Origin of the sequence: Aquimarina intermedia, from assembly GCF_008124785.1 — a bacterium.
Classification (GTDB): Bacteria; Bacteroidota; Bacteroidia; order Flavobacteriales; family Flavobacteriaceae; genus Aquimarina; species Aquimarina intermedia.
Window position 1 is genome coordinate 1 of the sequence record NZ_VNHU01000012.1, and the last position, 57,671, is coordinate 57,671.

58 protein-coding genes (1 of these 58 running past the window's edge) are annotated in these 57,671 nt (G+C 35.4%); 20 read left to right on the plus strand and 38 right to left on the minus strand.

Annotated elements, in window-relative coordinates; genetic code table 11:
• Window positions 1-466 precede the first annotated feature (466 nt).
• On the plus strand, window positions 467-1,168 hold the full coding sequence (locus BD809_RS14150) for a hypothetical protein (protein ID WP_148783637.1): 702 nt from the start codon (window positions 467-469) through the stop codon (window positions 1,166-1,168).
• A gap of 20 nt (window positions 1,169-1,188) precedes the next feature.
• Here BD809_RS14150 and BD809_RS14155 read toward each other — a convergent pair whose 3' ends face one another.
• From BD809_RS14155 to BD809_RS14215, 14 genes are all read right to left on the minus strand, one after another.
• Entirely contained in the window at window positions 1,189-1,686 is a 498-nt protein-coding gene (locus tag BD809_RS14155) for a hypothetical protein (RefSeq protein ID WP_148783638.1), read from the minus strand.
• A gap of 453 nt (window positions 1,687-2,139) precedes the next feature.
• A complete protein-coding gene (locus tag BD809_RS14160; RefSeq protein ID WP_148783639.1) occupies window positions 2,140-2,853 on the minus strand; it encodes a pirin family protein in 714 nt (237 codons plus the stop codon).
• A gap of 101 nt (window positions 2,854-2,954) precedes the next feature.
• Window positions 2,955-3,365 carry a hypothetical protein gene (locus BD809_RS14165; protein ID WP_148783640.1) on the minus strand — a complete coding sequence of 137 codons (411 nt, stop codon included), beginning with the start codon at window positions 3,363-3,365 and terminating at the stop codon, window positions 2,955-2,957.
• A 162-nt stretch (window positions 3,366-3,527) separates the two neighbouring features.
• On the minus strand, window positions 3,528-4,490 hold the full coding sequence (locus BD809_RS14170) for an RNA polymerase sigma factor (RefSeq protein ID WP_246131545.1): 963 nt from the start codon (window positions 4,488-4,490) through the stop codon (window positions 3,528-3,530).
• 60 nt (window positions 4,491-4,550) lie between these two features.
• Window positions 4,551-4,784 carry a sigma factor gene (locus BD809_RS15900; protein ID WP_246131546.1) on the minus strand — a complete coding sequence of 78 codons (234 nt, stop codon included), beginning with the start codon at window positions 4,782-4,784 and terminating at the stop codon, window positions 4,551-4,553.
• Window positions 4,784-5,053: a YciI family protein gene (locus BD809_RS14175; protein WP_246131547.1), complete on the minus strand. Its 270-nt coding sequence runs from the start codon at window positions 5,051-5,053 to the stop codon at window positions 4,784-4,786. Before BD809_RS14175 ends, BD809_RS15900 begins: the two co-directional genes overlap by 1 nt.
• 170 nt (window positions 5,054-5,223) lie before the next feature.
• Entirely contained in the window at window positions 5,224-5,892 is a 669-nt protein-coding gene (locus tag BD809_RS14180; protein WP_148783641.1) for a VOC family protein, read from the minus strand.
• Between the two features lie 40 nt (window positions 5,893-5,932).
• Window positions 5,933-6,304: a VOC family protein gene (locus BD809_RS14185; RefSeq protein ID WP_148783642.1), complete on the minus strand. Its 372-nt coding sequence runs from the start codon at window positions 6,302-6,304 to the stop codon at window positions 5,933-5,935.
• A gap of 117 nt (window positions 6,305-6,421) precedes the next feature.
• Entirely contained in the window at window positions 6,422-6,952 is a 531-nt protein-coding gene (locus BD809_RS14190; RefSeq protein ID WP_246131549.1) for a DUF3124 domain-containing protein, read from the minus strand.
• Window positions 6,953-7,011: 59 nt separating this feature from the next.
• The gene (locus BD809_RS14195; RefSeq protein WP_148783643.1) at window positions 7,012-8,055 is read right to left on the minus strand and encodes an L-dopachrome tautomerase-related protein; all 1,044 of its coding nucleotides are present in this window, start codon (window positions 8,053-8,055) and stop codon (window positions 7,012-7,014) included.
• Between the two features lie 9 nt (window positions 8,056-8,064).
• Complete coding sequence (locus BD809_RS14200) at window positions 8,065-8,610, minus strand: GNAT family N-acetyltransferase (RefSeq protein ID WP_148783644.1); 546 nt, start codon at window positions 8,608-8,610, stop codon at window positions 8,065-8,067.
• A gap of 128 nt (window positions 8,611-8,738) precedes the next feature.
• On the minus strand, window positions 8,739-9,932 hold the full coding sequence (locus BD809_RS14205) for a GAF domain-containing sensor histidine kinase (protein ID WP_148783645.1): 1,194 nt from the start codon (window positions 9,930-9,932) through the stop codon (window positions 8,739-8,741).
• Between the two features lie 99 nt (window positions 9,933-10,031).
• Entirely contained in the window at window positions 10,032-10,904 is an 873-nt protein-coding gene (locus BD809_RS14210) for a cation diffusion facilitator family transporter (RefSeq protein WP_148783646.1), read from the minus strand.
• On the minus strand, window positions 10,901-11,485 hold the full coding sequence (locus BD809_RS14215) for a Crp/Fnr family transcriptional regulator (RefSeq protein ID WP_148783647.1): 585 nt from the start codon (window positions 11,483-11,485) through the stop codon (window positions 10,901-10,903). Before BD809_RS14215 ends, BD809_RS14210 begins: the two co-directional genes overlap by 4 nt.
• Window positions 11,486-11,570: 85 nt before the next feature.
• On the opposite strand from BD809_RS14215, the gene BD809_RS14220 reads away from it, so the two are divergent.
• Window positions 11,571-12,152: an HD domain-containing protein gene (locus BD809_RS14220; RefSeq protein ID WP_148783648.1), complete on the plus strand. Its 582-nt coding sequence runs from the start codon at window positions 11,571-11,573 to the stop codon at window positions 12,150-12,152.
• Between the two features lie 29 nt (window positions 12,153-12,181).
• On the opposite strand, the gene BD809_RS14225 is transcribed toward BD809_RS14220, so the two are convergent.
• On the minus strand, window positions 12,182-14,347 hold the full coding sequence (locus BD809_RS14225; protein WP_148783649.1) for a M3 family metallopeptidase: 2,166 nt from the start codon (window positions 14,345-14,347) through the stop codon (window positions 12,182-12,184).
• 10 nt (window positions 14,348-14,357) lie between these two features.
• Complete coding sequence (locus BD809_RS14230) at window positions 14,358-16,841, minus strand: M14 family metallopeptidase (protein WP_148783650.1); 2,484 nt, start codon at window positions 16,839-16,841, stop codon at window positions 14,358-14,360.
• A gap of 194 nt (window positions 16,842-17,035) precedes the next feature.
• Between BD809_RS14230 and bshC the strand changes: the two genes are divergently transcribed.
• Window positions 17,036-18,634: a bacillithiol biosynthesis cysteine-adding enzyme BshC gene (bshC, locus tag BD809_RS14235; RefSeq protein WP_148783651.1), complete on the plus strand. Its 1,599-nt coding sequence runs from the start codon at window positions 17,036-17,038 to the stop codon at window positions 18,632-18,634.
• 14 nt (window positions 18,635-18,648) lie between these two features.
• On the opposite strand, the gene BD809_RS14240 is transcribed toward bshC, so the two are convergent.
• Window positions 18,649-19,194, minus strand: a complete 546-nt coding sequence (locus BD809_RS14240) for a pyridoxamine 5'-phosphate oxidase family protein (RefSeq protein ID WP_148783652.1) — start codon at window positions 19,192-19,194, stop codon at window positions 18,649-18,651.
• Window positions 19,195-19,257: 63 nt separating this feature from the next.
• The gene (locus BD809_RS14245; RefSeq protein ID WP_148783653.1) at window positions 19,258-20,031 is read right to left on the minus strand and encodes a dienelactone hydrolase family protein; all 774 of its coding nucleotides are present in this window, start codon (window positions 20,029-20,031) and stop codon (window positions 19,258-19,260) included.
• A gap of 132 nt (window positions 20,032-20,163) precedes the next feature.
• On the opposite strand from BD809_RS14245, the gene guaA reads away from it, so the two are divergent.
• From guaA to BD809_RS14265, 4 genes are all read left to right on the plus strand, one after another.
• Window positions 20,164-21,693, plus strand: a complete 1,530-nt coding sequence (guaA, locus tag BD809_RS14250; RefSeq protein ID WP_148783654.1) for a glutamine-hydrolyzing GMP synthase — start codon at window positions 20,164-20,166, stop codon at window positions 21,691-21,693.
• Window positions 21,694-21,763: 70 nt separating this feature from the next.
• A complete protein-coding gene (locus tag BD809_RS14255) occupies window positions 21,764-23,911 on the plus strand; it encodes a LysM peptidoglycan-binding domain-containing protein (protein ID WP_170251897.1) in 2,148 nt (715 codons plus the stop codon).
• 348 nt (window positions 23,912-24,259) lie between these two features.
• Window positions 24,260-24,793: a DUF922 domain-containing protein gene (locus BD809_RS14260; protein WP_148783656.1), complete on the plus strand. Its 534-nt coding sequence runs from the start codon at window positions 24,260-24,262 to the stop codon at window positions 24,791-24,793.
• A gap of 15 nt (window positions 24,794-24,808) precedes the next feature.
• Window positions 24,809-25,033: a DUF3820 family protein gene (locus tag BD809_RS14265; protein WP_148783657.1), complete on the plus strand. Its 225-nt coding sequence runs from the start codon at window positions 24,809-24,811 to the stop codon at window positions 25,031-25,033.
• Window positions 25,034-25,132: 99 nt separating this feature from the next.
• On the opposite strand, the gene lysA is transcribed toward BD809_RS14265, so the two are convergent.
• Window positions 25,133-26,362, minus strand: coding sequence for a diaminopimelate decarboxylase (gene lysA, locus BD809_RS14270; RefSeq protein ID WP_148783658.1), 1,230 nt, complete (start codon window positions 26,360-26,362; stop codon window positions 25,133-25,135).
• Between the two features lie 164 nt (window positions 26,363-26,526).
• Between lysA and BD809_RS14275 the strand changes: the two genes are divergently transcribed.
• Both BD809_RS14275 and sucC read left to right on the plus strand, forming a co-directional pair.
• The gene (locus BD809_RS14275; protein ID WP_148783659.1) at window positions 26,527-27,165 is read left to right on the plus strand and encodes an LON peptidase substrate-binding domain-containing protein; all 639 of its coding nucleotides are present in this window, start codon (window positions 26,527-26,529) and stop codon (window positions 27,163-27,165) included.
• A gap of 181 nt (window positions 27,166-27,346) precedes the next feature.
• On the plus strand, window positions 27,347-28,540 hold the full coding sequence (sucC, locus tag BD809_RS14280) for an ADP-forming succinate--CoA ligase subunit beta (RefSeq protein WP_148783660.1): 1,194 nt from the start codon (window positions 27,347-27,349) through the stop codon (window positions 28,538-28,540).
• Between the two features lie 81 nt (window positions 28,541-28,621).
• On the opposite strand, the gene BD809_RS14285 is transcribed toward sucC, so the two are convergent.
• Window positions 28,622-28,900: a DUF1456 family protein gene (locus BD809_RS14285; RefSeq protein ID WP_148783661.1), complete on the minus strand. Its 279-nt coding sequence runs from the start codon at window positions 28,898-28,900 to the stop codon at window positions 28,622-28,624.
• A gap of 88 nt (window positions 28,901-28,988) precedes the next feature.
• On the opposite strand from BD809_RS14285, the gene BD809_RS14290 reads away from it, so the two are divergent.
• On the plus strand, window positions 28,989-29,390 hold the full coding sequence (locus tag BD809_RS14290; protein WP_148783662.1) for a TerB family tellurite resistance protein: 402 nt from the start codon (window positions 28,989-28,991) through the stop codon (window positions 29,388-29,390).
• 14 nt (window positions 29,391-29,404) lie between these two features.
• Here the strand turns inward: BD809_RS14290 and BD809_RS14295 are convergent, their stop codons facing one another.
• On the minus strand, window positions 29,405-30,454 hold the full coding sequence (locus BD809_RS14295) for a PAS domain-containing sensor histidine kinase (RefSeq protein WP_148783663.1): 1,050 nt from the start codon (window positions 30,452-30,454) through the stop codon (window positions 29,405-29,407).
• A gap of 278 nt (window positions 30,455-30,732) precedes the next feature.
• Here BD809_RS14295 and BD809_RS14300 point away from each other — a divergent pair, with 278 nt between their 5' ends.
• Window positions 30,733-31,170, plus strand: coding sequence for an Hsp20/alpha crystallin family protein (locus tag BD809_RS14300; RefSeq protein ID WP_148783664.1), 438 nt, complete (start codon window positions 30,733-30,735; stop codon window positions 31,168-31,170).
• A 64-nt stretch (window positions 31,171-31,234) separates the two neighbouring features.
• Here BD809_RS14300 and BD809_RS14305 read toward each other — a convergent pair whose 3' ends face one another.
• The 6 genes from BD809_RS14305 to BD809_RS14330 all read right to left on the minus strand — a co-directional run bounded on the left by BD809_RS14305 (window position 31,235) and on the right by BD809_RS14330 (window position 38,196).
• A complete protein-coding gene (locus tag BD809_RS14305) occupies window positions 31,235-31,636 on the minus strand; it encodes a response regulator (RefSeq protein WP_148783665.1) in 402 nt (133 codons plus the stop codon).
• Window positions 31,637-31,638: 2 nt separating this feature from the next.
• Window positions 31,639-33,087, minus strand: coding sequence for a sensor histidine kinase (locus BD809_RS14310; protein WP_148783666.1), 1,449 nt, complete (start codon window positions 33,085-33,087; stop codon window positions 31,639-31,641).
• A gap of 210 nt (window positions 33,088-33,297) precedes the next feature.
• The gene (gene uvrB, locus BD809_RS14315) at window positions 33,298-35,298 is read right to left on the minus strand and encodes an excinuclease ABC subunit UvrB (RefSeq protein ID WP_148783667.1); all 2,001 of its coding nucleotides are present in this window, start codon (window positions 35,296-35,298) and stop codon (window positions 33,298-33,300) included.
• Window positions 35,299-35,347: 49 nt separating this feature from the next.
• The gene (locus tag BD809_RS14320; protein WP_148783668.1) at window positions 35,348-36,430 is read right to left on the minus strand and encodes a T9SS type B sorting domain-containing protein; all 1,083 of its coding nucleotides are present in this window, start codon (window positions 36,428-36,430) and stop codon (window positions 35,348-35,350) included.
• A gap of 26 nt (window positions 36,431-36,456) precedes the next feature.
• Window positions 36,457-37,293: an ABC transporter permease gene (locus BD809_RS14325; protein ID WP_148783669.1), complete on the minus strand. Its 837-nt coding sequence runs from the start codon at window positions 37,291-37,293 to the stop codon at window positions 36,457-36,459.
• A 3-nt stretch (window positions 37,294-37,296) separates the two neighbouring features.
• Complete coding sequence (locus BD809_RS14330; RefSeq protein ID WP_148783670.1) at window positions 37,297-38,196, minus strand: ABC transporter ATP-binding protein; 900 nt, start codon at window positions 38,194-38,196, stop codon at window positions 37,297-37,299.
• Between the two features lie 169 nt (window positions 38,197-38,365).
• Here BD809_RS14330 and BD809_RS14335 point away from each other — a divergent pair, with 169 nt between their 5' ends.
• Window positions 38,366-39,433, plus strand: a complete 1,068-nt coding sequence (locus BD809_RS14335; protein ID WP_148783671.1) for a hypothetical protein — start codon at window positions 38,366-38,368, stop codon at window positions 39,431-39,433.
• Between the two features lie 74 nt (window positions 39,434-39,507).
• Here the strand turns inward: BD809_RS14335 and BD809_RS14340 are convergent, their stop codons facing one another.
• The 7 genes from BD809_RS14340 to BD809_RS14370 all read right to left on the minus strand — a co-directional run bounded on the left by BD809_RS14340 (window position 39,508) and on the right by BD809_RS14370 (window position 46,400).
• Entirely contained in the window at window positions 39,508-40,566 is a 1,059-nt protein-coding gene (locus BD809_RS14340; RefSeq protein ID WP_148783672.1) for a nucleoid-associated protein, read from the minus strand.
• Window positions 40,567-40,637: 71 nt separating this feature from the next.
• Window positions 40,638-41,156 carry an IS1096 element passenger TnpR family protein gene (locus BD809_RS14345; protein WP_148783673.1) on the minus strand — a complete coding sequence of 173 codons (519 nt, stop codon included), beginning with the start codon at window positions 41,154-41,156 and terminating at the stop codon, window positions 40,638-40,640.
• Between the two features lie 67 nt (window positions 41,157-41,223).
• Window positions 41,224-42,294, minus strand: a complete 1,071-nt coding sequence (locus BD809_RS14350; protein WP_148783674.1) for a COX15/CtaA family protein — start codon at window positions 42,292-42,294, stop codon at window positions 41,224-41,226.
• A 52-nt stretch (window positions 42,295-42,346) separates the two neighbouring features.
• Window positions 42,347-43,786, minus strand: coding sequence for a CCA tRNA nucleotidyltransferase (locus BD809_RS14355; protein ID WP_148783675.1), 1,440 nt, complete (start codon window positions 43,784-43,786; stop codon window positions 42,347-42,349).
• An 8-nt stretch (window positions 43,787-43,794) separates the two neighbouring features.
• The gene (locus BD809_RS14360; RefSeq protein ID WP_148783676.1) at window positions 43,795-44,364 is read right to left on the minus strand and encodes an L-threonylcarbamoyladenylate synthase; all 570 of its coding nucleotides are present in this window, start codon (window positions 44,362-44,364) and stop codon (window positions 43,795-43,797) included.
• Complete coding sequence (locus tag BD809_RS14365) at window positions 44,357-45,466, minus strand: glycosyltransferase family 4 protein (protein ID WP_148783677.1); 1,110 nt, start codon at window positions 45,464-45,466, stop codon at window positions 44,357-44,359. The genes BD809_RS14360 and BD809_RS14365 overlap by 8 nt, the downstream gene beginning before the upstream one ends.
• 1 nt (window position 45,467) lies before the next feature.
• Window positions 45,468-46,400 (minus strand): glycosyltransferase family 2 protein, encoded by a 933-nt coding sequence (locus tag BD809_RS14370; RefSeq protein WP_246131550.1) that lies wholly within the window; start codon window positions 46,398-46,400, stop codon window positions 45,468-45,470.
• Between the two features lie 143 nt (window positions 46,401-46,543).
• On the opposite strand from BD809_RS14370, the gene BD809_RS14375 reads away from it, so the two are divergent.
• The 3 genes from BD809_RS14375 (at window position 46,544) to BD809_RS14385 (ending at window position 49,118) form a co-directional block, all read left to right on the plus strand.
• Window positions 46,544-47,200 carry a class I SAM-dependent methyltransferase gene (locus tag BD809_RS14375; protein ID WP_246131551.1) on the plus strand — a complete coding sequence of 219 codons (657 nt, stop codon included), beginning with the start codon at window positions 46,544-46,546 and terminating at the stop codon, window positions 47,198-47,200.
• A gap of 54 nt (window positions 47,201-47,254) precedes the next feature.
• Window positions 47,255-48,001 (plus strand): lipopolysaccharide kinase InaA family protein, encoded by a 747-nt coding sequence (locus BD809_RS14380; protein WP_246131552.1) that lies wholly within the window; start codon window positions 47,255-47,257, stop codon window positions 47,999-48,001.
• A 94-nt stretch (window positions 48,002-48,095) separates the two neighbouring features.
• Window positions 48,096-49,118, plus strand: a complete 1,023-nt coding sequence (locus BD809_RS14385; RefSeq protein ID WP_148783679.1) for a glycosyltransferase family 4 protein — start codon at window positions 48,096-48,098, stop codon at window positions 49,116-49,118.
• Window positions 49,119-49,262: 144 nt separating this feature from the next.
• Here the strand turns inward: BD809_RS14385 and BD809_RS14390 are convergent, their stop codons facing one another.
• The 4 genes from BD809_RS14390 to BD809_RS14405 all read right to left on the minus strand — a co-directional run bounded on the left by BD809_RS14390 (window position 49,263) and on the right by BD809_RS14405 (window position 54,019).
• Window positions 49,263-50,030, minus strand: a complete 768-nt coding sequence (locus tag BD809_RS14390) for a glycosyltransferase family 2 protein (protein WP_148783680.1) — start codon at window positions 50,028-50,030, stop codon at window positions 49,263-49,265.
• 89 nt (window positions 50,031-50,119) lie between these two features.
• Window positions 50,120-51,190 carry a glycosyltransferase family 9 protein gene (locus BD809_RS14395; protein WP_246131553.1) on the minus strand — a complete coding sequence of 357 codons (1,071 nt, stop codon included), beginning with the start codon at window positions 51,188-51,190 and terminating at the stop codon, window positions 50,120-50,122.
• Window positions 51,190-52,770: an LTA synthase family protein gene (locus tag BD809_RS14400; RefSeq protein ID WP_246131554.1), complete on the minus strand. Its 1,581-nt coding sequence runs from the start codon at window positions 52,768-52,770 to the stop codon at window positions 51,190-51,192. The genes BD809_RS14395 and BD809_RS14400 overlap by 1 nt, the downstream gene beginning before the upstream one ends.
• A 433-nt stretch (window positions 52,771-53,203) precedes the next feature.
• Window positions 53,204-54,019: a 2,3,4,5-tetrahydropyridine-2,6-dicarboxylate N-succinyltransferase gene (locus BD809_RS14405; RefSeq protein ID WP_148783683.1), complete on the minus strand. Its 816-nt coding sequence runs from the start codon at window positions 54,017-54,019 to the stop codon at window positions 53,204-53,206.
• Between the two features lie 126 nt (window positions 54,020-54,145).
• Between BD809_RS14405 and ruvX the strand changes: the two genes are divergently transcribed.
• The 5 genes from ruvX to yidC all read left to right on the plus strand — a co-directional run.
• Window positions 54,146-54,556, plus strand: a complete 411-nt coding sequence (gene ruvX, locus BD809_RS14410; RefSeq protein ID WP_148783684.1) for a Holliday junction resolvase RuvX — start codon at window positions 54,146-54,148, stop codon at window positions 54,554-54,556.
• Between the two features lie 35 nt (window positions 54,557-54,591).
• Window positions 54,592-55,182, plus strand: a complete 591-nt coding sequence (def, locus tag BD809_RS14415; protein ID WP_148783685.1) for a peptide deformylase — start codon at window positions 54,592-54,594, stop codon at window positions 55,180-55,182.
• A gap of 109 nt (window positions 55,183-55,291) precedes the next feature.
• On the plus strand, window positions 55,292-55,711 hold the full coding sequence (locus BD809_RS14420) for a DUF5606 family protein (protein WP_148783686.1): 420 nt from the start codon (window positions 55,292-55,294) through the stop codon (window positions 55,709-55,711).
• Between the two features lie 216 nt (window positions 55,712-55,927).
• On the plus strand, window positions 55,928-57,568 hold the full coding sequence (locus BD809_RS14425) for a CTP synthase (protein WP_148783687.1): 1,641 nt from the start codon (window positions 55,928-55,930) through the stop codon (window positions 57,566-57,568).
• Between the two features lie 88 nt (window positions 57,569-57,656).
• Window positions 57,657-57,671 carry the start of a membrane protein insertase YidC gene (gene yidC, locus BD809_RS14430; RefSeq protein WP_148783688.1) on the plus strand. Its footprint extends 1,866 nt past the window's final position, so only the first 15 of its 1,881 coding nucleotides appear in the window; the start codon lies at window positions 57,657-57,659; its stop codon lies off the right edge, out of view.

A 57,671-nucleotide genomic window follows, 5' to 3' on the forward strand; every position in this document is an offset into this window, starting at 1 on the left:
GAGAACTAATTCATCACTAACAGCAGTAATACTTAAATTATTCCTTAAAACCTTTTGTACTGCTTTAAATTTAAAATCTTTGGAATGTTTGATTTTTATACTCATAAAATACCCCCAAATAGTGTCTAACTTTTTGGGGGCACTTCATATTGTGTCGGTTTTTTTTTGATCCTAAAAGCTATTGTTTATGTTTTAACAAAATTTTAAGCATCTCGTAAAAGTCTCATTCGTTATAGTATATAGAAAGATATTTAACAAGTTGATGTAGTTTTAAAATACGGAATAACAATGGTATACATGGGTTTTTAACGTAAGTTTTAGAAATTTCCATATATTTGTTATGTACTAGTATTTTTCGTTAATCTTCTATTGTTTTTTTTCTTGGTCAAAATAAAGCTAAAAAAATATTATTATAGTAGAATCATCGAATGGTCATATTAAAAACAAAATTACCCTCGCGTACCTCATGAATTTTAGAACAGGCTTATTTTTCTTATTTTTTCTAACTATTAATCATATAATAGCACAGCTAGACGCCAATTCTGTAATGGGATTGCCTGCAGGAACTACCGCAGAGATCAATGCCATAACAACAGCACAAGAAGGAGCTATTGCCTACGACACTACTGTAAAAAGAATGCTTCAATATAACAATGGTAGTTGGCAAGAAATTCTTACTGCTGGCAATGTATATGTTGGCGCGCTCCAAATTTCATCTGCTGGAACGATAAATGTTACAGGAATTCCTTTTCAGCCTTCCTCGGTTACCTTTAGAGCGCATGCTAATGTGGAAACATTTAATTTGGATTCAGATAATCTAACAAATAATGACCGTGGAATCCGTAATTCTTATGGATCTATGGATGGATTTGCCAGGAATAATGGTGGTTCTATTACCCAACAGGTAATCTATGTGGGGGGTCATGGAAACTCAATCAATGATATTTCTCGATTTGCCTCAAACTCAAATGCTATAGGATTGCGTTATGGAGATCAAAATGGCGACTTACTTGGTAAAATTACGGGGACGGTTACAAGTTTTACGGCAAACGGTTTTCAGATAGCTGTAAACTACACCAATGGAGTAATTACCAACACAGGCAATAATGTGCGACCAACAGATATACATAATGAAGGCATTATTGTGCTATATACCGCCTATAGGTAAAGTGTAGACAAAGCTTAATGCTAAAGTTGTGTCTTGCGATACCTGCCATCAAAAATTACAATCCATGTTTTACCATTATCACTGCTTTGTGTCCATCGCTGTCGCACCTCTTCATGATCTAATGGTTGCCAAGTGATTCGATTGAGTAACATACCTTCTTCCATAACAACTTGATTCATTAAGCACATTGTATTCTCTTTAAAACCACCATACAGATGTAGCACTAATCCAGTAATATCAATATAATACTGTTCCCAATGCTCTCGTTTTGAATTATAGGTATTTAAACTGGTTCCTTGATAGCTAGTATTAATCGATGCATATTCTTCTTTGATTCCCTTACCATTTAGAATAGAAGTGATCTTGCTTTTACCCACTAAGCTATCTGTTTGAAAAGTATACACCTCCCAATCTCCAATCCAAAAGTCAAACTGACGTTCCTTTTGTATACTTGTCTCTTGTGAAAAGGATGCGTTACTAATTAATAGAAAAACTAAGTATGCGGTGAACCGAAGCATAAGGAGGAGATTTAATACTAAGATACGTAAATTTTATGAGGACAGTTTAACCCATGAAATCAAAAAAGGAACTCTTTTTAAGAGCTCCTTTTAATTGTGTTATTTTTTTAATGGAATTTTGGCTAATTCATTATAAAAGAGAACACTATATTTTTTTATCACCTAATTCGAGCGCAAAAGTAGCTAAAATTAACCTTGTAAAATCATAGTTTTTAAATCTCTTTTGGTTTATATTTTTAGCGCCATATATGACACATTATTTTGTTTTTATATAAAAGAATTGCTTCTTAAGAATTTAGTCAATTTGACCTACGCTTCCTTAGATCTTGTTAAGTTTTTAGTGGAAATGTTACGAAAATAGAAATGCAAAAAAATGCCTGTATTTTAAATAATTAACATTAATTTAATCTTTTGTGATATACGTAGTTTCTGTTAAACCAAATTTTTAATCTCCTAAAAACTCATGGGTACTTCGATAAGTAATATTTTTGATTGTTTGATGGTTTCTATGGTAACCTGGTCCGTGTTCCATAGGCCAATAGCATCTCGATGATGTAGAGCGCGATCATTGCACATAATATCGCCTTCTAAGATAAATAGATATACACCATTTTTTGAATCATGTAACCTATAGTCTTTTTCTAATCCGGGATCGAACTCTGCGATTGAAAACCAAGCATCTTGGTGAATCCAAACACCTTGATCCTCCTTATTCGGTGACACTATTTGATACCAGTTATTTTTTAATGCCTCTTCAGGCAACGTAAATTGGTCGTAACGAGGTGTTACGCCGCGTTCTTTAGGGAGTATCCAAATCTGCAAAAATTGGACTTTGCTGTTTTTACTTTTGTTATATTCACTATGGTACACGCCGCTACCGGCACTCATGACCTGAATATCACCTTCTTTTATAACAGTGGTGTTGTTCATACTATCCTTGTGCTCAAGATCACCTGATAAAGGTATGGATATAATTTCCATGTCCTCATGTCGATGTTTTCCGAAACCCATGCCGGCAGCAACGGTGTCATCATTAAGAACTCGTAATGCACCAAAATTCATGCGGGAAGGATCGTGAAAATTAGCAAAACTAAAAGAATGAAAGGATTGTAGCCAACTGTGGTTAGCAGTTCCTCTTGCGTCTGCCTTATGCACTACTGTGTCCATAAAATACTTTTTTCTCGAAGATACAGAATCTCTAAAAGTATTTTGTAAAGGAAAGATTAAAGTTCAGCCTTTTGCTCAATCAAAAAAGAATGCAAATCCCCTTAACCTACTTTTTTCAACACATGTTCGTTGGGAGCAAGTTGTAACTGCTTAAAAAAATCCAGCAATACCAATTCTGAGTTATGGTGAATTGAACTTTTATACAATGTGATTGTTTTTTTGGGAGAGTCTATACGATAGCTGTCTTTAAACATCATAACTTTCTGTATGTCTTTTACATTAATCTGTTTAAAGAATCCTGTGTTTTTAGTGAAAACGCCATTTTCAATACTTACATAGCCTTTTGATTTCATCACCGCGTATACGATGATATAGATAACGCCCATAACAACTAGGTATGATGAGAACAGGTTACTGGTATGTAGTGCGAATCCAATCATGCCCAATAGTGTAAAAAAAACACCTGTTACGAGATTATTACGCAACAAGCGACTTTTATATAAGATTTTCATTATATGTGTAATTAAAGAGTTGGTTATGAGCGCTAAAATAAGATAAATTTGATAAACATGTATAATTAGCTTCTTTTCTACTCCAATGATTCTAAATTTTCTTCAAACCGCAGGACTAGTTGATATTAGATTTAAGCTAGTATTTAAATAAAAAATTATAATTTAATCATTCAAACATTTTTCCTTTAATAACGAATCTTTCTTTTTTTGTAAATACTCTTTTTCTAGTGTATTGTTAACAGTATCCAATGCCAGATCTATATAGTACAATCCTTTCATATAATTCTTCTTGGCAGTGTAATAGGCCGATAGGATACCATAATATAGGCGACTACGCTGTTCTAAATCATGAGGTTCGAGCTGAACTAAATATCGTTTTGCTTGTGCCAAGTCATTTTTTTGTAAACATACCACAGCCATTGTTAGCTTATGTGAAGGCATTGGTTGTATCACATAAAATTGTTGATACCATTGCAGTATAGTATTCCAATTTGTTTCTTCAAAACTTTTAGCTTGTAAATGCTCTGCAGCGATGGCCGCTTCGTAATGGTAGCAAGAAAACTCGTCAGTATCGACTGCTTTATTCATGATGGAATTTCCTAAAGATATTAATGGAAAATGCCAAGTGCTACGATCTTGATGTTCTAAATCCAACAATTCATTAGTAACGCTCAATTTACTTGACAAGCGCGCTGCATGAAAACAGAATAAAGCAAAAAGAGCATATACCTCAGAGGTTCGTATATTTTTGTTTTTTAGAAGGATTTGACATAAACGCATAGCTTCACCACATAATTCTTCTCGTATCAAGATTTCTTTTTTATTAGAATGAAAGCCTTCTTTAAAAATAAGATATATGACCTGCATTACGGTCTCTAAGCGAAAAGGTAAAGCTTTGCCTTGCGGAATATCAAATGTCAAATTGGAATGGAGGATGGCTTTGCGCGCTCGACTTAGTCGCTTCTTTACAGTTTCTTCTTTGGTAAGTAGGGCAGAGGCAATTTCTTTGCTACTGAAACCCGATACAGTTTTTAAAGCAAAGGCAATACGATCTCTGGGATCCAAATCGGGATGACAGGCCGTGAATATCATACGTAGCTGAGCATCTTCAATTTCAGTATCCAAAAATAATTCATTGATTGCAATCCCAGAAATTCCTTGTTGAATAAGAGGTATATGTTTTTTCTAGGACTTAAGTTTTCTGAAAATATCGAGCACTCGATTTTTTGCTGCCTGTGTTAACCATGCCTCGGGGTTATCCGGTTGTTTATGTCGCCAAGAAATACTGGCTTGTATAAAAGTATCCTGTACTGCATCTTCGATCACCTCGAGATGTGCTAACCCAAAAATACGTGTAAGTACAGAAACCATCTTTCCGCTATGATGGCGAAAGAGATGGTCTATGACTTTGGATTCCATTAGTGATCAAAAACCATAACTTCACGAATCTCTACAGACCCGTTAAGATCATAATCGGGAAAGTTCTGAGCAATCTCTTGAACTGCATCAACATCTTTGGCTTCTACTATATAATACCCTCCCACAATCTCTTTCGCCTCGGCAGAGGTGAGATCTGTTACTGTTCTTTGCTTTCCTGTCACACGCCGTATATCTGGCATGAGTGCATTACCACCACGAAGGATCCCTGCTTTTTCCATTTTGTTCCCCCATTCAAACCATTTTCCCATTCTGTTTTGTAATTCTTCTTAAGATAAGCCTAAATCAGCATAATCCGGACCGACAAAAATCATCATAAATTCTTTCATATTATTAAAGATTAAATTGTTTATACTATGTAGACGTTTGTAAAGATCAAGTAGGGGACAAACTTTTAGAAAATTATCAAAATATTTATTTTCTACATTGTTTGCAGCCTCATGTTTTTATATGCTAGGTTATACATTATTTCTTTTTCTTTAAAGCAAATTTCAAAATCTGAGGCATACGCTTTGTCACCTGTAGGGAACCAGTTTTTATATTCCTTATTGATGCAAATAAAAAGTCCGTGATCATCACCTATAGCACAAAAATGGTCAAAATTCCCATCAAAAATTTTTATTGCGCAAAGTTCGTTTAGAAAATTATATTGAGTTTCAATGTGATTTGATGGTACTCCGATTTCAGAAATTTCTAGCAGTGATGCTGCACTAAATGTTTGCTGTGCGTGATTGGATAGATTTTTTCTGGCGATCAGTTCAACAATGTTGTGATCCTTATCGTAAAAATACATTGCTTTGGCATTCCATTTACTAAAATCCTGTATTTTATTTCCATCATCATCAGTCAATATCATCACTTTTGATTGTAGCCAATGCAATGCTTCGTTTGTTTTATCCGCGGGAATGTTGATAGCAAAATGATACGGAGTGCTTTTTTGAGCAAATTGAAAGATTAAATGAGAATTCCCGATGTTGAAAGTTACTGAAGCTTCAGATTTGTGTACGATCTCAACGCCGATAACTTCAGAATAAAATTCGGTTTGCTCTTTGAGTTGGCTAGTATATAATTTTAATGATTTGACTTCCATAATAAACAGGCTACCATTACTATAAAACTTGCTGAGCTAATTATACGTGCTGATCTATCAGAATCGGATTCCCATCCGGATCGACAATAACAATACTACCCGGTCCTGTAGAAGTTTCATCAACATCCCTTTCTAATGTGACATCCTTAGTTTTTAAGTGTTTTTGAATTTTTCGAACATCGTCAAAGTTTTCTAATGCATTAGCATCTTCATCCCAACCTGGATTAAAGGTGAGGATATTATCCTCAAACATTCCTTGAAAGAGTCCGATTAATGAATTTCCATTTTTCATGATGAGGTAATTATTAGCAGGGTCTCCGGCAAAAACAGTGAAACCCAACTTTTCATAAAAGGATTTTGAGACTGTAAGATCCTTAACGCTTAGACTAATAGAAAATGCTCCTAAATTCATACTATTGTAATTTTAGTGATTACTAATTCTGTAGTAGAAAGTTACGGATAATTGTGGTATTCGGGGAATAGACTATCCTGATTTTTTTAAAACTGGATACATTTGAAACACCTCACTTTACTTAATCCTTCTTCCTTGGGTAGTAAATGATAATCCTTGTTGGCCCGAAGTTGAGATCATTACGCCTTCAAAAAGTGGATCGGTGCTATTTTTTTTGGTAGTCCATTCAAAGATAAAGTTAGCACCCGTACCTCCGGCTTTATCTATCTCATCAATTACAATCTCCACGGTCTCTAGGGGCGAAATAAATATAGAGGAAGTGACGTAGGATCGAATGAGTTTACCATGTGTATCGTAGTATGTGGCTTTATCAACATACAGTGTGTCAGAGATACTTGTGTTGCGTAAACTTATTGTCGCAGTCAGGTCATGCTTGCGATGCTGCGTAAGACTATAAATTTGAGAATATACAGAAAGATAGGTGGTACCTGTTCGTAAAGAATCGTTTGGAAAACTAGTAACCAAACGATGTTGCCAATCTATAGGCGCTATATCACTCTCCTCATAATTGTCATTACACGAAGACATAATAATTAGCAGCATAGATACTAGCAAAAAGATACTAACTAATGTTACTCTTTGTATCATATCTCCCAAAGGTAGGTATTAAAAATGTAGGTATGAAATATACCTATTTGTACTGTCAATTATTTTTCAATTTGAATTTTATAAATACTAAACTCAAGAGATGCTATATCGCCTTGTGCTTCATGAATTCTGGAATTTGTATAGTATAGGTATCCGTCATAAATACTGAAGGTATCGGGCCAGTTGATCTGATCTCCTTGATGTAGTGTGTGCTGGGTACCTTCTTTGTCCAAGTAATTGATTTTATGATGTTCTAGATCCCCATAATATAGCGTGCCAGAACCATCCATAATCATACCATCGGGCGCTGAAGTTTTGGCTATTGTACGAACCGCGGCAATTGCTTCATCGTTTGTACCATTACGTAATATATTTGTAGGTATAGCATACAAGGTATAACCTGTTAGGCTATGGTAATATAATAGGTTGTTTTGTAGGTCTAAGGCAATACCATCAGAATGTACAGTATTTTCCCAGCGTTTATTATCAATGGTTAAGTGATCGGTTTCAGCAGTCGTCGAAACATGATCGTTCAACATACGTCTGCTTGTTCCGGTTTGTGTATCTAAAATTACCAAACCACCTTTGCCAGAATCAGTCATATAAATTGTATGATTAGGAGCATCGACTCTTAAATCATTAATATATGAATTAGGATGGTAGGTTGTACTGTCCAGAATGAAAATATTGGAAAGCGCATTAGTAGTTAAATCAAAAACAAAAAGTCTTGGCGCATCAACTACTCCTTTAAACAATGGATTACGGGTATCCAAAACATATAAAGAATTCTCGTGAGCGATCACGGATTGTACACCGATAAAGACAGAATCTCTTACCTCTTGACCGATCTCCCAACTGTTCCAGGTAGTATCAGGATAGGGGGATGGTTCTCCATTTTTATTTAGAGTAACCACTGAGTTTGCTACACCTTTACGCCAACGTGGAAAATTAGCGAAAATACGGCCCATGGTGGATACTGTCACACCAGTTACTTGTTGGCCTGTAAATGTTGCTATGGGTTCTATAATAACTTTTTCTTCATCTTTCTTGTTTTGACATCCCAATAAGAATATAGCTGTAAGGGCAAAAATGATGTTTTTCATAAAGTGTATTTATTTAAGGTGAAGTCTAAATCCATAGACAGGAAGTTCTTCTTGTAGGAAATCAAGATCATTGGCTCGTAAAAATCCCATACGTTCGTACATGGCCCATGCCAATTGCATTGCCTTGGTCGAGTGAATGACTAAAGTGTTATGACCTTGTTTTTTTGCTTTGTCGATACACGCTTGTGTCAATAATTTTCCTAACCCATAACCTCTATGAGATGGGTGCACCGCTAACAACCGAAAACCTGCTGCATTTTTCTCATGTGCAGCGGTTCCACCAGATCCGTAATCAGCCATATTTCTAAAATATATAACAGCTCCGGCGATTTTATCGTCCTGAGATACAGCGGTTAGTAAGGTTACGCCGGGTTTATGGGTGAGTTCACCGATATTACGAAGCATTGAATAGTATTGTGGTTGTTCGGTTACAGAGGGAAATCCTTCCAGTTGATCATACACCATAACCAGTAAATCACCAATAGTATTATATTCGTTAGGGTTTGCTTCTCTTATTGTATAGGTATTGGTGGCTCTTAAGTCGGTAGTTATCATCAAACGCTGTTATTTTTTTAGCTAGTTTCTAAAGGTAGCTATTAAATAGAAAGCAGTGAGCAACAATAATATTTTCTTAACTTTTCATTCCTTTTAAAAGTACAGCTATATACAACGCAATTAGTTTATTACTTTGTGAGTGGCATGGAGAAAGTAAAGTTGGTCTGTTTATTCGAAGATGTGGCTTTTAGCTTCCCATGGTGTGCTTTTGCAATTTCTGAAGCAATATATAGCCCTAAACCGAGGCCGGATTTATTGACATCCGTATTTTCAGAATAAAATGGTTTAAAGAGACTTTGCATAGCGCTATCCGAAATCTTTTTTCCACCGTTTGTTACCATGATACTAAAAGACTTGTTTTCTAATTTGGTTTCAGTTTTAATAGGGTGATCAACCGAACCATGAGCGATAGCATTTCCTAATAGGTTTGAGAACAATTGAGCAACCCGATTAGCGTCACAAGAGATGTTTTCAGGAATTTGCAACTTAATATCAAATGAACGCTCAGGCGCCATAGCCTTAATCTCTGCGATTACTTGTTCTATTGAGTTGTGTAAAACTTTGGGATCTGTAGTTAAGTCCAATTTGATCCCGTCACCCAGATGTCCCTTAGCAAAATCCAGTAAGTTATCAATAAGCCCCTGCATACGATAGGAGGTAGCTTTAATAATATTGGCGTTTTTAATACTTGCTTTCGGAGTTGGATTCAATAAGATCATATCTGCACACATACGTGTGGTCCCTACAGGATTGCGTAGATCATGACCTAAAATAGCAATAAAGGTTTCTCGTAGTTCTGCTATTTTACGTTCCTCTTCGAGTAGTTGGGTAGTGATCTTTAGTTGTTCAACGGTTTGGAGATGAAATGCGATCAGGTCTGTGTATAACTCAAACATACCGCGTATTTTTGGATTGTCTAGCTTTGCAGGCTCGGGATCTATAGCACAAAGCGTCCCAAAGAATTCACCGGTTTTTCTAAAAATAGGAAAAGAAATATAACTCTGAAAACCATATTGTAATGGAGTATGATGATTGCAAAAATTCGAATCTTCTGTAACGTGATCTATAACAACAGCCATGTGATGCTGTCGAATTTCATTACATATAGTAGTACCTAACTCCAATTCATCTCCTGGTGTGAGTCCAAAATTTATGTCATCCCGACTGCTACAAGTTATCCACTGTGTATCGGTAACACGAGCGATGGCTGCAAATCGCATATTCGTGGTTCGGCAAATAACATCTAGCATCTTAGAAACTATCGGAATATTCCCGATAGCTTCAATATCTGTTTGTATAGCAGGAGAAGCAGAATTTAACATTGGACTTGTGTGAATTAAGAAAACTTTACGGGTAAATATACTGTATTTACAAAAACAAAAAGAATAAACAAATGATTATAGCTGTAATGGGTAAGAAGGTTATGTAGTATACGGTTCAATATGAATAAGTACATGACCTATTCCCGACACCTTTTGCTTTAACCTATCTTGTAATTGATGAGCCAAGTCGTGGCCTTCGGTCACCGATATGTTTCCGTCTACTCGTGCGTGCAAATCAATATGGTAATACATGCCTGCCTTCCGGATATAACATTTCTCGGTGCCTTTAATACCTTCAACTTCAAGAGAGATCTTTCTAATTTGAAGCATTAAATCATCATAGCGATGTTCGTCCATTATTTCGCCTAAAGCAGGTCTAAAAATAAGATAACTGTTATATAAAATAAACCCTGACGCAAATAAAGCCGCCCAATCATCGGCCGTTTCAAATCCTTTTCCTAAAAATAAGGCGATACTGATTCCTATAAATGCCGTAATTGAGGTGATAGCATCACTGCGATGGTGCCAGGCTTCTGCTCTTAAAACGGAACTATGAGTTTGCTTACTTTTTTTGATTACAATGCGATACGAGAGTTCCTTCCATACAATAATAGCGCCTAATACCAAAAGCGTCCATGGCTGTGGGAGTTCGTGTGGCGTTTGGATGTTTTGAATACTCTCATAGGCTATGACGGTAGCAGAAGTGACTAAAAATGCAACGACTATAAAGGTGATTAAAGGTTCAATTTTACCATGTCCATAGGGGTGGTTTTTGTCAGCAGGTCGTTTAGCATAGGTTAAACCGAACAATACAAGCAGGGATGAAAAGACATCGGTTGTAGATTCGATGGCGTCAGCAATTAAAGCATACGAATTACCAAAGAATCCGGCAAGTCCTTTGATTACTGCTAGGACAAGGTTAGTGGCTAAGCTGTAATAGGTTGTTCTTATCGCCGTTCGGGTACGATTCATGAGCTACTTATGGTATAATTTGTATCAAGCATATTCAACGTGCGATTTAAACTCCGTATAGTTATACCTAGATAATTTGCGATATCTTTTTTCAGAAGTTTATCAAATAATAAGGGATATTCTTTTTTGAGCCTCAACACTTTGTCGTCGATACGATGTGATTGATTATAGGCATGCCGAATCGCTTTGTATTTTACTTTGCTGGCCAAAGCCTGCATAACTAAAAAATTAAATTGACGATCGGTATCTAAGAGTGACTTGAAGAGGTTATTTTCAAATTTAAAAACTTCTGTTTCGCTTACTGTGACTACCGAACAAAAATTTGTGGATTGGGTGAAAAATTCTACTTCTCCAAAAAGTTCACCGGCGCCAAAAAACTCCTGAATAAAATCAATGCCGGTATCCTCGGTCAAAAAGCATTTTGTCATACCTCTTTTAATAATATATACCGAATTAGATCTGGATTGTTGATCTATAATCACAGCTGAAGGTTCATATCGCGTTTGCGTGATGGTACGCCACTTTTTTAGAAAAGGCGGTTTACTAATATACTCGAGAAGCGTCGCATTAGATTGAATCATACAACAAAGATAATGACCTCTCGGACAAATGTCCTATAGATATAAATTTCTTATATCTTTTTTTGTGGTCTAAAATTTATAGAAAATGTCCTATCAAAGACTTCATCAACAACTACACTTTATTTTTGAAATTGATAAACTGAAAACTATCGTACGACAATCCTCCTTATTCAAAAGTGATCGACGCGAAAACGATGCAGAGCACAGCTGGCATTTAGCTATGATGGCGTTGGTTTTGACGGAACATGCGGATCACTCAATAGATGTTGCACGGGTTTTAAAAATGGTGTTAATACATGATTTGGTAGAAATTGATGCCGGTGATATCTTTCTTTTTGATACACAGAAAGATCATAACAATACAGAAAAAGAAATGCTGGCGGCGCAACGCATTTTCAGGTTATTGCCTAAAGATCAGGCTACCGAATTTATCAATCTTTGGATAGAATTTGAAGAAGGAGAAACCAACGATGCTCGATTTGCAAAAGCGATCGATAGGTTACATCCTGCGTTACAAAATCTAAGTAATAATGGCGGTACCTGGGCAAAGTTTGAAATTGATCTAGCTACGGTATTAGATAAGTTACAGCCAATTAAAAAGGGTTCTGTCACATTATGGGAGTATGTTGAAAATCAAATAAAAAAACTCCCGAAAGATTTAACTTAGGGGAGTTGCAATGATTATTTAAAAATTAATTATTTCTTAGGTATCGGGAAACCTCGATCGCGCATTAAAGCTTCGATGTTGGCATCACGACCTCTAAATTTTCGATACGCCTCTGCCGGATCCATGGCATTACGTGGTGCGAATAAATAGTTTACCAATTTTGCAGCTACTTCTTTATCATAAAACCCATCTGGAGCTTCAGCAAAAGCTTCAGCAGCATCAGCAGTTAAAACATCTGCCCACATATAGCCGTAATATGCTGTAGCATAGCCTTCACCTGAAAATACGTGACCAAAATGTGGTGTACGATGACGCATAACCAATTCTTTAGGCATCTTCATTGCGGCTAATGTTTCTCTTTCAAACGCATCCACATCAATTTTTTCAGGATCTGCCAAATGTAGTTTCATATCGATTAAGGCAGAGGCCAGATACTCTGTCGTACCGAATCCCTGATTAAAGGTTGAAGCGTTTTTAATTTTTTGAACCAATTCTTTTGGCATAGGCTCTCCGGTTTCTTGATGAACAAGGTAGGTGTTGATTACCTTATCAGTAGACAACCATCGTTCTAATAATTGTGATTGAAATTCTGTGTAATCACGTACGCCGCCATTAAGTGTCGGATATTTTACATTGGATGCAAAAAAGTGTAGCGCATGACCAAATTCATGGAAAAAAGTAGTGGCGTCATCCCAAGATACAAGTAACGGTTCTCCCGGAGCGGGTTTCACAAAGTTTGAATTATTGGATGCAAGTACCGTTTTTTCGCCTTCAAAACTGGTATAACTTCTATAAGTAGTTGCCCAGGCACCAGAACGTTTGCCTGGTCGAGCATAGGGGTCCAAATACCATAAACCGATTACTTTGCCGCTGGTTTTGTCAGTAACCTCCCAAACATTTACATCTTCGTGAAATACGGGTACTTTACCTTTCTCCAGCGGAGCAAAATTAAAGTTGAACAACTCGCCCGCTACAAAAAACATAGCCTCTGTTAATTTATCAAGTTGTAGGTATTGTTTTACTTCATCAGAATCCAGATCATATTTCTTTTTTCTAACTTTCTCTGCATAGTAGCGGTAATCCCAAGGTTCGATAGTAATATTATCTTTACTTGAATTGGCAACAGCTTGCATGTCCTTAACTTCCTCTTTAACCCTCGCTATGGCAGCAGGCCAAACTGCATTCATTAATTCCATGGCGTTTTCCGGTGTTTTTGCCATACGATTTTGTAATCTCCACTGTGCATAGTTATCATAGCCAAGTAACCCAACACGTTCTTTACGAAGTTTTAGAATTTTTGCTATGATTTCATTATTATCATGATCATCCCCATTATCTCCTCTTGAGTAATAGGTTTTCCAAACTTTTTCACGTAAATCCCGTTCCGTAGAATACGTTAAAAAAGGATCCATAGAAGAACGGGTGTTGGTAATTGCATATTTACCTGTGTGGCCGCGATCTTCAGCAGCTTTTGCATAGGCCTTTATCAATCCATCGGATAATCCGCCTAATTGATCTTTTTCTAATAAAGTAACATATCCTTCTTCATCAGCTAACACATTATTGGAAAATTCTGTATATAATTTTGAAAGTTCTTTGTTGATCGCTGCATAGCGTTTCTTTTTTTCTTCATCGAGCGCAGCGCCTTCCATCGCAAAATTCTCATATACTAGTTGTACAACTCTTTGTTGATCGGCGGGAAGTGAATCTTTTAAAGAGGATTCGTATACAGTTTTAACACGTTCGAATAATTGCTCATTTTGAGATACTTTTGAGCGAAATTCAGAGATTTTAGGAGCCAGATCTTGCTGAATCTCTCTAAACTCAGGCGAAGACATATTGCTACTCCATATCCCATAATACGTAAAAGCACGATCTAGTGTTTTACCCGATTTCTCCATAGCCTCTATAGTATTCTCAAAAGTCGGTGGGGCTGGATTAGAGGCGATTGCATCAATTTCCGCGAGGCTTTGCTCCATCCCTTTTTCTATGGCCGCTTGTGCATCAGCTATGCGCATTTTGTCAAAGGCAGGAACACCACCGTAAGGTCCGGTCCACTCTTGCAACAACACATTGGATGTTTCGTTTTTCGTTTCGGTTTCCACGTTTTCATTTTTTTCGGCACAACTGCTTATGGTCAATGCTACGATTAACCCGAAGGTTGCTTTTTTAGTTATTTTATTTTTGATATTCATGATTGAAAAATTAGATTCTAAATTTATTTGAGTTGGTAAAAAATATAGCATTTACCAGAAATAGTTTGCCATTTTCCCAAAAGGACCTAAACATAGGATTATCGACCATATATATGATACTACCTTTACCTATACGCGCTTCTCCCATAACCAAGGAATTTTGTAGAGCATCAAGTGCATCTTCTCCGGCAAAACCTGAGATTGCTTCTGGAGTATCGATGTAAGCTATATTGTACCCCTTTTGTAACAATTTGTATGAGTCAGCACCCAGTTTTAAACTGAAATAATGATCACCATAACCAAAAGCCATTGGATGGGAGGCATCAACGTTGGTCTTAAAAACTGTTCCTGTTACAAAGTTTTTAACACTTTCTCGTTCTCTTTGGTCATAAGCAATTAGATTTCCCAGAGAGTCTTTATCTTTTTCATCCGGTTTATTTTTCTTCAGATCAAATCCCTCTTTGTCTACAAAGGAAGCAACCGCATTACCGATAGCGATTACTTTTCCGCCAGCTGCAATCCAAGATTTTAACTTATCTAAAGCTTTTGTATTCAAATAGCTTGAATAATAACCGTTAGGAAGAATTAAAACATCATAGGTGCTTAAGTCGATATTTTTAAAATAATCTGTATCTATTGATGTGATAGGAAACTTAAGCGTCTGTTCAAAGAAATGCCATAATTCACCATAACTAAGAGAGGAGGTGTAGTCTCCTTTCAAAATAGCAATTTTTTGATTATTGATTAACTTTACTTCTGGAGAGCCAAAATCAACCCCTGTTTTTGCAAAGCCTGAAGCTGCAGGATAAATTTTTCTACCATGCGTATTGGCTATTCGAACAAGGATATCATCATAATTAGTAATCGTACGATTATCACTTTTACTAATGATCAAACTTCCCTTTTTAAAATTCTCGGTACTATTTGTAAAATCCTTTTCGCTAAATCGCACTTTAATGCCCTGCTTTAATAAATCGGCCATAAACGCAGCATCCTTAAGACTGTTCCATTTGGCGATATATCCGGCTCCATCAGGACTTATGGTATTCGTTAGTTGGCTTATGTTTTGATCGGCATCTGATGTGATAAGTGTTTTTGAAGCAATAGCATTCAATCCATAGACATATGGAATCCCCCAAGCCGTGATATCGTATGTTAAGGGGTCACTAACTTCAGTTTTTGGTTCAAATAACACAGTCACGATAGCCCCTTTCGGCTGGTTGGTGCTTACAACTAATGCATTTGATGCTTTGAAATTAGTCGTTTTAGTTGTCGTAAAATCAAATCCTTTGATAGATGAATCCGAGGTAAATCCATAGCGAATATCATGCATTTCTAAAAGTTCAATAAGCGAATTAATTTTGTCTTGATTACCTTGTAACACATAGCTTTTATAGGTGCTAACTGAGGGAGTAAAAAAGTTTCTGAACTCATCATTAAGTTTTGCTGCATTTTGAGAGGCGATCTCTATTGTTGATAAGCCAGTAGTTGTGTGATGCGCAGCTCTGTCCTTAAGGGTTAACACATAACCTTCGTCCGTTTGGATTCCTAGACCGGCACGTCCGTGTCCGGCTTGCTCATAAGTCATGCCAATAGCACCCATAAACGTCGGGTATGTATCACCATAACTGGGATACAGTAAATCAAAGCGTTCTCTGGTAAAATAAAGCCAACCTTCCTTATCAAAGTATTTAGCGTGATTTTTTCCTATTTGTGTTTGAAAATCGCGTTGCCAGGGAGTGATAATTTCATGAAACGGTTCTGCCGCTGGAGCAAAATAATAAGGTTCATTAATGCCTTGTTCATGAAAATCTACATGGATATGAGGCATCCACTGATTATATATCTTAAGTCGTTGTTGGGTTTCAACCTGTGTTCCCCATGCCCAGTCTCTATTTAAATCAAACAAGTAATGATTAGGGCGTCCCCCCGGCCAAGGCTCATTATGTTCTGTAGCATTTTGATCAATATTATAGGGAGTTGCCTTGGTTTGATTATACCAATTTACATATCTGTCACGACCATCAGGATTGACACAAGGGTCCATGATAATAACTGTGTTTTGCAGCCAATCTTTTTTTTCGGTGATTAAGGTGTACAATGTTTGCATGGCAGCTTCGGTACTCGAAGCCTCGTTCCCATGAACGTTATAGCTCAGCCAAACAATTGCTACTTCTGGAGCAGGAGAGTCCTTAGCTACATCAATATTCTTTAGATTATTTTGGCGAATGGATTCAATATTTTTTAAGTTTTCTTCGGAAGAAATAACAGCGTAAGTTAGAGGTCTTCGTTCATTGGTTTTACCATAAGTCGAGTATGTTACCATGGCTGAAGCATTTGCGACTGTCTCAAAATAGCGTACAACATCAGCATGTCGTGTAAATTGTTCACCAATTTGGTAGCCAAGAAACTTCTCTGGGGATGGAATGATAGTTTGTGCGGATGTTAAGCCTACTGAGGTTATAAGAAGTAAGATGAAAAATGTTTGCTTCATTGATTTAAAGATTAATTTCTTGATTAAAGCCCTAAATTTATGGATAATTTTTACACTGCATAGTATGTTTGCGTGTTTGCTAGAGGAATTATACAGTGTATCACCCGTGAAGAGGGTCTTCTGATTTATGGTATTAACGTAAAATTAAGATTTGAGTTAACAATCTGATGTATCTTAGCATCAAAAAAATATGTATGCCTAGTGACTGTATTCCATTTAGTGATACGGGTTATTTTTCTTCCCTGATTCAGGATTATTTGGATCAAAAAAGTGAGTTAAAATCATTATATAATCGGTATCCTGAAATCAATCAGTTTTCTGAGCAAATTGTCGAGAAGCAACAAAGTTTTTCAAAACCTACAAGAGCGACCTTAGTTGCAGCGTTGGAGAAACAGTACACAAGGACTCAAATATCAAAGGTTACAGAACACAACATCCAGCTTTTACTTAAGGACACAACTTTTACAGTTACCACAGGACATCAACTCAACCTTTTTACCGGACCCTTATATTTCTTATATAAAATTGTCTCGGCGATTAATTTGGCAAAACAATTAAAAGCAACGTATCCAAATCAGCATTTTATTCCGGTGTATTGGATGGCCACAGAAGATCATGATTTTGACGAAATTAATTTTTTTAATTTTAAAGGTAAAAAATTACGGTGGAATAAGCAGTCCGGGGGAGCTGTTGGGCAGTTAGACACAAAAGGGCTTGATAAGGTTTTGGAAATATTCTCAGCTGAGGTAGGACTGGGTGACAACGCAGAAAAATTAAAATCGTTGTTTGCTGAAGCGTATTTGAAACATAATACCTTAACAGATGCTACACGCTATTTGGCTAATGCCTTATTCGGAGATTCAGGTCTAGTAATAGTTGATGGTGATGATAAAAGTTTAAAACAACTTTTTGTTCCGTTTGTTAAAGAGGAACTTCTCAATCAAATAAGTCACAAAACAATTCTGCCTTCGGCAAATGCATTGGAAGATTTAGGGTATCCTGTACAAGTAAATCCCAGAGAAATTAATCTTTTCTATCTGGATCAAGGATTAAGGGAACGTATCATCAAAAGGGGAGGGAGATATTATGTCAATGATACAGCTATGGAATGGAGCGAGAGCGAAATTTTAGAAGAGCTAACTGAGTATCCTGAACGTTTTAGCCCGAATGTTATGATGCGTCCGTTATATCAGGAAGTAATTTTACCTAACCTATGTTATATTGGTGGAGGAGGAGAATTAGCCTATTGGTTGGAGTTGAAAGCTTATTTTAATGCAGTGGACATTCCATTTCCAATACTTTTGTTAAGAAATTCCGTGCTGCTAAAAAATCAAAAACAAGCGGATAAACAAGCTAAACTGAATATTTCAGATAAAGATTTGTTTTTGAAATCTCATGAATTAATTAATAAAAAAGTCCGTCAGGTATCAAATATCGAAATTGACTTCACATCGCAACGAAATCATCTTAAGAATCAATTTTCGGACTTGTATGAATTAGCTGCGCAGACTGATGCTTCCTTCCTAAATGCTGTGAAAGCTCAGGAGGTGAAGCAATTAAAAGGTTTAGATACATTAGAAAGACGTTTACTAAAAGCACAGCGACTAAAATTAAAAGATCATGTAAAGCGTGTAACTAAGCTACAAAATGATCTTTTTCCGCAGCAAAGTTTACAAGAAAGAACCGCAAATTTTTCTGAATTTTATTTAGAATACGGAGAAGAACTTATTGACCTGCTTCTGCAAACGTTGGATCCTCTAAGTTTAAAATTTGATATCGTTACTACAAAATAGTAGAATGTTTTCTATCAAGGGGTGATAAAGGTGCCCTTCCAGTTTTTATTACTTGACTGAAATTGAATACGAATATGATTTGGACGTTTCAAACGTAAATATTCAATTTGTATTGGTGTAATTTTTAAAGCAGTAAAAAAATGTTTTCCTTCCAGATAATCGACATCATCAGGATTTGTCAGTGCATCTCCGGGAGCTTGTTGTGTTGTATAGTCTTGTTTGGAACGATCAGGAATTTGTTTCCATATTTTATTGATTGTGACAGGATCGGTTATCATTTGAGCAGACGCCACGACAGATAACTGTATCAAACGATTTTGATCAAGAAAAAGAAGACTTACTTTTTTATTGGTTTTTATATGGTTTATTTTTTCAGAGCGTTTATCAGTATACACATAAAAATTCAAATCAGCATCGAGGTCGCGTAAAACCACGGTACGCAGATGCGGAATGTTTTGAGAGTCATTGGTAGCCAAGGTAAAATACCGAAAAGGATGACCATTCTGTTTTGTTGCCGTTTTTAAATCATTGTGTAGTGAGTGAAATATTAAATCTGTCATGTTCTGAATGCCTTTAATTAAGTCTAAAATACGTATAATTACATGATGGAACTATGAGATAAATCAATTCCATACGGATTCTTCGAGCCATGTTCCTGCTGATTTCAATTCTGTTACATAGTCACAAGCTTTTATATGAGTTTTATTTTGAGCTTTTTTTAACGTAAGATTGGAGCCTTCAAGTTTAGCTTTATGTATTCTCTTCTCAACTTTCTTAAATGAAAAAAAATGATCGTCCGTACCTTGAATCACATAGGTTGGTGTGGTAATGATCTGTTTGGATTTTCCGTCAGATCCCATAAGTATATAGGCAGAGAATGGTTGATTTAATTGTTGTGCGCGTTCCCAGCCTGCCATAGCTCCATTGCTGTAACCAATTAAAACAATTTTTTGCGGATCGATAGGCCAGTGCTTTTTAGCCAAGATGATAAAATCATCAATCCGTTTTTCTAAATATGACATACTCCAGGTTCTCCATGCCCCGGAAGGACTAAAAATAAAACCGTTCATGCTATTTAAAGCCGGAGCTACTAAACAATTGCTAAATTTTAAATAGTTCTTACTGGCAACTCCGCCATGTAATAATATAAATAACGGATATTGTTTACCAGATTCCAGTGAAGGTGTTTTTAAATTAAATTTCCAGTCTGACCTACCATCATTGGTTTGTAGGGCTCCGGTTGTATTACTTGAGTCAATTGGTATGGAAAGAAAGGAAGTGGTATTTAAACTTTTTGGAATCACCCTGTTAAGAATATTCTTCTCACTTATACAGCTACCTAAAGTTAGCGTACACAAAGAAACAATAAGGAACTTTTTACTTTTTTCGAAAAGCATCTTTTTTATATAAAGGTAGTAAGCATATAGGTTTTAAAGGGTCGTATAGCGTATGTTTATAAAAATATTAACGAACTGAAAAATTAAATCATTTAGGATTTCGAGGTTCTCAATTTAATTTTATTTTTGCCTATGCAAAACAACGTACTCATTTTAGATTTTGGATCACAGTATACTCAGTTAATCGCTAGACGAGTTAGAGAGTTAAATATCTATTGTGAAATCCACCCGTATCATAAGCTACCGGATAATGTTTCCGAGTTTAAAGCCGTAATTTTATCAGGATCTCCTTTCTCAGTACGAGCAGAAGATGCACCGCATCCTGAGTTGTCAAAAATAAGAGGTAAACTTCCTTTATTGGCAATTTGTTATGGAGCACAATATCTAGCCCATTTTCATGGAGGACAAGTAGCACCATCGGCCACTAGAGAATATGGGAGAGCGAATCTTTCAATTCTGGCAAAAGATGATGTATTCTTTAAAGGTGTAAAAGATGGTTCACAAGTATGGATGAGTCATAGTGATACCATCAAAGATTTGCCCGAAAACGGAGTGCGTTTGGCATCAACTACCGATGTAGCAAATGCTGCTTATAAAATCGAAGGTGAACAGACTTATGCTATACAGTTTCATCCAGAAGTTTACCACTCTACAGACGGAAAACAGTTTCTGGATAATTTTTTAATTAAAATAGCAGGTGTAACGCCAGATTGGACACCTGATGCTTTTGTCGAAACTACGGTGGCAGAGTTAAAAGAAAAGATTGGAAACGAAAAAGTAGTGTTAGGTCTCAGCGGCGGAGTTGATTCTACGGTAGCGGCAATCTTACTTCATAAGGCAATAGGAAGTAATCTACATTGTATTTTTGTTAATAATGGACTACTCCGTAAAGATGAGTTCTCTTCGGTGCTTAAGCAATATGAAGGGATGGGTCTCAATGTAAAAGGAGTGGATGCTTCGGCACGCTTTTTGGATGCGTTAGCAGGAAAGAGTGATCCCGAAGAAAAAAGAAAGACGATCGGTAATTCGTTTATCGAAGTTTTTGATGATGAGTCACATCAAATTGAAGACGCAAAATGGTTAGGACAAGGGACAATTTATCCTGATGTAATAGAATCAGTATCTGTCAACGGACCCTCAGTTACCATTAAATCGCATCATAATGTCGGAGGGCTTCCTGATTTCATGAAACTGAAAGTAGTGGAACCGCTACGTATGTTGTTTAAAGATGAAGTACGACGTGTTGGGGCTTCTATGGGGATTGATCCCTTGCTATTAGGAAGACACCCTTTCCCGGGACCAGGCTTGGCAATACGAATTCTGGGAGATATAACGCCAGAAAAAGTGCGTATTTTGCAGGAAGTAGATGCTATATTTATTAATGGTTTAAGAGCACATGGGCTGTATGATAAAGTCTGGCAAGCTGGAGCAATACTTCTGCCTGTGAATACGGTGGGCGTTATGGGAGATGAACGGACTTATGAAAACTGTGTGGCTCTTAGAGCTGTAGAAAGTACGGATGGTATGACTGCAGATTGGGTTAATTTGCCATATGAATTTTTGCAAAAGACCTCAAATGAGATAATAAATAGAGTAAAAGGCGTTAATAGAGTAGTGTATGATATTAGCTCAAAACCACCTGCTACTATTGAATGGGAGTAAAAAGGCTAAATAGTATGATGTATGCTGGAGCTGGGGTAAGATTAAAAATGAATTAATACAACGTATGGGTATGAAAAAAATATTGTTTTTCTGTGCTTTTTTTTGCTTTATGTTTACGACATATGCACAGCAGTATAAAAGTCATAAAGTAGCTAAGGGGGAAAATGTTTTCAGGATTGCAAAGCGGTATAATACAACTTCTGAAGCTATTTACCGAATTAATCCTACTGCTAAGGATGGAATTAAAGAAGGTCAAATTCTGGCAATTCCTGTAACCAATGATCAAGAATTCAAAACACATGTGGTTGGTGAAGGAGATACTGTATACAATATTGCAAAACGCTACGGTATCACTACTGCAGAGGTTTATATTTATAATCCCGAAGCGCGTAATGGTATTAATTTGGGTGAAATTTTAAAAGTAGGTAAGCTAGCGAAAGAAGTAGCTACGGCAATTGATGCCAAGGATCACCAAGGAAAATTAGCTGTTTTGGACAGCTTAAAGGCTGTGCCGGAGCGTAAAATTGTGAGCTTCAAAACACATAAGGTTCAGCGTAAAGAGACTTTGTATGGTATTGCAAATGCATATGATGTTACAGTTGACGAAATTAAAAAACATAACAAACGGCTTTATTCTGAAGAAATAAGAAAACGTGATAAATTACGAATTCCCGTGTATGAGACAGGTGTGGCAATTTCTACCGCCAAAGATAGTATTAGTGCTAGAGTTTCAACCACTACTAAATATACTATACAACCAAAAGACACAAAATTCGGTATAGCACGCAAGCATGGAATAACTATCAGTGAATTAGAACGACTCAATCCCACTATGAATCCCGATTTTCCGATAGGGATGCAAATTGTAGTACCTAGTACAGTGTTTGTTGGATATGAAGAGCTATTGGAATCTGGTTTTGAATTGTACGAAATCAAACCTAAAGAAACGATGTTTTCGCTGGTTCGAAGATTAGATATCTCTTCTGATTCTTTATTAGCAATTAATCCTTATATAAAAGATGGACTGAAGGCAGGAATGGTTATTACTATTCCTAAGTCCAAGGTGAAGGACTCGCTTGCGTTTGATTTTGCAGAAGGAAAATCAATAAATTTAGAACGGAAGTTATATAATTTTACGCCTAAAAAAGTAGCCGTAATGTTGCCTTTTAGTCTGGACTCTCTCAATATGGAACAGCGTCAGGATACTGAAGACTTTTTAAGAGCAAAACGTGGAGCTAGGGTTGCCTTGGACTTTTATAGTGGTGTTTTGGTTGCTGTAGATTCTGCCAAGGAAAAAGGAATCACCATAGAGCTTGATGTTTTTGATACAAAAATGAATAATAACCCTGTGCATCTCAAAAAGATTATTAGAGATAATAATTTCAATGAAATGAATGCAGTTATCGGACCTCTATATCAGGCCAACGTAGAATTGGTAGCTCAAGAGTTAAAACAATACGATGTTCCTGTGTTTTCTCCTATTTCAAAAAAGGAATCCAAGCTGTATGGAAATTTTTTTCAGACACGTCCCTCAGACATAATGCTTCAGGAGAAGGTGATATCATATGTGCAAAATGACTCAACAGACAAGAATATTATTCTTGTGATTCAAGAAGGGAAACGTTTTGAAGCAGTTAAAGAAAAGTTGATAAAAGCCTTTCCACAAGCTAAAATTGCTAAAATTCAAGAAGGTAATTTTCTGTTACGACCAGATTTGGAAAAAGTTTTGGTTGAAGGGAAGCCTAACTGGGTGTTCTTAGAATCTGATGATATTGCGATGATTAGTAATGTAACCCCTCTACTTAATGCCAAAGCTGAGAGTCACGACGTTACTTTATTCACAACAGATAAAAATAATGCCTTTGAGAATGATAGTGTAAACAATATGCATTTATCAAACTTGCATTTGCATTTTCCTTCTATTGATAAGGAGTACGAGGATAGTTCAATTTCACGAATACCTTTTGTAGAGCGTTATAAGAAGAAGTATGGGGTTGCACCTAATAAGTACGCAGTACGCGGATATGATATTACCTACGATATTTTGATGCGATTAGGAACAGCCGATAATGTATACCAAGCTGCTACCTATGAAGGGACTACAGAGTATATTGAAAATAAGTTTAATTATGCTAAAAAAGTTTCTGGCGGATACTATAATAAAGCTTTGTACTTGATTCGATTTGATGAAAATTTGAAATTAACTGCAGTCGATTAACTTGTAAAAGTTAAAGCATATACTTTTATGTAGTTATACCAGAAAATTATTTTAATAACTGAAATAAAAGTTACATTTTTGTGATTCAATGATTTAATACATAATCAAACTAAATTTTAATCGGATTTAATTGTGATTTGAATAAATTTTGTTATTATGGTATGAAAATTGGTTTTGTTGAATTAAATTTAATTATTGTCATTTTAATGAGTAAATTGTTGCAGTATAGACAATAGTTTTTTACTAATTTTGATGTAAATTATCACAGTAACGCGCAATACTTTGCCCCGTATTGTCCGGTTGTTATTGGTGGTATTGAGTGATAATGCAGGGCATAATTTTATAATTATGAGTAAATTTTTTACTATACTTTTATCTATATTTTTTTTAAATGATGGTTATGTTGAAAGATTTTCTTATACCGAAAAAAGCATTTTAGATTGGTCAGATTTTCGCGGAGACCCAAGGCTTGACAATGATTTTGATGCGAGTGTAAATACAGGTATCACGTATCAATGGTCGTATAGTAAGGATAAAGAAGCGATAGAGCTTAAGTATGATGTTGACAGTTTTTGCTATCCCTTACTTTCTTGGGTCAAAAAAGGACAAATGACTGATTACCTGTTAGCACATGAGCAACTTCATTTTGATATTTCTGAATTGCATGCGCGAATTATGCGAAAACGTCTCAAAGAATATAAGCCAGGTAAGAATATTCGTCGTGACTTAAACAAGATGTATAAACTTGTTGAGCGGATGCGAACGAACATGCAGGAGCAGTATGATATTGAAACCGATCACTCTCGTAATAAAGAGAGTCAGAAAAAATGGGAAGAGAAAGTGAATCGCTTGATTCAATACTATGATGGTTTTGCTAAATAAAAGTGCGTTTAAAGAATGAATACTGATGCGCAAAAAGCTTTTTTAGTAAAGTTGTCAACTGCCAAAATGCCTTTTGGCAAATTCAAGGATTATTATCTGATTGACTTACCTGAATACTATATCGTTTGGTACCATAATAAGGGGTTTCCTCAAGGAACTTTAGGGAAACAACTACAAACTATTTATGAATTAAAATTAAATGGTTTGGAGTATCTAGTAAGAAATATTAGAAAAATGTGAGTAATAGTTTCCAGTTTTCTGCTCGGAGATTTTTTAGTATAAAAAAAACTGTAACCACCTATTGAGCAGTTACAGTTTTCATTGATAGTGCTTTCTATTTTAATTTGCGGGAACTGCTTCAGAATTGATTTCTATTTCCACCTGATTATGCAATAAGTCTTCAAAATTTTCTCTTTTACGAATTAAATGTGCGCTACCTTCATGCCATAAAACTTCTGCCGGTCTGTATCTAGAGTTATAGTTACTTGCCATAGAGAAACAATAGGCACCTGCATTTTTAAAAGCCAAGATGTCACCTTCTTTTATTTCAGAGATTCTTCGGTTAGTAGCAAATGTATCAGTCTCACAAATGTAACCAACCACAGAGTAAAAGCGTTCTTTTCCCTCTGGATTGTTAATATTTATAATTTCGTGGTGTGAGTTATATAACATTGGTCTGATAAGGTGATTAAAGCCACTATCAACACCGGCAAACACCGTAGAAGTTGTCTGTTTTACCACATTAACCTTTGTTAGGAAATTACCTGCTTCACTAACTAAAAACTTACCGGGTTCGAATCCTAGGGTTAGGTCTTTACCATATTCTTTGCAAAACGAATTAAAACGTCTTGTTAGCTTCTCGCCTAATTCTTCAATATTAGTTTCTATATCATTAGGCTTATAAGGTACTTTGAAACCACTACCAAAATCAATAAATTCAAGATTTTTAAAATGTTTTGCAGTATCAAATAATATTTCACTCGCATATAAGAATACTTCAATATCCAGAATATCACTTCCTGTATGCATATGGACTCCGTTAATATTCATTTCTGTATTCTCAACTATCCTCAAAACGTGGGGAATTTGATGTACTGAAATTCCAAATTTACTATCAATGTGACCAACAGATATGTTACTATTACCCCCGGCCATGACGTGTGGATTAATTCGGATACAAACAGGAACGTTTGGATATTTTGTGCCGAATTGTTCTAATATTGAAAGATTATCAATATTTATTTGTACACCCATTTTTGAAACCCGTTCGATCTCTTCAAGCGATACACCATTAGGAGTATAGATGATGTTTTCCGGAGCGAAGCCTGCATGCAATCCCAATCGAACTTCTTGAACAGAAACTGTGTCTAGACCTGCTCCCAAAGACTTCATTATCTTAAGAATCGAAACATTAGAAAGAGCCTTTACCGCATAATTGAATTTTACCTGTTTAACCTTCTTGAAGGCGCTTGATAATCTGTGGTACTGTGTAGAAATTTTTTCGGAATCATATACATAAACCGGACTCCCAAATTGTGCTGCGATTTCTAATAAATCTGAATTCTTCATTACATGATATTTTAAGGGTACGAAAGTACTATTTTATATTAAAAAAAATTATTTTTTAAGTCTCAAATACGTCATATTTCTATAAGGACATAAGGCCTTTTAATTTTATTTTAACGCTCGTTTATATACGTTAAGGACAGAGAATTAGTACTTTTAAAATAAAAATGAGATTACCATTGTTTCCATTACCTCTTGTTGTTTTTCCCGGTGAACGCATACCACTTCATATTTTTGAACCAAGATATAAAGCGCTTATTCAGGATGTGCACAAGGATAAACTTACCTTTGGGATACCGGCGTACATTGATAAGGTTAGGGCTTACGGCACCGAGGTGGAACTAGAGTTGATTAAAACGACCTATGATGATGGTAAAATTGATATAGTCTGTATAGGACAACGTGTTTTTAAAATTGAAAAATTTTACAAAAAACTACCCGACAAACTGTACGCAGGCGGAGAGGTTAGTTTTCAGCAGGATAACGACAATACGACTCAGGACCTTCAGGAAGAAGTCCTTCAGAATATTGCGAATCTATATTTTGAACTGACTATCGATAAACCCCCGATATTTAATTATCCCCTTGTCAGCTATCAAGTAGCGCATAAAGTTGGCTTATCTATTGAGCAGGAATATCAACTATTAACGATTCGTAGTGAGATGGACCGTTTGCGGTATATTTTAAAGCATTTAAAGGTTACTATTCCTGTCATCAGAGAAATGAATAGAACCAAAGCTGTCATTCAGATGAATGGGCATTTTAAAAATTTTGATCCATTGGATTTTGAAGATTTCGAAATGTAAACTAGCTATGAATTGATTGGGATCTCGTAATGTATACTTTCAAATTGCGTGTTTTGGTTAGCTTTAAAACCTTTAAGCATACGTCAGGTGTACTAGATCAGTTTTTTACTGTAAAAGATTGGCACAGTTACCTCACTTTTCATATTTTTGGACTCCTATTATAAAGGCAAAAAATAAAACTATGAATTTACACGAGTATCAGGGTAAACAAATATTAAGCAGCTTTGGTGTACGCATTCAGCGTGGTATAGTTGCACATAATGCAAAAGAAGCAGTTGATGCAGCAAAACAGCTAACAGAAGAAACCGGTACAGGATGGCACGTAATTAAGGCTCAAGTACATGCAGGTGGACGTGGTAAAGGTGGTGGTGTGAAACTAGCCAAAAACTTAAAAGAGGTAGAAGAGATTGCAGGACAGATTATTGGAATGAATCTGGTTACACCACAAACTTCGGCTGAAGGAAAAAAAGTACATCAGGTATTAGTTGCAGAAGATGTATATTATCCTGGGGATAGTGAGCCTGATGAGTATTACATGTCAGTACTACTTAATAGAACTTCCGGACGTAATATGATCATGTATTCTACCGAAGGAGGTATGGATATAGAAACAGTTGCAGAAGAAACACCACATTTGATTTTTACTGAAGAAATCGATCCGACTGTTGGTTTATTGCCTTTTCAAGCACGTCGTATAGCCTTCAATTTAGGGTTAAGCGGTACGGCTTTTAAAGAAATGACAAAATTTGTTGCCAATCTTTATAAAGCGTATGTAGAATCTGACTCTTCACTTTTTGAAATCAACCCGGTGTTGAAAACCAGTGATAGTAAAATTATGGCAGTAGATGCCAAAGTTACGTTGGATGAGAACGCACTTTACAGACATAAGGATTATGTTGAAATGCGTGATATACGCGAAGAGAATCCAATTGAAGTAGAGGCTAAAGAAGTTGGTCTTAATTATGTTGACCTGGACGGAAATGTTGGATGTATGGTGAATGGAGCAGGGCTGGCAATGGCAACCATGGATTTAATTAAGCAGGCAGGTGGAGAACCGGCTAACTTCCTTGATGTTGGTGGTACAGCAGATGCTAAACGTGTGGAGGAAGCATTTAGATTGATCTTAAAAGATGAGAATGTAAAAGCTATTTTAATTAATATCTTTGGAGGTATTGTAAGATGTGACCGTGTTGCTCAGGGGGTTGTTGATGCCTATAAGAACATGGGGGATGCAATTAAAGTACCTATCATTGTGCGATTACAAGGAACAAATGCTGATATAGCTAAAGAATTAATTGATAATAGTGGATTGGATGTACAAAGTGCAGTAGAGTTTCAAGAAGCTGCGGACAAAGTACAAGCTGTTATTGGATAATTAGCGTATATTTCAACCGTATATAAAAATCGTCTGGATTCTAGAATTCAGACGATTTTTTTTATACAATAATAGTATATTTTACAATGTATTGGTTTTTTTAGATGGCTTTGTAGGGGTATTGGCCCCCTTTTCAGGCATAGGACCTCTTAAATGGATAATAAGACCGTTTAAAAAATTGCGTAATATCTGATCCCCACACTCCATATACTTTGGATGATTCTCATTTCTGAAAAAAGCACCCAACTCACTTTTTGTCACTTTAAAATCTACCAAAGTGCAAATTTTTACTATATCATCGTCCCTCAGCTTATGAGCAACTCTTAATTTTTTAAAAATGTCATTATTTGTTAATCCCATGTCGCAAAGATAACTATTTTTAAACTTTAAAAAAGAGAATCACTTTGAGTAAGCAAGAGTGGGTCAAATTAAAATCAGAATAAAAAATATGTATAAAAAGGAGGAAAAACTAAGTTTGTTATCAGAAATGATACACTTTGCAAAAGTGGATGGAGAACTGAAACCTATTGAGTATGATTTTATTTTGGCCGTAGCTTCTCAACTAGGAATTACCAAAGATGAAGTTGATCAAGTTTCAGCTCATAAAGTAGACAGTAAAGTGCTAACTCCGGAGTCTCAGAGAATACTACAGTTTCATCGACTAACGCTGCTTATGAATGTGGATAATACGGCGAGCGAAGAGGAGATTTATCGCATAAAACAAATCGGCTTTAAAATGGGCTTACGCATGGAAGCCATGGATGCTGTCCTGAAAGAGATGCATAATTACCCGAATAAGGTAATCCCTCCTCAAGAATTAATGGCTATTTTCACTAGATTTTACAACTAAAAATCGCCGGCTGATTAAATGGCTATTGTAAATGTTGTGCCTTTGAGCTCTTTACTTTCCACGGTTATAGCTCCACCCAAAGCATTTATTTGAGATTTTGTAATAAACAGCCCAAATCCTTTTGAATCCGGATGGTCATGAAAGGTATTTTTAAGACCAAAGATTTTATGGCCGTAGCGTTCTAAATCTATGCCGAGACCATTATCAGTAAAATGCAGTTTGGTTTTAGCTCCCATACGTTCTGATACTATAGTAATAACGGGATCAACTTCTGGCTTTCGGTAGCGAATAGCATTAGAAACCAAATTGTAAAAAATATTTTCCAGATAGGTCCTGCTGTATTTTATACTTGGTACGCCAGTGAAATCAGCCACAATACGAGCATTATTATCAGTGATCATTTGATTAAGGTGTCTCTTTGTGCTTTCAAGTGTTTGACTTAGGTCAACATGTTGTTTTTTAATATTTACTTTTCTGTTTATTTGGACGGTCCTCACTAACTGACGTAAGGTTTCATTAAGTGTTAATGAAGAATTTTCTAGTAAATCGATGTATTCTATCTGAGAGGGAGCAGGATTATTTTGTTTTAAAAAGTCAGAAAGCATCATGATATTGGATACCGGTGATCTTAAATTATGTGAAATTATATAGGCAAAATCCTCTAGCTGGCGGTTACGCTTGCTTAGTTCTCTAACCAAAGTTTCTAATTCATTCTTATCCTCTTTAAATTCAGTGATATCTCGGGCAATCGCAAATAGGTCTCCCGTTTCTTGAAACGGTGTAGCGCTCCATTCTAACCAAATGTAGGAGCCATCAGCTTTGCGATATCTGTTTTCAAATAATATAGAAGGTTTACCTTCTTTCAGCTTAGTAACCTCGTCCGCAGTTTTATGTAAGTCATCCTGATGTACAAAATTCGAAAAAGGTTGAGAAGTCAATGTTTCAACTGTATATCCGAGTTTTTTTGACCATTGCGTATTAATTTTCTTAAGATAACCGTCAACATTTGCTATGCATAAGAGATCTTGACTCATCTCAAACAAGGCTTGATATTGTTCTTCCATTTGGGGGTTTGGGAATGTGAATCTGTTTGTTAGCTCATAAAGCTACAAAAAATATTAACATAAATTTAATAAAATTTAAGCAATATGTGAAGTTAAACGGAATGAGTTAATGGTTTGTTTGATTTTGTTAATCCCGAACATACCGAAAACCCATCGATATTGACATAAAGTCAGTCTCATTATGAGTAAATATGCCATTATGTCTTTATTTCTGTTATGGAACTCAATTTGCATAACACATATCAAAGTTTAAAAATTAATTATTAAAAATATACGTTATGAGTTTAGTAAAGAGAACAGACAGAATGCCTTTGTTATTAGAAGATTTCTTTAATACTGATTGGCTAGGAGGAACAACAAATCAAAGTAGAATAGGTTTTAATGTTCCAGCGGTAAATGTTATCGAAAATGATGATGAATTCGTAGTGCAGCTTGCGGCTCCCGGTTTGAAAAAAGAAAATTTTAATATTGAATTGGATAATGATAAACTAACTATTTCTTCAAAAACTGAAACAGAAAATGAAGAAAATGAGGGAAGCCCTAAGTTTACAAGAAGAGAATTCATGTATAATGACTTTAAAAGATCTTTTAATTTGCCGGACACGATTAACACTGGTGAGATTGCAGCGACTTACGAAGATGGTATTTTGCGAGCGGTACTTCCAAAAAGGGAAGAAGCAAAAGTTCAGCCTAAGCGTTTAATTGAAATTAAGTAATTAATCGCTCCTTGTAACCGAATTAACTACAATATGCGCCCTTACAAATAAGGGCGTTTATTTTTTAAAAAGTTTCTATTAATTCTTTCAATTGTTGCTCATTTATTGGTTTAATCAGATAATCTGATATACGTTCGTATTCTTTGGCGCGCTCAATGTCATCAGGATTATCAGAAGATGATAATATATAGATTTTAATATCCTTTTTAAGATCGGGAGCAATAGAATTAAATTCGTCCATAAATTGCCATCCATCCATGATGGGCATATTGAGATCAAGCAGTATAAGATCAGGTAACTTTACTACCCCATTACTTACGGACTTTATGAAATTGATAGCTTCTTCTCCGTTTGAAAAGATGAGTAAACGTTCTTGCTGATGCAACTGTTGTACAAGTTTTTTGATTATGAATTGATGAATTATATCGTCATCAACTAAGCAAAGAGATAAGTTTTTATTTGTCATGTTTATGAGGCTAGGTTTATGATGAATTTGGTGCCCTTGTCCAGTTCGCTTTGTACAGATATTTCTCCGTTTAATGCTTCTACCTGCGATTTTGTAATATATAAACCAAAGCCTCTGGCTTCGGGATGATTATGAAATGTTTTTCTGAAACCAAAAATTTTATTGTGATGTTTGCTCAAATCAATACCTATACCATTGTCTTCAAAGCTCAATTCGACAGAAGTCTCATTTTTTTTTGATTTGATTTGTATAATCGGCGAACGATCAGGAGATCTATATTTAATCGCATTTGAAATTAAATTTAAAAAGATGCTATGTAAATATCCTTCAGGATATTCTATGGTATCGATTTCTTCGAAATCAGTGATGATTTGCGCTTGATTAGTAAGTACGGTACCATGTAATTGTTTTAGAACAGTATTACATACTTCTTTAAGAGAGATTCGTTGCGCATTTGCATCGGTAGTTTTATTAAGTTGAACTACATGAAGTAAATCCTCAAGGGTATTATTAAGCGCCTCAGTCGAGTCATGAATTAAATTGGCATATTTGTGTTGTTCTTTATCAAGATTACTATCAATAAGGAACTTGGTTAAAATAAAAATGTTAGCCACGGGAGATCTCAAGTTGTGAGAGGCTATGTAGGCAAAATCTTGTAGCTGATTATTCTTTGCTGATAATTTTGTTATTGAGGTAGTTAACGCTTTTTTCTGATCGATTGATTCTGTTTGGTCCCTGGCAATGGCAAAAATTAAACCTGTTGCATCCACGGCAGTGGCATTCCATTCTAAGTGTAAGATGTCACCGTTTTTAGCAATGTATCTATTATGGAACTGCATAGCTGTGACTCCATTAAGCTGATCCTGTACCATATTTGCAGTTTTAGATCGATCGTCAGGATGTATAAAATCTATAAATGGGGTAGAGAGCACTTCATCTTCAGAATATCCAAATTTTTCAGTCCATTGTGGATTGACTTTTTTGAAATAACCATCTCTATGTGCTATAACAATGAGGTCCTGACTTAGATTAAATAAATCTTGAAATTGCTGATTTTTTAGTTTCAAAATTTCTTCAGATTCTTGGAGTTTTAGCTCCTTCTCTTTTAATTCAGTTTGGTTCCTTGCTATTGCAAAAATATCTCCGGTTTCATCTACAATTGTAGCGTTCCATTCCAGATAAATAATGTCACCGTTTTTAGTCAAATATCGATTTTCAAATTTTGACACAGTAAGACCTTTTTTCTGTTTTTGAGCAACTTCATCAGTTTTTAAACGATCCTCCGGATGTACAAAATTTATGAAAGGTCTACCGAGCATCTCTTTTTCGGTATAACCTAAGGTAGTCATCCACCGAGGATTCAATTTTTTGAAATAGCCATCGATATTTGCAATTGCAATTAGATCCTGACTTATTTCAAAAAGAGTTTTGTAGGGTAGTTTTTCTGTCATAAGCAACACATAAATTTAATAATACGTGCATTCTGGTTAAGTTGTAAAAAATGGAAAAATATACCCTTAGGCATAGCTGATAGATTCATACGTACAGGGGGTGGAATACGGTGTATCAGTTAAATTTTCTATAGAAGCTAAAATACAAAATTATACGCTGAGACTATTGTGACTAAAACGTTATATAATTACGGGTATACCACAAAAACACTAAATAGTATCTATCTTATCTTTCATCATTTTTATTTCATCACGTAATCTGGCGGCAGTCATAAAATCCAGTTCTTTGGCAGCCTTTTCCATTTCTTTGCGTACGTTTCGAATTCTGGTTTCCAGTTGCTCTTTACTGTAATATGCAGTCTCTTCTTCTGCTGCTTGAAGCGTTGGTGCGTTTTCAAATTTATAGGGCTCTACCTTTTTACCGGCCAGCGCACTGTCAATATTCTTTTTAATCGCAGTTGGTGTCAAACCATGTTCGGTATTATATTGTATCTGTTTAGCTCTTCTGTACTGAGTTTGATCAATTGTTTTCTGCATACTTTCTGTAATTTTGTCTGCATACATAATGGCTTTCCCATTGACGTGCCGGGCAGCACGACCAACAGTTTGTGTTAGAGATCTATTATTTCTCAAAAACCCTTCTTTATCTGCATCTAGTATAGCTACTAGTGAAACTTCTGGCAAATCCAGCCCTTCTCTAAGTAAATTAACCCCAATCAATACATCAAATATTCCTTTTCTTAAGTCCTGCATAATTTCGACGCGCTCAAGGGTGTCTACATCACTGTGGATATAACGACATCGAATGTTGATTCGAGTAAGGTATTTGGTCAGCTCTTCAGCCATTCGCTTAGTCAAGGTTGTAACCAAGATGCGCTCGTCCTTTTCAATACGCTGATGCATTTCTTCAATCAAGTCATCTATTTGATTAAGACTTGGTCGTACCTCAATAATAGGGTCCAGGAGTCCTGTAGGACGTATAACTTGTTCTACATAGGTGCCTTCACTCTTTTGTAGTTCATAGTCTGCCGGAGTAGCACTAATATAAATTATTTGATTCTGCAAAGCTTCAAACTCTTCGAACTTTAAAGGCCGGTTGTCCATCGCTGCCGGTAATCTAAATCCGTATTCAACTAAATTCTCTTTTCGGGAGCGATCTCCTCCATACATCGCGTGTACTTGCGGAATGGTAACATGACTTTCATCAACAAGCATAAGGTAGTCATCAGGAAAATAATCCAACAGGCAGAAAGGTCGTGTTCCGGGGAGTCTTCCGTCCAGGTATCTTGAATAGTTTTCTATTCCTGAACAATAACCAAGTTCACGTATCATTTCCAGGTCAAAATTAGTACGTTCTTCTAAACGTTTTGCTTCCAAGGGTTTCCCTATTTCTTTAAAGTATTCTACCTGTTTACCCAAATCTAGACTAATTTGTTTAATAGCACCGTTTAGAACATCAGGGGAGGTAACAAACATATTGGCGGGATAAATATTGAGACGGTCATACTTTTCTAGAATTTCATTAGTCTGAGTATCAAAGGCTTCAATTTCTTCGATTTCATCTCCAAAAAAGTGTATTCTAAAAGGATCATCGGCATATCCTGGGAAAACATCTACAGTATCACCTTTTATTCTAAAGGTACCATTTTTAAACTCTGCTTCAGTTCGGGAATATAAGCTTTGTACCAATCTATGAAGTAAGGCTGTTCTTGATACAAATTGCCCTTTTTGAATGGATATCACGTTTTTCTGAAACTCTACTGGATTTCCGATCCCATAAATACAGGATACAGACGCTACGACTAATACATCGCGTCTTCCTGATAATAGGGAGGAGGTGGTACTGAGCCTAAGTTTTTCAATTTCCTCATTAATGGATAAATCCTTTTCTATAAAAGTTCCTGAAGTCGGTATATAGGCTTCGGGCTGGTAGTAATCGTAGTACGAAACAAAATATTCAACCGCATTATTAGGAAAAAATTGTTTAAATTCTGAAAACAATTGTGCAGCCAAGGTTTTATTATGGGCCAGTACTAAAGTTGGTTTTTGCACAGTCTCAATTACATTAGCAGCGGTAAACGTTTTTCCTGAACCGGTAACACCTAATAAGGTTTGATGCCTTTCGCCTGCCAATAAGCCATCAGATAGTTGTTTTATTGCAGAAGGTTGGTCTCCGGTGGGTTCAAAATCTGATGCTATCTGAAATTTCATAAATGTTTTTTCATTTTTGATACTAAGATAAGTAAAGCACAAGATACGGCTAGCGCAATAATGTGAAACTTCCTTTAATTTTTTTGTTACCAAATTCTATAAGGTACCAATATTGACTCTTTGGCAACGGGTTCCCGTTATAAGTTCCGTCCCAACCACTGCCATCAATGACAACCTGTTTTATCAGTTTTCCGTGTTTGTCAAAAATGTATATCAATGCATTTTTCATATCGTCAGCACCTAGGCCATCTACTTGCCAGCTATCATTAATGCCATCTCCATTAGGTGTAAAAAATTCTGGTATATCTATGATTAAAATTTCTTTAGTCCGTATAGGTAAACAACCATTACTATCTTTTATATAGACTGTATGTGCGCCGGTCGATAATTTGGAAAAAACATTGCTTTCCTGATAAGAACTTAAAACGCCGTCAGTTTCGATAGCAAATTGATAGAATCCTGCCCCCTCTACCGTTATTCTCGCATTACGATTATCGATATCAACTTGGATTGTTTTGGCCGGACCCGAAGATACGACTTCAATTTCCCGATAGGCTGAACATCCTGTTGCTTTGTTTGTAACTAATACCGAGTATAGTCCCGGTGTTGTCACCTGTATCTCTGAGGCTGTGGATTCTGTGGACCATAAAAAGTCATAATCGGAGGCGTTGATAGCTGTATTAAAACCTGCATCTAATAGAAGCGTACCAATATTATCACAAAGAATCTCTATACTCTCACTGACAATGTCGGGAGGATAATTTATGTAAAGCGCAATAGTATGATAATGAATCTCATGCGTGGTACGATTAGTAATACGTGCGTGTAGTTGTTCATTTCCCTGTGCTCCTTCAATGGTATTCTGATATGTTAGAATAGGCTGCTGGTTATTGATTGCATCCTCTTGTGTTCTATAATAGTTGATTATAAAATTCTTACTATCCTCTTTAGGTACTAACAGCGTATCAGCTTTTGTGAGATTAAAGGTGGTATAGCCGTCTGAATCACATTCTTCAAGCCGAATTTTATGCGTAGCATAGTGATTTTCGTATAAATAACATGCGTCAGTCGTTACCCAAAAGGATACTAAAAAATCCGAGAAAATAATTGTAAATATGAGTGTTTTAAACATGTGTTAAGCCCTAACACTCAAAGATATTACAAATCTCTTTTCTTCAATATTAGGTAGGAGAGATTAACAAAAACTATAGACCAAATTAACACAATTAATATCTGAGACATATGAATGTCATAATCTTTTTGAAATCCAGCCCCTAATTGATCTGCTGCCGATTGTATGAAATTTAATCTGCTAAAAGGTTCCCGAATGAGGTTAGACATCGCCTCTAAAGGAAAAAATTGTACAATCTGCTCTGCGATATTGCTATCTCTAAAAATTTTGAACTTCAGCACGGCATAGCTAATATTTTCGATAATCCACCAGATAAATAAAAATCCAAGCGCAAATGCAGATCGTTTAACCAAAATTCCAAGAAACATACAAAAACTGAAAAAAGCTAAGAGTTTTACAAAATAGGCGGGAATATATATGAGGTCTCTGATGAGTATTGAAAACTCCGTATAATCCGAGAATGTTAAGCCAAGAATGAGGGATACAATGAAGACAAAAATGGTTGAAATTATTGCAAAAACTACCACCGTTAAAAACTTGGATGCTATAAATTCTTTTTTACTTAAACCATCTATCAAATTTTGTTTTAAGGTCCGATGACTATATTCATTAGCCATCATTGAGACTATAATTATAGCCAAAAATAATTTTGCCCAAGAAGCAACATAGGTATTAAAATGCCAGATATAGGGGAAATTGAATATACCCTGATCAGCAATTCTAAAATGAATGGCTCCAAAGTCGAACTCAATGGATGCAATTAAAGCGATAAAAGTAATAAGCACAAAATATGTAATAGTAATAACTTTTGCAGCTTTGTTATACCGTAGTTTTTGAAATTCAATATGTAATAATCGTAGCATAGCTTAAGTAGTGGCGTTTGTTAATTGTAAAAACTGATCTTCCAGACTTTCCTTACGTTGTACGAGATGGGTAAGAATGATTCCATCCGTGAATAATTCCTGATTAAGTTGTTCAGAAGACATCGCCACTTTGAGTGTGGCAATTAGTTTGTCATTTTCCTCTTTTATCGCACTGAAAATGCCTTTTTTTACTAGCCACGTTTTTAACATCTCGTGGTTGCTGCTTTTCAATTCAAAATACCCAAAACTAACGTGTAGTTCATCTACCGGACCGGCATACAACTTCTTACCCTTGCGAATAATTACTACATGAGAACATACTTTTTCAACTTCATCTAACAGATGTGATGCTAGTAAAATTGTGGTTCCTCTCGAGGCTATATCCTTAATAATTTCGCGTATCTGATGAATACCTTGAGGATCTAACCCATTGGTTGGCTCATCGAGAATAAGAATCTCTGGATCATTTAACAACGCAGATGCTATAGCAAGTCGCTGTTTCATTCCTAGTGAAAATGTATTGAATTTACTATCACGACGATCTAAAAGTCCAACAACCTTTAATTTTTCATCTATTTTACTTTTGTCAACTTCTTTTATGGAGCAAACCAGAGCCAGATTTTGGGCAGCAGTCATATAAGGATAAAAATTAGGGCGTTCTATAATGGCGCCAACTTTTTTTAATGCTTCATGGGTAGTGGTATTACCATCAAACCATGTGAAGGATCCTGAAGTTGGATTAACTACGTTCAATACAATTCCCAAAGTGGTAGATTTACCACTACCGTTGGGGCCTAAAATTCCATATACATTTCCTTTTTTTATGGTAAAGGACAAATCACTTACTGCAGTAATAGGACCAAATTTTTTGGTTAGGTTATGGATGGTGAGAATGGTTTCCAATAGATAAAATTTTAGTAATTGTTTTAATTAGACGATTTACTTGGGATTTTGTTACATATTCCACTTAAATGAAATGCGCTGTAGCGTGTTTTAAGTATAATCTTGAGCTGCTCATTGTAGCTTTGTTAGAATAACTATATCTTGTACAATAAAACCGTGAACTAAGGATATGGAAGAAAAATTGATGTCAAACAAAAAGCCGACGTATCCAATCAGCGATCGACTGGAGGCTTATTTGAAGGAATGTAATCGTAAAATCAAAATTCCGGTATTTTATGATGACTTGTTGCGGTTTTCTGGTTCGATCGTGGTATACGATGCACATGATGAAGATACATTATGGGTGCGGGTATATTATGAAGAACATGAGCGCACAGAAATGGAGTTAAGTCTAAAAAAGGTGTATACCATTTTACATTCTGACGGTAATGAGGATGCTATCGAGTTTTTGAATATCGATGCTATCGATTATTGTACGTTTGGAAACTCAAAGCCTTTTCGTATCAAAATTAGAAATATACTAAATGACAACTATACGTATATCTACGTAAAAAAAGCCGATGCCTCTCGAATTTACGGTTTAGAATTGGAGCATATGTTTTCGCCAAATCGTATTAACTTTTTGGTGTATAAAAATACGTTGATCGAAGAGCATATTGCCGGTATACCTGGGGACGTTTTTATCAAAGATTTTTTGCCGGATCTTAGTGAACGTGCGAAGTCGCAAATAGCTAAAGAGTTTGTCAAATTCAATGAACGTTGTCAAATGCGTTTACTTGGAGATATGCGATCCTACAACTATGTTATTATACCAACACACGACTTTGACCATGTAGAATATAAAATCCGCGCTATTGATTTTGATCAACAGTGTTATGAGGGGAAGCTAAAAGTCTATCAACCTCAATTTTTTAAAGAGAACCTGGCTATGGTCGAGTTGGTGATGCAAAAACTTCATAGTAGCTCTATTGAACAGTATAAAAAGGAGGAACGATCTATTCTTGCTAAAAGATTACTAAACTCTAAGTCAAGATCAAATATCTTAATTGATTGCATGTGTAAAGATAAAATTAGTACTCAAGAAAATATCAGAGAGTTACGGGAGTTTCTTTATAATTTCACCTTAGATCTTAAATTTAGACGTTGTGACACTATGGGGGATATCTTAAAAGTTGCCTTAGATTTTGTAAGACGTAATTATGAAAACGTTAATATGAAGCGTCTGTTAGAGGGTTAGGGTGGATACGCTCACTATATAAACCTAATTGTGGAAGGTGATTCATATTATATAAATCACCTTCTTTTTTTTATCTAATCCTTTTGTTCCTTATTGAAGTATACCAAATAATAATACATCTGTTTTTCCTCATCCCAACCTTTTTCCACAAATTTTTCAGCAGATTCTGGATTGATAAAATCCATTTTAATTTGAATATTGGTGTCCAGATTAATTACATTTTTCATTTTCTTTCTTGCTGCAGTAACTGCGGTGTTTGCAATAGGAAAATTGGTAAGATCTTCTATCTGATATTTAGGTGCTTTTTCTGTTTTATAATGTTTGAATTCCGGAATTAAATCAGGATTGTCAATCACCTCATTTAAGAAAGCTGTCTCCTCAAAATTATCATTCTTTGCAAAATGATTAACTGCACGGTTCATAAACATTACTTGCTCCTTTTTATCCTCAGCAGGGAGCACTACATCCTTGGAGAAGTCCTCACAGAATTTCATATATTTCTTTGTAAAGAAATTATTGTCGGCAAATGCTGTTACACCTAAAAAATGTTCTAACCAGTATTTGGTGTCATAGCGATTGGAATCAACAGATAACACTTTATATCCTTCTTCCTTTTTAAAATTGAAGATCAAGCAACCTTTATCAAGTTTATTAAGATTTACACCTTGCTGAAGTAATAATTCAAGGTGACTCCCTTTTTCTTCAAATTGAAGGAAATCATGTTTAAGCTCAGATTTGAAAATCCCGATAGCGGAAACCTTTTCATTATCGATCGTTACATTCTCTAAATACGTTACATACAACTCACCACTTTTAATATGAGGATGTTGTGATTGTTCATATAATAATGATGCAATTCTTTTGGATTTTTCATGAGCAGTAGAAGGAGTCTCAAAAATTTCGGTGATAATTTTATACAGTGGGTTAAATTCTACATCCACTTCATTAGCAAACTGAAAATAATTTTCTTCCTTTTCTCTAAAAGGTTTAAAAAAATATTCTTTAAGCAATGCTGTTAATTCATCATTCAGACCATAAGGTGTATCCGATAAAAAGATATTTTCATTTCTACTTTTGTTACCGATACGGTGAACAGAAAGTGATTCTATTTGAGTACTGTATAAATTGATCATACTATCATTAAGTTAGGGTACTGCTAAGTTATAAAACTGAAAAAAATGAATTTTATGCGGGAAGCTTAGTATTAATTCCAATTTTCATTGAAATCCATCTCGTCATAATCATCAAGGTCAACAAAACCTTCTTCATCATCATAGGCATCATAGTCATCTTCAGGATCTGCTTTGAATTCTTTGTCCGGCGCTTGATCAGGTAGTTGGCCATGTACAAACATAACGTTAGGATACTCACGGCCGTTTTCAAACTCAGCTACTTCGGCCAGTTCTACCATAAACGTCCACATGCTCAAAAAGTCATAGATGTACAAAAGGCGGGGAGAAGATTCATAGACCACATCCTCTAATCTGGTTTCGGCCATTAGTCGTACGGGATTATTACCATCACTCATATCAAATAATGAGATTTCTTCCCCTTGAGACCATTGCTCATCACTTGTATAAAACGAAGCCATCTCAGTTCCATCAAAGCTAAACGATTGTGTAATAACATTGTGAAACTCCTCTAGGGTAGCTGTTTTTTCAATTTCGATGTCTCTAAACACATCCTCTTCGGTGTCCAGAATTATTCTAAAGCGATAAATCATTTAAGCTGTTTTTTGAAGGAACAAAGATACAAACTAGTTTTTAGACTAGAGAGAAGTTTTGAGTCCATTAAGAGGATGTTTGCAGCTTTTTTTGTCCAATAAAAATCCCCAGAAATATATAAAATTGAATTCCGAAAAGTAACGAAGATAAAACCAAATGCAGAGGTTGAGATAAGAAAGGGAAATCAAAGTAATACATTAAAATTCCTGTAAATACTTCCAGTCCTATTACAACAAGCACCCAATTCAATTTTTGTAACCCAAGTTTTTTGATTCTATTTTGGAGAAGTAGCCAAACATTCAAAATAACTATAAGAACAGAGAAAGAACGATGAACGTAAAACATGACTGTCGGCGGATTAAGCCACTCAGCTTTTGCGTATTCTCCCAGACGATCTATTTGTTCGTCAATATATTGACGTACCTGAGTACCCAGTATTACCTGAATCAGCGTAAGAGATAACGAAAAAAGAAAAAGTAATTTGAACGTTTTAGAGATCTTCAGCTTTTTAAAGGAACTTTTGGTTTGGAATAAAAGAAAAAGTAAGACGGCAAGAATTAAAAATGCCATCACCATATGAATTGTTATTTTAAAAGGTAACAAGTTAGAATCTACTACAGTTTTTCCTAACCAGGATTGAAATAGCATAAAAAGGATCGTGATGGTTGCCAAAGCGGGAATCCATAAATTCTCTTTCCGGTAACGAAAAGAAAGGAAAAACATAAGTAAAATAGGTATTCCTGAAAGAACCGTAACAAGTCTGTTAATATATTCGATCCAGGTGTGCCATACGTTAAACTTGGCATAATTATGTTTAGTATAAGGTTGCCAGTTTGTAGGTTCATAGACCTCACCAGAAATGAAATCTTTCTCAGCAATTCTTAATACATCGTTTTGTATAACAATCACACCTTTGTCATACGGATGATTCGCTTTCCATTGAATTTGCTCTGCATCGGTGGGTGGAATATAGTATCCAAAACATTTAGGCCAATCTGGACATCCCATTCCGGATCCTGTCATACGTACTACAGCTCCGGCTATTATTATTAGATAAATCAGAATAACAGACACGATTACCAGAGATCTGAATGTACGTTTACCACGAGTGGTACTATTCTTTTTACTATTTGGCATACCCTTATATTTTATGATCGATTCTATACAAGTACCTTTTATGATGCAAGCGCTATTGTTTTTTGAGGTCCGATGGCTTTAAGCCAAGCTTTTCACCAGCTCTAAGCATAAACTCATACGCAGCTTCATATTCATTTGGAATTTCACCTTCCAGAATTGCTTCCTTTATTTTTTCTTTCAAAACCCCAATTTCTCTTGAAGGCTTAAGATTAAAAGTTTCCATAATTTCTTCACCAGAAATAGGCGGTTGAAAATTACGTACATGATCTCGCTCTTCTACCTCGATCATTTTTTGACGTACCACTTTAAAATTATTATGATATTTTTTGAAGCGTTTAGGGTTTTTGGTAGTAATGTCTGCCTCGCAAAGGGTCATTAAATCATCTATATATTCTCCTGCATCAAAAATCAGACGACGTACCGCAGAATCGGTAACATCACTAGCAATGACTATTGGACGAGAGCTCATTAATACCATTTTTTGGACAAATTTCATCTTGTCGTTCAGAGGCATTTTAAGTCTTTTAAAAAGTTTATAGACCATTTTTGAACCTACAAACTCATGTCCGTGAAATGTCCAGCCAGCTTTTTTTGTAAATCGTTTTGTGGGAGCCTTACCAATATCATGTAAGAGAGCAGCCCACCGTAACCAAAGGTTATCTGTATTTTCTGAAATATTATCAACAACCTCCAGGGTGTGATAAAAATTATCCTTATGACGCTGTCCTTCTACTTCGTCAATACCCTTTAGGGCCGTAAGCTCCGGTAATATATAATCTAATAAGCCTGTTTGTTCAAGGAGTAAAAAACCTATTGAAGGCTTGGGGCTAAGCATAATTTTATGAAGCTCATCCACAATCCGTTCGCGTGTTATAATTTCAATACGGTCATTATTACTTTTGATAGCCTTAAGAGATGCTTCTTCAATCGTAAAGTTCAATTGACAAGCAAAACGTATTGCCCGCATCATACGCAGGGGATCATCAGAATAGGTAATAGTCGGATCGAGCGGCGTACGAATCAGTTTAGATTTCAGGTCTGCAAGTCCGTCAAAGGGATCTAGTAAAGCACCATAGTTTTTGCTGCTTAAGCTTAAAGCCAGTGCATTAATTGTAAAGTCTCTGCGGTTTTGATCATCTTCAAGACTCCCGTTTTCTACGACAGGATTTCGACTATCTGCCTGATAAGACTCCTTACGAGCTCCTACAAATTCTACTTCAATATCCTGTGCACGAAGCATAGCTGTGCCATAAGTTTTGAAAATTTGAACTTTGGGGGAATTTGGTAAATTTTTTGAAACTTCTTTTGCTAAGGCGATACCGCTACCAATGGCTACAATGTCAATATCCTTAACATCTCCCCGTTTTAAAAAAAAATCTCTTACAAATCCACCAATCACATAGCTATCTAAAGAAAGGTTTTGGGCGGCTTTTGAAACGGTTTCAAAAATGGGATGCGCCAAGGCATCCGTATAGTGTTTAATTTGCGACATGAATCAATTTACTTCCTGATAATTTTTACCGTACTATCACCGCCAATCTTAATAATAGCAGATGGTTTGGTATTTTTATTCTGAAGTGGCAAATTTACGATATAGTCTACGCCTTCCAAAATCTCTTTTGATATTTCTTCAAAACGCATGGGGGTAGCTTTTCCGCTAATATTTGCAGATGTCGATACTATGGGACGCTTAAATTTTTTAATTAATTTTCCGCAAAAAGGATCTCTAACGACACGTATTCCCAAGGAATTATCATCACTAATCAAATTTTCGGCAACTCTTAATGGTCTGTCATAGATGATCGTAGTTGCCTTTTTTGCGTATTTTAAAATATCATAGGCAACTTCTGGAACTTCTTCAACGTATTGTTGTAACATCTTGAAGTCGCTTACTAAACAAATAAGTGCTTTACTCTCAATTCTGTTTTTAAGCGCAAATACTTTATCAACAGCCTCTGCATTGGTGGCATCACATCCAATTCCCCAAACGGTGTCGGTAGGGTAGAGGATTAAACCTCCTTTTTTGAGCACAGTTAAGGCTTGTGCTGTTTCTCCTCGTTGCTTATCCATCTTGTAAAATGTTTTTATAGACCTGTAAAGTTTGTAAGGCCATATTTTTGGTGGTAAAGTTATTTATAAGTTTTAGATATCCATTTTCTTTGAACTTATGTTGTAACTCCTTGTTGTCACTTAAATTTAATATATGTTGAGAAAGCTGTTCTGGTTCATGCATTGGACTAAGAAAACCATTATGATTATTCTCTATAACTTCTGGAATACCTCCAACGTCCGTACTTACAACGGGTGTTTTATGGTACAAAGACTCATAGATCACTTGCGGTATACCTTCACTTTGAGAGGTGATTAAACTAATATCAAATTGCGGAATGTAGTTGGAGGCATTGGGAGTGTAACCCAGAAAAACCATATGTTTTTCCAAATTTAACTCTTTCATTCGGTGTATTAAATCCTCCGTTCTGTCTGTAAAAGTACCAATTTGAATAAAGAAAAAATCTTTTTTATGGTTTTTGTTAATAATTTGATCTGCAACATCGATCCAGGTATCCAAGTGTTTAGCACGGATATGGTTTGCAATATTTCCTATGATTTTTACCGCTGGTAGGATAGTATATTTTTCTCTTAACAAAAAAGGAGTTTGATTACTTTTTGATTGCAGATTAGTTCCGTGATATATGGTTATAAGTTTGCTTTTATCTTCGATGCCTTTCGAAGCAATCTTTTTTGTTTCTTCTGAGACGCAAAGAACCTTTTTAATTTTTGGATAATTATATTTGAAAAGCGTTTTTTTTCTTTGTTTTATAGGAAATGATGTTTTTTTGCTAAATACAAAAGGAGGTAGTTTGTAGAACTTATCTGCTAATATCGCAAGTAATATTGCGCTGGGGTCGTGGATGTGTATGATATCGATAGCCTCTCTTTTACATGTTTGACCTAACTTTATAAAAAAACGAGGGTCAAATTTAGGCAGGAGTATAGCGGTTATATAGTTTAGATTAGACTGCTTTAGCCGCCTATGAAATGCACCATTTTTAACACAAAAAATTACGTTGTAAATTTCCGGATTAGAAACGGCTAACTCAGAACATAAGTTTTCGATATGGTTCTCTCCGCCACCCCAATTTTTAACTGCAGATAAATGTAATATACGCATATTATTTTTTTAAAAGAATTTGACGGTGCTTCAGTGATTCGGTTAATGGTGCTCCTTTAGCAAACAAGATGAAAAGTTTAAAATTTTTAGGAGAAAAAAATGATTTAACTAGGAATTTTAGCGTCAACCAAATTCTCAATACTAAATAGGCTACATATCCTGAATTTTTTTTCAAAACGTAAAGCAAAGAAATTTTAAGTTCTTTTTTGATCGCTAAGCTTTTTGAAGTACTTTGACCTTTGAAGTGCGTAAAACGTGCTTCAGGCACTAAATATGATGCCCATCTTTCATCATCTTTAGAGATACGATAGCATAGATCTGTTTCTTCATAATATAAAAATATATTGGTATCAAATCCTCCAACTTTATCGAAGCATACTGCATTAGCAACCAAGAAAGAGCCAGGCACGCTTTGGACTTTTATGGGTGTATCATATATTTTTCTCCGCTTTGGATATTTGTTCGGATTTAGTCTTTCCAAAATCTTCCTTCCAAAAAGTTCTCTTCGTAAACTTAAAAAATGATCAAATGATTTTTGTACTTCATTATGTTCATTATATTGTTGGGGACAACAAACCGCTGCATCTGGTGTATCCTCTAAAAAATTATAAACTATTGATAAGCAATCATTTTTCAAAAGAGTATCATTGTTTATAAATGCATAATATTTTGCCGTTGCATGTTGAATACCAAGCATATTACCTCCTCCAAAGCCAGTATTGATTCTACTGCGAATTAAGGTAATAGAGGGCAAATTCAAATTTTGAATTTTCTTCTTTATACTTATATAATCTTCATAAGTAGAGGCGTTATCCACAACTATAATTTGGATTTTGAGTTTTGAAGATGTCTGATCAAGAATTGAATCGATACAGTTGATAGTGAAAGTAGAAGAATTGTAGTTGACTAATATTGCTGAAACGTCATACATCATAATGAGTAAGTATAAGATGTCAAAAGTATAGTTTGTTGTTAAGTTTAACAAATTAAACACTATCGATTAATAGCTTATATTTGCTTCAATTCAGTATAGATTAAGATGGAATCATCAAGAGGTTTCATATAATAACTAACAGAATGGATTACGAGAATAAACCGAACGGATATTACGACAATATTCGATATGAAATGATAAAATATCTGCCTAAGGAGCCTAAACGAATTATTGATATAGGTTGCGGAAACGGGGCGTATGCAGAGGTTTTGAAACAACAGACCGGAGCAGAGGTCTGGGGAATTGAATATGTGGATAAAGAGGCTACTGTAGCAGCAACAAAGTTAGATAAGGTTTTTTCGGGAAGATGCGAGGACTATTTGGATGAATTGCCCAATTCATATTTTGATGCTATTTATTTTAATGATGTTTTAGAACATTTAGTAGATCCCGATATGGTTCTTGATAAAATTAAATACAAGCTGGCACCTAATGGTGTTTTAATTAGCTCAATTCCGAATGTTAGGTATCACAATACTTTTTTGAGAGTTCTTGTTCAAAAAGATTGGCGCTATGAAGATTTTGGGGTTATGGATCGTACTCACTTACGTTTTTTTACCAAAAAAAGTATCAAAAGAATGTATGAAGATTTAGATTACACAGTAATGATTCATGAGGGGATTAATCGTAGTAGATCTATAAAGCCTTATCTCTATAATATACTGACGTTATTTACACAGCTAGACATTCGATACCCTCAGTATGCTTCAGTTGTTAAATTTAATAAAGAAAGTTTTTAAAGCATGCAAAACAAGTTTGTCATACATTCCGATTATATAAAGATCCAACCAAAATTGAAAGAAATAATAGTCAATTTTGATGAGTATAAAGAAGTTTTAGGAGAAGGAGATCGTAATGTGATAAAAATTATTGAGATAGAAGACAATAATTACGTCATTAAATCCTTTAAAATACCTAATCTGTTAAATCAGATTGTCTACCGTTTTTTTAGAAAATCAAAGGCGGAACGATCGTATGCATACGCAAATGAGCTTTTGCAGTTGGGAATAGAAACACCATACCCAGTTGCCTATAAATTGTGCGTCACCTCATTTTTGTTCAAGAAAAGTTTTTATGTCTGCGAGTTGGTTGACAGCGATCTTACTTTTAGAGAATTAACCACAGATTTTAGTATTCCTGATCATGAAGCTATTCTTAGAGCATTTACTAGGTTCACATTTAAGCTTCATGAGAATGGAGTAAATTTTTTGGATCACTCTCCCGGTAACACCTTGATTAAACGAAAAAAAGACGGATATGCGTTTTACTTGGTAGATCTTAACCGTATGGAGTTCGGGAAAATGGATTTTGAGGATAGAATTAAAAACTTCGCTAAGTTGACTATTCATAAAGCTATGATACGAGTAATGAGTGAAGAATACGCACGGTGTTCTGGACAAGATCAGGATCAAATCTTTAATTTGATGTGGAAGTATACTAAGGAGTTCCAACATCGTTTCTACCGTAAAATTAGATTTAAAAAGCGTATATTTTTTTGGAAACAAAAGTATAAAAATAGAGTTTCAGATAGTCCTATATAATTTAATGAAGTTGTTTTCATAAGGTTTTAGTTTTTACAAATGTTAAATTCTGTTTGTAGTATTAAATGCAAACAAAGAAGTCTACCATATAGATATGTCGAAAAGAAGTGATCTCAAAGAGCAATTGTATTTTTTATTGTTTCATAAATGGAAATATATCATCGTTATATTACAATCTAGATTTTATAAGAATTCCATTAAAAAGTTAGTGGATAAAGTTGTTTTTGTTGCAAGAGAAAAGGATAAAGGTTGGATTTTTGGAGCTAAAGTAAGAAGATTGTCGAGATACTCTTCGTTGAATGCCCAACCCTATTACCACAACCAATTGAAGAAGTTACCCCTAGCTGATGGATATTATTATATCTATCATAATTATTTTTGCCGCTGTTTGCGAAGTACACCTAGTATTTGGAGAAAGAAAAACATCGTAATGTTTACGCATCCTACCTGGACTAAAAAATATTCAAAGACACATGTGATATGGTGCCTGAACAAGGCTGATTATATTATTTGTCTGAATTCCACGATTAAAGAATATTTGATAAATAACGGTGTGAAACCTGATAAATTAAAAGTCATCCATATAGCTACGTCATCAAAATTCTTTTCTAGGCATGAAAGAGGCGGAGGAGGTGTTGGATTTTGTTCTCATTTTAGTGCTAGAAAAAATCCTGACTTAGTATTTGATTTAGTTAAAAATATGCCTGAGAGAGCGTTCTATTTAATTGGAGATAGTTGGGAACTTTATGAAAGGTTTGATGAACTTTCTCAATTGCCAAATTTTACATACTACAATAACGCGCCCTACGAGACTTATCCGGATTTATACAATAAAATAGATGTTTTTGTTTCTCCATCTTTATTAGAGGGCGGGCCGGTACCTGTTTTAGAAGCTATGATGTCAAATTGTGTGCCGGTTGCTTCAAAAACAGGGTTTTGTCCTGACATTATTACGCACGGACAAAATGGTTTCTTGTTTGAAATAGATGCGGATTATCAAGAAGTTGTAAAATTGATAGAAAAAGCTTTCCTGTGTAAAACGGAAATAAGAGAAACTGTTCTTCAATATACTTGGGAAAATTGCGCAAAAAAAATAGATAATTTATTCTTGAATTAGTTGTGAAACTTACTTCATGAGATAAATTCACTTCGAATTTTTTTAAGCTCTCTTTCAGTAATTAGAAAATAGTATAGGTATTACACACTCATAGCACAAGTTGATTGTATTCAGAAGGTCACTGTTCAGATACAGATGCTTCTTTTAAGTGTTTTTTTTATTCAATTCTCGTAGTTTCAAATATTTTAAAAATGTTAGATTGGCAGTTTGTGAACAGATAACAAAGCCATTGATTCCATCCAAAAAACCCAATCGCCAAACATAAGATTTTAAAAATGCCCATGATGGATTAAAAAACAGCTTCCAAAGTGAGGATTTTTTTCCTAATTCATGGTAAGAATGTGCTGAAATTGTAGAGAATTTTTCGATCTGTTGATTAAACGCGCTATAGGTTGGATAGTTCCAATGTAGGATATCTCCCTTCAGCTTAGCGCTATTTTTTGGATTGTAGAGTTTGTAAGAATCATGGGGATTAATACCCTTCCATTCTCCTTTACCTTTTACAAAAGCCCGCAATTTTCTATCGGGATACCAATCAGAGTGATTAATCCATTGTCCACAAAAATTATTATAGCGATTCATGTAGTACCCGTCATGAACCCAATTTGACTTCAATGCAATTATCGTTTCTTGCAGTTCTTCAGAGAGCGCTTCATCACCATCCAAAGAGATGATATGATCATAAGACGCTTGAGAGATGACAAAATTCTTTTGTTCTTTGTATCCTAGAAATTGTTGCTTAATAAATTTGACATCATATTGGTTGCAAATTTCCTCAGTTCTATCGGTTGAAAAAGAATCTACAACTACAATTTCATCTACAACTCCTTGTAGTGATTTGAGACAGGTCTCAATCTTACGTTCTTCATTATATGTTATAATAACTCCAGAGAGTTTTACAGTATTTTGCATAATTTTATTAGGTTGTAATGAGCAAATAAAAATTAAATGAAGCCTTCAACTTTTGAATAGACCAAAATTTAAAGCTTACTACATTATGATTATTTCTGATTCGAAAATTGAGTTAAGTACAGATTCAGTTTTTCGATAATCAGATCTGGGGTAAATTCTTTGTATAATTCTAAAGACTCTTTTTTCATCTTTTTCGGGGATGTTGAGCCGTACAGCTCCGGTTTCATATCGATTAAATGAATCGAGTCATGCATTTTTCCGTCTTCAAACATATTCCAGTCTTTTTTGATAATCCAAGGTGAAAATATTGTAAAAGTTGGTTTGTCAAGTGCTTTTGCAATATTAACTGCTCCACCTTCATTTCCAATTAATGCAGTGCATTGTGATAAAATAGCCATAAACTCCCGAAGACTTTTTCCAAAGACGTCAAAATAAATTTTACGTTGCGTCTCAGGTTGAGTTAAATTATAAATACTTCTTGCAGCTTCTTTTTGTGAGGGGATATAATTGAATACTATTGAGCCATCTGTAGTTTTTACAATCTCATCAAGCAGCATTGCCATATAAGAAAAGGGTAGTGTTTTAATATCTTCACTGCCAAGAACGCTAATCATAAACAAAGGTTCATTAGATGAAATCTTATGGGTTACCAACAAACGTTTGGCTGCTTCTTTTTCATCAGTGGTTAGATAGATTTTTGGACGTTTAATATTCTGAACCAATTCAGATTCCGAATAAACAAGCCGTAATCTGTTTTCTATTGCAGTACTAGCATTAGTTATAGGGCTTGCAACACGGGGAATTGTTTTTGTGTAAATCCAATGCGTATACTTTTTATAAAAAGAAACTTTCTCTCTACTGTTCGAGAATAAAGAGATTAAATTGCTTTCTAACTTCCCATAAGCATCAACCACAAGATCGAACTTTTCATTTCTAATTTTTATTAAAAATTTAATGAATGCAAATTTACTATCTCTATTTTCGTTTTTGAATTCAATGATTCTATCAAAAGAAGGATTCTCCTTGAGTACGGGAATAGTACTGGTATTAACTAGGTAAACAACTTCTGATGCGGGATATTTCTCTTTTAAAGACTCGCAGATAATAGTACTCGTCAAAACGTCTCCTATCATTTTTTGCTGAATAACTAAAATTTTCATCAATCTGGTATAAGTTGATCGTTTACCACTCGGCTATTAAAAGATTGAATATAAGCTTTGGCTTCCGTTTCAAAGTGGAGTCGTTCTTGCACTCGAACTTCTGCTAAATCATGTTCTTGATTCCTGTCTTTTTTCCAATTATAATACCCTAAAGTTTTATTTCCGTCAAAGATGAGATAATAATCGTTTTTAACAAAGTGATATGCATTATTTTGATAACATGCAATCATACGATTGTCATCAGATAATTTATTTCCAAAAGTTAAAATTTCTCCTTGGTAATTAAGGTACTCTAAAATAGACGGAAGAATATCGATCTGCTGAAAGTTTTTTTCACTAATTCCTTTTAGTTGATCATTTGAGGGGTCAAAAAATAGGATTGGGATAGACAGCTTTCCTAAGCTTGTGTTGTAAAAACCTTTTCCTCCGGCCGATGTATGATCCGCAGATAATACAAAGAGTGTATTATCATACCATTTTTGCGTTTTAGCAAATTCAAAAAACTTTTGTAAAGCGTAATCAGAATAGCCTATGGTTTCATGGATTTTTGTTGTCCCTTTTGGGAATTTATTTTTATACTTCTCCGGTATTATATATGGATTATGTGAAGAGATTGTAAATAGGGTAGTAAAGAACGGGGGATTAAAATTTGTTAACTCCTCTCCGAAATACTGCATGAACTCTTCATCAAAAATGCCCCATCTTCCATCCTCTCCACCCTCGTAGGGATACTCGTTTTTCCCATAATAGGCATCAAAACCACTTATTTTTGCGTATTGATCAAAATTCTGACTTCCGTTAAAAGCTCCGTGAAAAAAAGAAGTTGAATATCCTTGTTCTTTTAAAATTCTAGGGAGACCTTTAATTTTATTAAAAGCGTATGTCGATTGAATAAAATTGTTGTCCATCAAACTAGGAATACTGGAGAGGATAGAAGGTACAGCATCAATGGATAATCTTCCGTTAGCAAAACCGTTTTTAAAGAACAACGATTGCGTGATCAAAGAGTCAAGAAAAGGGGTGTAGCTTTTGTGATTTCTCTTCTTGCCAATATTCTCATTGCCAAAGCTTTCTAAAATTAAAACAACTACATTTTTCTTATTGAAGGGAGTGGTGCTTGAGAACTTTTTTACAGGATTAAAATGTTTTGATAATTCTTCTGAAGTAAAGTAAGTAGGGACAGCTAAATCTTCTTTTTTGGATAATGTTTTTATAATGGAGAACGGAGTATTGAGTATCAAGGCACTTGTTTGTGCGCTACCATAATGAATTGCGTCAACTCGCCTCAAAGGTTTGCGTTGTGTTCCTCCTCGTCCAATCAAAATGCTTAACCCAAGAATTGCTATAAAGCTTAGTGTACTCAATGTAATATTCTTCAAGGAATATTCGACTTGTTCTTTTGACTGCTTTACATTTGGTATGGATTTCCAAAAGAAAAAGAGTACTACTGCTAAAAGCACTATTATATACCAAAATTCAATCATAAATGATAAGACTAAGCCTGGTATTTCATTCTCCATACCCTTTGCTGTTATCAAACTGTAGGAGCTTCTTTTTCCGGTAAATTTATAATACTCCATGTCTACAAAGTTTGTAGTAATGAAAATAGCATTGATTATAAAATAGAAACCTTTAAGTATTTTTTGGTATAGTCTGTAGTTTTTGAAATTCCCGGGAATAACATGTGCCAGAATTACAATCAAATTAGTGTATGCTATAGTGGAAAAATCGAAGCGTAATCCACCAATGAACTCATAAATAGTAATAGTAGGAAATGAGGAAGCATTGAGTATAAAAAATAAAACTCTGCAAATTTGATATAAGGCCGCGACAAGCAAAAGCCTTCTGCCAAGTAGTTTGACATGGATAAAGTAAGGGATCACAATATTTGGGTTTCAATGTTACCGCAATATTACTGAAATTTTAAGTTAAAGTAAACTTCTCGCAATAGAATAAACCGCAACAACCTTTTATAGAGTAAGTTGTAGCGGTTTATGGCGTTTTTATTGAAACTTAGACAGCTACGTTATATTCACGTAAAGCATCGTTAAGCGATGTTTTTTTATCGGTGCTTTCTTTTCTTTTTCCTATAATTAAAGCACAGGGTACATTATATTCACCTGCAGGAAACTTTTTTGTGTAACTTCCTGGGATCACAACGGATCCGGCAGGAACTAATCCTTTTGATTCAACCGGGGTGTCACCGGTAACATCTATAATTTTGGTAGAGGCTGTCAGTACCACATTCGCTCCCAATACAGCTTCTTTTTCCACGCGCACACCTTCAACTACGATGCAACGAGACCCTATAAAAGCATTGTCTTCTATGATAACAGGAGCTGCTTGCAATGGTTCCAGTACTCCGCCGATACCGACACCACCGCTTAAATGCACATTTTTGCCAATCTGGGCACAACTTCCTACTGTAGCCCAGGTATCTACCATAGTTCCTTCATCTACAAATGCACCTATGTTGACATAACTTGGCATCAAGATAGTACCTGATGATATATAAGCACCATGACGAGCAACTGCATTGGGGACAACACGAATTCCTTTCGCTTCGTAACCACTTTTTAATGGAATTTTGTCATGATATTCAAAAATACCCGCTTCCAGAGTTTCCATTTTTTGTATAGGGAAATAGAGTACTACAGCTTTTTTGATCCATTCATTTACCTGCCAACCTGAGCTTGTGGGTTCTGCAACACGCAGTTTACCAGCGTCCAATAAGTCAATAACATCACGTATAGCATCTTGTATTTGAGTTTCTTTCAAAAGGTCCCTATTAGACCATGCATTTTCAATTGTCTCTTTGAGTTTATTCATTTGGTGTGATTTTTTCAACAAAGATAATAGCTTAATGTTAAATTACAGAATACTACTCGCTTTTTAGGGATTCATTTAAAATTAGGGTCTTTTTATAATAAATCTTACTTTTGCAGAAAAGTAACGATGGCACGAATTTTGGCAATTGATTATGGAAGTAAGCGGTGTGGTATTGCTGTCACCGATGAGTCAAAAATTATAGCCTCAGGTCTTACGACGGTCAATACTAAAGAACTTTTAATGTGGCTTAAGGAGTATGTTGCAAAAGAAGCAGTAGAATTGTTTGTTGTAGGGGAGCCAAAACGACTCCATGGAGAGGCTTCTCAAACCGAAGCACTAATACAACCATTTCTTGAGAGTCTTCAAAAAAGTATTCCAGATATTCCAATAAAGCGGATTGATGAACGTTTTACATCAAAGATGGCTTTTGATACCATGATAGCCAGCGGAATTTCAAAAAAGAAACGAAGAGATAAAGCGCTGGTCGATCAAATTAGTGCGACAATAATCTTACAGGATTATTTGTATAACCTATAAGAAAATAAAGAAATTAATTAGTTAGAATATTTTTTATGATTTTACCCATTGTTGCCTATGGCGATCCTGTTTTAAAAAAGAAAGCAAAAGCAATTGAGGCAGATTATCCCAACTTGAGCGAATTAATCGAAAATATGTTTGAGACTATGTATAATGCGCATGGTGTGGGTCTTGCTGCTCCACAAATCGGATTATCAATTCGATTATTTCTTGTGGATGCTTCTCCTTTCGCAGAGGATGAGGATCTTACTGTAGAAGAACAGCAAAGTCTTAAGGATTTTAAGAAAGTGTTTATTAACCCTGTTATTACTGATGAAGCGGGAGAAGAATGGGCGTTCAATGAGGGGTGTTTAAGTATACCTGATGTGAGAGAAGATGTTTTTAGAAAAGAAAGAATCACTATCGAATATTTAGACGAGAATTTAAATGCGCATACCCAAACGTTTGATGGATTAGCTGCTCGTGTGATACAACACGAATATGATCATATTGAAGGAGTTTTATTTACCGATAAATTGTCTAGTTTAAAAAAGCGTTTAATAAAAGGTAAACTGGCTAACATTTCTAAGGGAAAAATAAAAATGGACTACCGTATGCGTTTTCCACTAATGAAAAAAGGAAGGTAGCTTGCTTTATAGAAGAAGTAAGTATGAATATTTAAGATAAATTTAGCGGGTATATCCTTTGACTTTTTAAAAAGAACAGTGGATATTTGCCAGCATTGAAAAAAAATATATGAGTTTAGAGAAAATACTAGCAATTTCGGGTAAACCGGGATTATACGAATTAAAAGCACAAACACGTACCGGGTTTGTAGCAGAATCACTGGCAGATGGAAAACGACTTACTGTCAACATGAGGAATAACGTTAGTGTATTGAGTGAGATCGCTATTTATACAACTACCGAAGAAGTGCCTTTAAAGGATATTTTTAAGAATATTCAGGAAAAGGAAAATGGTGGTCAGGCGATCAATCATAAAGAGTCAAAAGCTAAACTGGAGTCTTATTTTGGCGAAGTTTTGCCTAACTATGATGAAGAAAGAGTGTATCCTAGTGATATTAAAAAAGTAATTCAATGGTATAATATTCTTCAAAATAAAGGAATTACCGATTTTTCAGTTGATCAAGAGGTTAAATCGGAAGAAGAAGAATAAGCTTTTCTGATACTTACCGTGTAAATCTCATCCAAAAGGGTGAGATTTTTTTGTTTCAGGTTTTAGAGCTGTTTTATCTAACGCATTTTAGTTTCTTCTTTCGATGGCATAATCCTGGCTTTCTAAAAAGAATGCTAATTTTTCAAGCTCCAGTTTCGTCAGTTCTTTGTACTTTTGCGCAAAATTTTACTACAATCTGATTAATTCTAAAAGTATATGGCTAATACCAAATATGTTTTTGTAACAGGAGGAGTTTCTTCTTCATTAGGTAAAGGTATCATTGCAGCTTCTCTAGCAAAACTTTTGCAAGCAAGAGGTTATCGCGTTACCATTCAAAAATTAGACCCATATATAAATGTTGATCCTGGAACGCTAAATCCCTATGAGCATGGAGAATGCTACGTAACAGACGATGGAGCAGAAACTGATTTAGATTTAGGACATTACGAGCGTTTTCTTAATACAGCCACCTCACAGGCGAATAATGTGACCACCGGTAGAATATATCAAAGCGTAATTGAAAAGGAGAGAAGAGGAGAGTTTTTGGGAAAAACTGTTCAAGTAGTACCTCATATTACTAATGAAATTAAAGAGCGTATACAGATCTTAGGTAAGAGCGGGGATTATGATATAGTTATAACTGAAATTGGAGGTACGGTAGGTGATATTGAATCGTTACCTTATATAGAATCTGTACGCCAGTTGAAATGGGAATTAGGAGATAATAATGCATTGGTTATTCACTTAACTTTAATTCCTTATTTATCAGCTGCCGGAGAATTAAAAACCAAACCAACGCAACATAGTGTTAAAACACTGATGGAAAGTGGTATTAAAGCGGATATTCTGGTGTGTAGAACTGAGCATGAGCTATCGGAAGATTTGCGTAAAAAACTTGCCTTGTTTTGCAATGTTAAACAAGAAGCAGTTATTCAGTCTATCGATGCATCCACAATTTACGATGTTCCTAATTTGATGTTAGAGGAAGGTTTGGACACCGTTGTTCTAAATCGACTGGTACTTCGCGATGATGATGAGCCTAATTTAGAGAAATGGAATGATTTTTTACTACGTCATAAAAATCCAAAACATGAAGTAACTATCGGTTTAATTGGTAAATATGTGGAGCTTCAGGATTCATATAAATCGATATTAGAAGCTTTTATTCATGCAGGAGCTGAGAATGAAGTTCGTGTAAATATTGAGAGTATTCATTCAGAATATATCGATGATAAGACTATAAAAAATAAAATAGCTCACCTCGATGGAGTTCTGGTGGCACCGGGATTTGGCGAACGAGGAATTGAAGGCAAAATAAAAGCAGTACAGTATGCTCGTGAACATAAAATTCCTTTTTTCGGAATTTGTTTGGGAATGCAAATGGCGGTAATTGAGTATTCGCGTAATGTTTTAGGACTAAAAGATGCGTGTTCTATCGAAGTTGATGAAAAAGCAGTGTCTCCGGTGATTAGTTTGATGGAAGAGCAAAAGAGCATAACCGATATGGGAGGAACCATGCGTTTAGGTGCGTGGGATTGTGAGCTTGTAGAGGGAAGCAAAGTCTTTGAGGCTTATGGTAAAACGCAGATTTCGGAGCGTCACAGACACCGTTATGAGTATAATAATGTCTATAAAGACCAGCTGGAAAAAGCAGGACTTAAAACTACTGGTACAAACCCTAAAACCGGATTGGTAGAAATTGTTGAGGTCGAGGGTCACCCATGGTTTGTGGGAGTGCAATATCACCCTGAATACAAGAGTACCGTAGCTAATCCGCATCCGTTGTTTGTAGCCTTTACTAAAGCAGCTATGATATTTTCAAAAAACAAAGTAAGCGCCAAAGTGACACAATCATAGCTATTGGCTGGAAAGTTGATAGTTGAGAATATATATTTTAATTTTAAGAATGTATAAATAAACATTGCATTCTTTTACACTTATTTAAATGGAAGAAAAGAAG

Coding starts and splice junctions, on each gene's coding strand:
- BD809_RS14150 (WP_148783637.1), top strand. CDS start 467: ATGAATTTTAGAACAGGCTTATTTTTCTTATTTTTTCTAACTATTAAT.
- BD809_RS14155 (WP_148783638.1), bottom strand. CDS start 1,686: ATGCTTCGGTTCACCGCATACTTAGTTTTTCTATTAATTAGTAACGCA.
- BD809_RS14160 (WP_148783639.1), bottom strand. CDS start 2,853: ATGGACACAGTAGTGCATAAGGCAGACGCAAGAGGAACTGCTAACCAC.
- BD809_RS14165 (WP_148783640.1), bottom strand. CDS start 3,365: ATGAAAATCTTATATAAAAGTCGCTTGTTGCGTAATAATCTCGTAACA.
- BD809_RS15900 (WP_246131546.1), bottom strand. CDS start 4,784: ATGGAATCCAAAGTCATAGACCATCTCTTTCGCCATCATAGCGGAAAG.
- BD809_RS14175 (WP_246131547.1), bottom strand. CDS start 5,053: ATGGGAAAATGGTTTGAATGGGGGAACAAAATGGAAAAAGCAGGGATC.
- BD809_RS14180 (WP_148783641.1), bottom strand. CDS start 5,892: ATGGAAGTCAAATCATTAAAATTATATACTAGCCAACTCAAAGAGCAA.
- BD809_RS14185 (WP_148783642.1), bottom strand. CDS start 6,304: ATGAATTTAGGAGCATTTTCTATTAGTCTAAGCGTTAAGGATCTTACA.
- BD809_RS14190 (WP_246131549.1), bottom strand. CDS start 6,952: ATGATACAAAGAGTAACATTAGTTAGTATCTTTTTGCTAGTATCTATG.
- BD809_RS14195 (WP_148783643.1), bottom strand. CDS start 8,055: ATGAAAAACATCATTTTTGCCCTTACAGCTATATTCTTATTGGGATGT.
- BD809_RS14200 (WP_148783644.1), bottom strand. CDS start 8,610: ATGATAACTACCGACTTAAGAGCCACCAATACCTATACAATAAGAGAA.
- BD809_RS14205 (WP_148783645.1), bottom strand. CDS start 9,932: ATGTTAAATTCTGCTTCTCCTGCTATACAAACAGATATTGAAGCTATC.
- BD809_RS14210 (WP_148783646.1), bottom strand. CDS start 10,904: ATGAATCGTACCCGAACGGCGATAAGAACAACCTATTACAGCTTAGCC.
- BD809_RS14215 (WP_148783647.1), bottom strand. CDS start 11,485: ATGATTCAATCTAATGCGACGCTTCTCGAGTATATTAGTAAACCGCCT.
- BD809_RS14220 (WP_148783648.1), top strand. CDS start 11,571: ATGTCCTATCAAAGACTTCATCAACAACTACACTTTATTTTTGAAATT.
- BD809_RS14225 (WP_148783649.1), bottom strand. CDS start 14,347: ATGAATATCAAAAATAAAATAACTAAAAAAGCAACCTTCGGGTTAATC.
- BD809_RS14230 (WP_148783650.1), bottom strand. CDS start 16,841: ATGAAGCAAACATTTTTCATCTTACTTCTTATAACCTCAGTAGGCTTA.
- bshC (WP_148783651.1), top strand. CDS start 17,036: ATGCCTAGTGACTGTATTCCATTTAGTGATACGGGTTATTTTTCTTCC.
- BD809_RS14240 (WP_148783652.1), bottom strand. CDS start 19,194: ATGACAGATTTAATATTTCACTCACTACACAATGATTTAAAAACGGCA.
- BD809_RS14245 (WP_148783653.1), bottom strand. CDS start 20,031: ATGCTTTTCGAAAAAAGTAAAAAGTTCCTTATTGTTTCTTTGTGTACG.
- guaA (WP_148783654.1), top strand. CDS start 20,164: ATGCAAAACAACGTACTCATTTTAGATTTTGGATCACAGTATACTCAG.
- BD809_RS14255 (WP_170251897.1), top strand. CDS start 21,764: ATGAAAAAAATATTGTTTTTCTGTGCTTTTTTTTGCTTTATGTTTACG.
- BD809_RS14260 (WP_148783656.1), top strand. CDS start 24,260: ATGAGTAAATTTTTTACTATACTTTTATCTATATTTTTTTTAAATGAT.
- BD809_RS14265 (WP_148783657.1), top strand. CDS start 24,809: ATGAATACTGATGCGCAAAAAGCTTTTTTAGTAAAGTTGTCAACTGCC.
- lysA (WP_148783658.1), bottom strand. CDS start 26,362: ATGAAGAATTCAGATTTATTAGAAATCGCAGCACAATTTGGGAGTCCG.
- BD809_RS14275 (WP_148783659.1), top strand. CDS start 26,527: ATGAGATTACCATTGTTTCCATTACCTCTTGTTGTTTTTCCCGGTGAA.
- sucC (WP_148783660.1), top strand. CDS start 27,347: ATGAATTTACACGAGTATCAGGGTAAACAAATATTAAGCAGCTTTGGT.
- BD809_RS14285 (WP_148783661.1), bottom strand. CDS start 28,900: ATGGGATTAACAAATAATGACATTTTTAAAAAATTAAGAGTTGCTCAT.
- BD809_RS14290 (WP_148783662.1), top strand. CDS start 28,989: ATGTATAAAAAGGAGGAAAAACTAAGTTTGTTATCAGAAATGATACAC.
- BD809_RS14295 (WP_148783663.1), bottom strand. CDS start 30,454: ATGGAAGAACAATATCAAGCCTTGTTTGAGATGAGTCAAGATCTCTTA.
- BD809_RS14300 (WP_148783664.1), top strand. CDS start 30,733: ATGAGTTTAGTAAAGAGAACAGACAGAATGCCTTTGTTATTAGAAGAT.
- BD809_RS14305 (WP_148783665.1), bottom strand. CDS start 31,636: ATGACAAATAAAAACTTATCTCTTTGCTTAGTTGATGACGATATAATT.
- BD809_RS14310 (WP_148783666.1), bottom strand. CDS start 33,087: ATGACAGAAAAACTACCCTACAAAACTCTTTTTGAAATAAGTCAGGAT.
- uvrB (WP_148783667.1), bottom strand. CDS start 35,298: ATGAAATTTCAGATAGCATCAGATTTTGAACCCACCGGAGACCAACCT.
- BD809_RS14320 (WP_148783668.1), bottom strand. CDS start 36,430: ATGTTTAAAACACTCATATTTACAATTATTTTCTCGGATTTTTTAGTA.
- BD809_RS14325 (WP_148783669.1), bottom strand. CDS start 37,293: ATGCTACGATTATTACATATTGAATTTCAAAAACTACGGTATAACAAA.
- BD809_RS14335 (WP_148783671.1), top strand. CDS start 38,366: ATGGAAGAAAAATTGATGTCAAACAAAAAGCCGACGTATCCAATCAGC.
- BD809_RS14340 (WP_148783672.1), bottom strand. CDS start 40,566: ATGATCAATTTATACAGTACTCAAATAGAATCACTTTCTGTTCACCGT.
- BD809_RS14345 (WP_148783673.1), bottom strand. CDS start 41,156: ATGATTTATCGCTTTAGAATAATTCTGGACACCGAAGAGGATGTGTTT.
- BD809_RS14350 (WP_148783674.1), bottom strand. CDS start 42,294: ATGCCAAATAGTAAAAAGAATAGTACCACTCGTGGTAAACGTACATTC.
- BD809_RS14355 (WP_148783675.1), bottom strand. CDS start 43,786: ATGTCGCAAATTAAACACTATACGGATGCCTTGGCGCATCCCATTTTT.
- BD809_RS14360 (WP_148783676.1), bottom strand. CDS start 44,364: ATGGATAAGCAACGAGGAGAAACAGCACAAGCCTTAACTGTGCTCAAA.
- BD809_RS14365 (WP_148783677.1), bottom strand. CDS start 45,466: ATGCGTATATTACATTTATCTGCAGTTAAAAATTGGGGTGGCGGAGAG.
- BD809_RS14370 (WP_246131550.1), bottom strand. CDS start 46,400: ATGATGTATGACGTTTCAGCAATATTAGTCAACTACAATTCTTCTACT.
- BD809_RS14375 (WP_246131551.1), top strand. CDS start 46,544: ATGGATTACGAGAATAAACCGAACGGATATTACGACAATATTCGATAT.
- BD809_RS14385 (WP_148783679.1), top strand. CDS start 48,096: ATGTCGAAAAGAAGTGATCTCAAAGAGCAATTGTATTTTTTATTGTTT.
- BD809_RS14390 (WP_148783680.1), bottom strand. CDS start 50,030: ATGCAAAATACTGTAAAACTCTCTGGAGTTATTATAACATATAATGAA.
- BD809_RS14395 (WP_246131553.1), bottom strand. CDS start 51,190: ATGAAAATTTTAGTTATTCAGCAAAAAATGATAGGAGACGTTTTGACG.
- BD809_RS14400 (WP_246131554.1), bottom strand. CDS start 52,770: ATGGAGTATTATAAATTTACCGGAAAAAGAAGCTCCTACAGTTTGATA.
- BD809_RS14405 (WP_148783683.1), bottom strand. CDS start 54,019: ATGAATAAACTCAAAGAGACAATTGAAAATGCATGGTCTAATAGGGAC.
- ruvX (WP_148783684.1), top strand. CDS start 54,146: ATGGCACGAATTTTGGCAATTGATTATGGAAGTAAGCGGTGTGGTATT.
- def (WP_148783685.1), top strand. CDS start 54,592: ATGATTTTACCCATTGTTGCCTATGGCGATCCTGTTTTAAAAAAGAAA.
- BD809_RS14420 (WP_148783686.1), top strand. CDS start 55,292: ATGAGTTTAGAGAAAATACTAGCAATTTCGGGTAAACCGGGATTATAC.
- BD809_RS14425 (WP_148783687.1), top strand. CDS start 55,928: ATGGCTAATACCAAATATGTTTTTGTAACAGGAGGAGTTTCTTCTTCA.